This is a genomic window from Bradyrhizobium jicamae, assembly GCF_001440395.1.
Taxonomy (GTDB): domain Bacteria; phylum Pseudomonadota; class Alphaproteobacteria; order Rhizobiales; family Xanthobacteraceae; genus Bradyrhizobium; species Bradyrhizobium jicamae.
This window is the reverse complement of sequence record NZ_LLXZ01000185.1, coordinates 304-50657: the sequence shown is the minus strand read 5'-3', so window position 1 is coordinate 50657 and position 50354 is coordinate 304. Positions and strand designations below refer to the sequence as shown.

At 63.2% G+C, this 50354-nt stretch carries 47 protein-coding genes; 26 read left to right on the top strand and 21 right to left on the bottom strand.

All coding sequences use genetic code 11. From position 1 onward, the window contains the following. Nucleotides 1-132 precede the first annotated feature (132 nt). A complete protein-coding gene (locus tag CQ12_RS31425) occupies nucleotides 133-1323 on the bottom strand; it encodes a GNAT family N-acetyltransferase (protein ID WP_057839156.1) in 1191 nt (396 codons plus the stop codon). 129 nt (nucleotides 1324-1452) lie between these two features. Between CQ12_RS31425 and CQ12_RS31420 the strand changes: the two genes are divergently transcribed. Further along, nucleotides 1453-2505, top strand: coding sequence for a polysaccharide deacetylase family protein (locus CQ12_RS31420; RefSeq protein ID WP_198164298.1), 1053 nt, complete (start codon nucleotides 1453-1455; stop codon nucleotides 2503-2505). A gap of 62 nt (nucleotides 2506-2567) precedes the next feature. On the opposite strand, the gene CQ12_RS31415 is transcribed toward CQ12_RS31420, so the two are convergent. Beyond that, a complete protein-coding gene (locus tag CQ12_RS31415; RefSeq protein WP_057839154.1) occupies nucleotides 2568-2780 on the bottom strand; it encodes a DUF2842 domain-containing protein in 213 nt (70 codons plus the stop codon). 130 nt (nucleotides 2781-2910) lie between these two features. On the opposite strand from CQ12_RS31415, the gene CQ12_RS31410 reads away from it, so the two are divergent. Then, nucleotides 2911-4002, top strand: a complete 1092-nt coding sequence (locus CQ12_RS31410) for a COX15/CtaA family protein (protein ID WP_057839153.1) — start codon at nucleotides 2911-2913, stop codon at nucleotides 4000-4002. A 143-nt stretch (nucleotides 4003-4145) separates the two neighbouring features. Further along, entirely contained in the window at nucleotides 4146-4958 is an 813-nt protein-coding gene (locus CQ12_RS31405) for an FTR1 family iron permease (protein ID WP_057839152.1), read from the top strand. Nucleotides 4959-4969: 11 nt separating this feature from the next. Here the strand turns inward: CQ12_RS31405 and nadC are convergent, their stop codons facing one another. The 8 genes from nadC to CQ12_RS31365 all read right to left on the bottom strand — a co-directional run bounded on the left by nadC (nucleotide 4970) and on the right by CQ12_RS31365 (nucleotide 13168). Beyond that, a complete protein-coding gene (gene nadC / locus CQ12_RS31400) occupies nucleotides 4970-5839 on the bottom strand; it encodes a carboxylating nicotinate-nucleotide diphosphorylase (protein ID WP_057839151.1) in 870 nt (289 codons plus the stop codon). Beyond that, nucleotides 5836-7389 carry an L-aspartate oxidase gene (locus CQ12_RS31395; protein WP_057839150.1) on the bottom strand — a complete coding sequence of 518 codons (1554 nt, stop codon included), beginning with the start codon at nucleotides 7387-7389 and terminating at the stop codon, nucleotides 5836-5838. The genes nadC and CQ12_RS31395 overlap by 4 nt, the downstream gene beginning before the upstream one ends. After that, nucleotides 7386-8372 (bottom strand): quinolinate synthase NadA, encoded by a 987-nt coding sequence (gene nadA, locus CQ12_RS31390; protein ID WP_057839149.1) that lies wholly within the window; start codon nucleotides 8370-8372, stop codon nucleotides 7386-7388. The genes CQ12_RS31395 and nadA overlap by 4 nt, the downstream gene beginning before the upstream one ends. Before the next feature lie 54 nt (nucleotides 8373-8426). Further along, on the bottom strand, nucleotides 8427-9383 hold the full coding sequence (locus CQ12_RS31385) for an NUDIX hydrolase (protein WP_057839148.1): 957 nt from the start codon (nucleotides 9381-9383) through the stop codon (nucleotides 8427-8429). 36 nt (nucleotides 9384-9419) lie between these two features. Then, the gene (locus CQ12_RS31380) at nucleotides 9420-9977 is read right to left on the bottom strand and encodes a hypothetical protein (RefSeq protein WP_057839147.1); all 558 of its coding nucleotides are present in this window, start codon (nucleotides 9975-9977) and stop codon (nucleotides 9420-9422) included. Nucleotides 9978-10199: 222 nt separating this feature from the next. Continuing rightward, a complete protein-coding gene (locus tag CQ12_RS31375) occupies nucleotides 10200-11480 on the bottom strand; it encodes an O-acetylhomoserine aminocarboxypropyltransferase (protein ID WP_057839146.1) in 1281 nt (426 codons plus the stop codon). Nucleotides 11481-11632: 152 nt separating this feature from the next. Beyond that, nucleotides 11633-12217, bottom strand: a complete 585-nt coding sequence (locus tag CQ12_RS31370) for a CoA-binding protein (protein WP_057839145.1) — start codon at nucleotides 12215-12217, stop codon at nucleotides 11633-11635. 126 nt (nucleotides 12218-12343) lie between these two features. Next, nucleotides 12344-13168: an enoyl-CoA hydratase gene (locus CQ12_RS31365; protein WP_057839144.1), complete on the bottom strand. Its 825-nt coding sequence runs from the start codon at nucleotides 13166-13168 to the stop codon at nucleotides 12344-12346. 87 nt (nucleotides 13169-13255) lie between these two features. Between CQ12_RS31365 and CQ12_RS31360 the strand changes: the two genes are divergently transcribed. From CQ12_RS31360 to CQ12_RS31345, 4 genes are all read left to right on the top strand, one after another. Then, complete coding sequence (locus tag CQ12_RS31360) at nucleotides 13256-13684, top strand: PaaI family thioesterase (protein ID WP_057839143.1); 429 nt, start codon at nucleotides 13256-13258, stop codon at nucleotides 13682-13684. Between the two features lie 154 nt (nucleotides 13685-13838). Next, the gene (rplM, locus tag CQ12_RS31355; RefSeq protein ID WP_057839142.1) at nucleotides 13839-14303 is read left to right on the top strand and encodes a 50S ribosomal protein L13; all 465 of its coding nucleotides are present in this window, start codon (nucleotides 13839-13841) and stop codon (nucleotides 14301-14303) included. Nucleotide 14304: 1 nt separating this feature from the next. Beyond that, complete coding sequence (gene rpsI / locus CQ12_RS31350; RefSeq protein ID WP_057839141.1) at nucleotides 14305-14781, top strand: 30S ribosomal protein S9; 477 nt, start codon at nucleotides 14305-14307, stop codon at nucleotides 14779-14781. Between the two features lie 235 nt (nucleotides 14782-15016). Beyond that, nucleotides 15017-16234, top strand: a complete 1218-nt coding sequence (locus CQ12_RS31345; RefSeq protein ID WP_057839140.1) for a GGDEF domain-containing protein — start codon at nucleotides 15017-15019, stop codon at nucleotides 16232-16234. A 24-nt stretch (nucleotides 16235-16258) separates the two neighbouring features. On the opposite strand, the gene CQ12_RS31340 is transcribed toward CQ12_RS31345, so the two are convergent. After that, entirely contained in the window at nucleotides 16259-17080 is an 822-nt protein-coding gene (locus CQ12_RS31340; RefSeq protein ID WP_057839139.1) for an IclR family transcriptional regulator, read from the bottom strand. A gap of 134 nt (nucleotides 17081-17214) precedes the next feature. Between CQ12_RS31340 and CQ12_RS31335 the strand changes: the two genes are divergently transcribed. The 7 genes from CQ12_RS31335 (at nucleotide 17215) to CQ12_RS31305 (ending at nucleotide 24306) form a co-directional block, all read left to right on the top strand. Continuing rightward, the gene (locus tag CQ12_RS31335; RefSeq protein ID WP_057839138.1) at nucleotides 17215-18138 is read left to right on the top strand and encodes a dihydrodipicolinate synthase family protein; all 924 of its coding nucleotides are present in this window, start codon (nucleotides 17215-17217) and stop codon (nucleotides 18136-18138) included. Nucleotides 18139-18164: 26 nt separating this feature from the next. Further along, nucleotides 18165-19613, top strand: coding sequence for an FAD-binding oxidoreductase (locus CQ12_RS31330; RefSeq protein WP_057839137.1), 1449 nt, complete (start codon nucleotides 18165-18167; stop codon nucleotides 19611-19613). Nucleotides 19614-19615: 2 nt separating this feature from the next. After that, the gene (locus tag CQ12_RS31325) at nucleotides 19616-20728 is read left to right on the top strand and encodes a four-carbon acid sugar kinase family protein (RefSeq protein ID WP_057839161.1); all 1113 of its coding nucleotides are present in this window, start codon (nucleotides 19616-19618) and stop codon (nucleotides 20726-20728) included. Continuing rightward, nucleotides 20725-21765 (top strand): 4-hydroxythreonine-4-phosphate dehydrogenase PdxA, encoded by a 1041-nt coding sequence (gene pdxA / locus CQ12_RS31320; RefSeq protein ID WP_057839136.1) that lies wholly within the window; start codon nucleotides 20725-20727, stop codon nucleotides 21763-21765. Before CQ12_RS31325 ends, pdxA begins: the two co-directional genes overlap by 4 nt. A gap of 11 nt (nucleotides 21766-21776) precedes the next feature. Then, nucleotides 21777-22907, top strand: a complete 1131-nt coding sequence (locus tag CQ12_RS31315) for an iron-containing alcohol dehydrogenase (RefSeq protein WP_057839135.1) — start codon at nucleotides 21777-21779, stop codon at nucleotides 22905-22907. Between the two features lie 54 nt (nucleotides 22908-22961). Next, complete coding sequence (locus tag CQ12_RS31310; protein ID WP_057839134.1) at nucleotides 22962-23930, top strand: Bug family tripartite tricarboxylate transporter substrate binding protein; 969 nt, start codon at nucleotides 22962-22964, stop codon at nucleotides 23928-23930. 139 nt (nucleotides 23931-24069) lie between these two features. Then, nucleotides 24070-24306 (top strand): hypothetical protein, encoded by a 237-nt coding sequence (locus tag CQ12_RS31305; protein ID WP_057839133.1) that lies wholly within the window; start codon nucleotides 24070-24072, stop codon nucleotides 24304-24306. Between the two features lie 6 nt (nucleotides 24307-24312). Here the strand turns inward: CQ12_RS31305 and CQ12_RS31300 are convergent, their stop codons facing one another. Continuing rightward, nucleotides 24313-26466, bottom strand: a complete 2154-nt coding sequence (locus CQ12_RS31300; protein WP_063799848.1) for a carboxypeptidase-like regulatory domain-containing protein — start codon at nucleotides 26464-26466, stop codon at nucleotides 24313-24315. Between the two features lie 204 nt (nucleotides 26467-26670). Between CQ12_RS31300 and CQ12_RS31295 the strand changes: the two genes are divergently transcribed. Then, complete coding sequence (locus CQ12_RS31295; RefSeq protein ID WP_057839131.1) at nucleotides 26671-26973, top strand: antibiotic biosynthesis monooxygenase family protein; 303 nt, start codon at nucleotides 26671-26673, stop codon at nucleotides 26971-26973. Between the two features lie 6 nt (nucleotides 26974-26979). On the opposite strand, the gene CQ12_RS31290 is transcribed toward CQ12_RS31295, so the two are convergent. Then, complete coding sequence (locus CQ12_RS31290) at nucleotides 26980-28107, bottom strand: AI-2E family transporter (protein WP_057839160.1); 1128 nt, start codon at nucleotides 28105-28107, stop codon at nucleotides 26980-26982. A 116-nt stretch (nucleotides 28108-28223) separates the two neighbouring features. Between CQ12_RS31290 and CQ12_RS31285 the strand changes: the two genes are divergently transcribed. From CQ12_RS31285 to CQ12_RS31265, 5 genes are all read left to right on the top strand, one after another. After that, the gene (locus tag CQ12_RS31285; protein WP_245310251.1) at nucleotides 28224-28949 is read left to right on the top strand and encodes a hypothetical protein; all 726 of its coding nucleotides are present in this window, start codon (nucleotides 28224-28226) and stop codon (nucleotides 28947-28949) included. A 123-nt stretch (nucleotides 28950-29072) separates the two neighbouring features. Continuing rightward, nucleotides 29073-29843, top strand: a complete 771-nt coding sequence (locus CQ12_RS31280) for a gamma-glutamyl-gamma-aminobutyrate hydrolase family protein (protein ID WP_057839130.1) — start codon at nucleotides 29073-29075, stop codon at nucleotides 29841-29843. A gap of 111 nt (nucleotides 29844-29954) precedes the next feature. Further along, nucleotides 29955-31844, top strand: a complete 1890-nt coding sequence (locus tag CQ12_RS31275) for a hybrid sensor histidine kinase/response regulator (protein WP_057839129.1) — start codon at nucleotides 29955-29957, stop codon at nucleotides 31842-31844. Between the two features lie 1317 nt (nucleotides 31845-33161). Continuing rightward, nucleotides 33162-34091 carry a TAXI family TRAP transporter solute-binding subunit gene (locus tag CQ12_RS31270; RefSeq protein ID WP_057839128.1) on the top strand — a complete coding sequence of 310 codons (930 nt, stop codon included), beginning with the start codon at nucleotides 33162-33164 and terminating at the stop codon, nucleotides 34089-34091. Nucleotides 34092-34780: 689 nt separating this feature from the next. Continuing rightward, a complete protein-coding gene (locus CQ12_RS31265) occupies nucleotides 34781-35176 on the top strand; it encodes a RidA family protein (RefSeq protein ID WP_057839127.1) in 396 nt (131 codons plus the stop codon). A gap of 65 nt (nucleotides 35177-35241) precedes the next feature. Here CQ12_RS31265 and CQ12_RS31260 read toward each other — a convergent pair whose 3' ends face one another. The 4 genes from CQ12_RS31260 to CQ12_RS31245 form a co-directional block, all read right to left on the bottom strand. Then, nucleotides 35242-35514, bottom strand: coding sequence for a hypothetical protein (locus CQ12_RS31260; protein ID WP_057839126.1), 273 nt, complete (start codon nucleotides 35512-35514; stop codon nucleotides 35242-35244). A 147-nt stretch (nucleotides 35515-35661) separates the two neighbouring features. Further along, nucleotides 35662-35904, bottom strand: a complete 243-nt coding sequence (locus tag CQ12_RS31255) for a hypothetical protein (protein ID WP_057839125.1) — start codon at nucleotides 35902-35904, stop codon at nucleotides 35662-35664. A gap of 53 nt (nucleotides 35905-35957) precedes the next feature. Continuing rightward, nucleotides 35958-37274, bottom strand: coding sequence for a hypothetical protein (locus CQ12_RS31250; protein ID WP_057839124.1), 1317 nt, complete (start codon nucleotides 37272-37274; stop codon nucleotides 35958-35960). Between the two features lie 285 nt (nucleotides 37275-37559). Continuing rightward, the gene (locus tag CQ12_RS31245) at nucleotides 37560-38090 is read right to left on the bottom strand and encodes a DUF992 domain-containing protein (RefSeq protein WP_057839123.1); all 531 of its coding nucleotides are present in this window, start codon (nucleotides 38088-38090) and stop codon (nucleotides 37560-37562) included. Nucleotides 38091-38274: 184 nt separating this feature from the next. On the opposite strand from CQ12_RS31245, the gene CQ12_RS31240 reads away from it, so the two are divergent. After that, the gene (locus CQ12_RS31240; protein WP_245310250.1) at nucleotides 38275-39051 is read left to right on the top strand and encodes a C13 family peptidase; all 777 of its coding nucleotides are present in this window, start codon (nucleotides 38275-38277) and stop codon (nucleotides 39049-39051) included. A gap of 156 nt (nucleotides 39052-39207) precedes the next feature. Next, nucleotides 39208-40323 carry a TRAP transporter substrate-binding protein gene (locus tag CQ12_RS31235; RefSeq protein ID WP_083519553.1) on the top strand — a complete coding sequence of 372 codons (1116 nt, stop codon included), beginning with the start codon at nucleotides 39208-39210 and terminating at the stop codon, nucleotides 40321-40323. A 49-nt stretch (nucleotides 40324-40372) separates the two neighbouring features. On the opposite strand, the gene CQ12_RS31230 is transcribed toward CQ12_RS31235, so the two are convergent. Together CQ12_RS31230 and CQ12_RS31225 are read right to left on the bottom strand one after the other, a co-directional pair. After that, nucleotides 40373-41908 (bottom strand): TRAP transporter large permease, encoded by a 1536-nt coding sequence (locus tag CQ12_RS31230; RefSeq protein WP_057839121.1) that lies wholly within the window; start codon nucleotides 41906-41908, stop codon nucleotides 40373-40375. A gap of 2 nt (nucleotides 41909-41910) precedes the next feature. Beyond that, nucleotides 41911-42498 (bottom strand): TRAP transporter small permease subunit, encoded by a 588-nt coding sequence (locus CQ12_RS31225; RefSeq protein WP_198164295.1) that lies wholly within the window; start codon nucleotides 42496-42498, stop codon nucleotides 41911-41913. Between the two features lie 2052 nt (nucleotides 42499-44550). Here CQ12_RS31225 and CQ12_RS31220 point away from each other — a divergent pair. From CQ12_RS31220 to CQ12_RS31210, 3 genes are read left to right on the top strand one after another with little or no spacing between them, the layout of a single operon-like run. After that, nucleotides 44551-45291, top strand: a complete 741-nt coding sequence (locus CQ12_RS31220; RefSeq protein WP_057839119.1) for a response regulator — start codon at nucleotides 44551-44553, stop codon at nucleotides 45289-45291. Then, a complete protein-coding gene (locus CQ12_RS31215) occupies nucleotides 45288-46058 on the top strand; it encodes a histidine kinase dimerization/phospho-acceptor domain-containing protein (RefSeq protein WP_157088606.1) in 771 nt (256 codons plus the stop codon). Before CQ12_RS31220 ends, CQ12_RS31215 begins: the two co-directional genes overlap by 4 nt. Then, a complete protein-coding gene (locus CQ12_RS31210) occupies nucleotides 46055-47383 on the top strand; it encodes a sensor histidine kinase (protein WP_063799847.1) in 1329 nt (442 codons plus the stop codon). Before CQ12_RS31215 ends, CQ12_RS31210 begins: the two co-directional genes overlap by 4 nt. Before the next feature lie 165 nt (nucleotides 47384-47548). On the opposite strand, the gene glnA is transcribed toward CQ12_RS31210, so the two are convergent. Together glnA and CQ12_RS31200 are read right to left on the bottom strand one after the other, a co-directional pair. Next, a complete protein-coding gene (glnA, locus tag CQ12_RS31205) occupies nucleotides 47549-48958 on the bottom strand; it encodes a type I glutamate--ammonia ligase (RefSeq protein WP_057839117.1) in 1410 nt (469 codons plus the stop codon). Between the two features lie 150 nt (nucleotides 48959-49108). Next, nucleotides 49109-49447, bottom strand: a complete 339-nt coding sequence (locus tag CQ12_RS31200; RefSeq protein ID WP_027537227.1) for a P-II family nitrogen regulator — start codon at nucleotides 49445-49447, stop codon at nucleotides 49109-49111. Between the two features lie 367 nt (nucleotides 49448-49814). Here CQ12_RS31200 and CQ12_RS46880 point away from each other — a divergent pair. After that, nucleotides 49815-50354 (top strand): NAD(P)H-hydrate epimerase (locus CQ12_RS46880; RefSeq protein WP_245310249.1); only part of this gene is annotated, 540 nt, incomplete at its 3' end.

Sequence of the window (50354 nt, the reverse complement as noted above, 5' to 3'; positions counted from 1 at the left end):
TTCCTCATGGAACGATGTCAGGATAAACCAGCGCCCTAATACAAGGGTGGGCAAAGGCGCAAGGCGCCGTGCCCACCATCTACACCGTCATCTTGAAATGGTGGGCACGCTTCGCTTTGCCCACCCTACGGATTAGCTGAACGCGTTGCGCAGCTTCTGCGCCATCTCCAGCAGCGCCGGATTGTGCTTCACCAGCCGCTTGGTGCGGTTCACGCCTGACATCACGCCGGCGGCAAGCTTGCCGCGCTGGCTGAGCGGAATGAAGCTGTCGAAGATCGGTTCGTCGCTCTTGCAGAACAGTCGCTTGTAGTCGTCCGATCCGATTCCGAGATCGAGGGCGCGATAACTCTGTCCGGCGTAGTGATCGATGATGTCGCGCATCAGGATCAGGCCGGGGCTGTATTTCGAATTCGCCGACATCGTGTAGGTGTTGAACATCATCGAGAAGCGATGGCCGTCGGCGACGCCGGCGAAGATCGCGATCACTTCCTCGTCGCATTCCAGCGCGTGGATATCGATGGCGTGCCTGCCGCCGGCGATCGGTGCGGTGCAGGCGCTGCGGATGAAATCCTCGATGCCGGGATCGGCAAACACGTTCGGCAACTTCTGTTCGGCCATCCGCTGCGGCTTGACGCGGAAGAACCAGTCGAGCAGCCGGATGATGTCGGCTTCCGACGAAGCAATATGACTGCGATACCCGGGCAGGGACTGCAGCTTGCGTTCCTTGCCCTTGAGACGACGGCGGAACGAGTTGCTGACCAGCGCCGCCGGTGCGGCGCCGGGCTCCATCACCAGCAGCGGGCAATCATTGGCGGACGGCTGATGCGGCAGCAGGGCGAGCGGATTGGGCAGATCGCGCCAGCGAACCGGTTGCTGATGCAGCGCGAGGACGTCGGCTTCGGATCGCTGCGATATCGCCGATATCAGGCCTTCGAGATCGGTCAGCGTTGCGCTTGCGGCGAAATCGCGATCGAACAGCGCCATGTTGAAGGTCGAATGCTTGCCGCCCATGAAACTGGCGCAGCGCGCGCCATAGGCCTGCTTCAGCACGAGCGGCAGCAGCAGCAGCGGACGGCGCTCCGCGTCGTAGCCAATCACAATGAAGGGAAAGAGGTCTTCGCGCGTGCCAACCTGCCGCTGCCAGGAACTGAGGAAGTCGAAGCGCTGATATGGCGTGAACGAGGTTTGCGCAGCTTCCAGGTTGCGCCAGATAGTTTCCGCCGCGGTGAGATCGCGAGCGATGTCGATGCCGGCGATGCGACCCGCCTTCGGCCACGCATCTCGATCCGCCGTGCGGTCTTCAATCGCGGCAGCCATGGTCATCGCAAAGCCCGTGCTATATGAAATTGTTTACAATTTTGGCGTTGGCCGACCTTCGCAGGGAAATGTCAACAAAGGGTAATACAATCGGGGCGCGGCGGGGCAGCGCGACCCGTGAGTGAGGGCGGGACGTTGGCGTCGGATATCGGAATTTTGCGGCGGGCCCGGATGGAGCTCGGCTATTTCAGCGGCTATTTCAGGCTGAAGCAGCGGCAGAGCGGGGGCGCCGGCGTCATTTTGCGGTTCGAGCGGGTCCGTCCGCGCGATTCCCGGCCGTTCCAGCCGAACCGATGGCGTGAAGTCACACCGCAATTTCTCAACCGGACAATCGTCGCGCTGAAGCGCTGGAACTTCGATCTGGTCACGATGGACGAAGTGTGCCGGCGGGCGGTCACGCTGCCGAAAGCCAACCGCTTTGCCTGCCTGACCTTTGACGGCGGCTGCAAGGATGTAATCACGCAGGCCTATCCGGTGCTGGCAAAGCACCGCGTGCCCTTCACCGTCTACCTGCCGACCGCGTTTCCGGACGGGCTCGGCGAAGCCTGGTGGCTCGCGCTGGAAGAGATGATCGCGCGCGAGGAGCGCATCAGCCTGGTGATCGATCGCAAGGAGCGGCGTTTCGCAACCGGCAGCGTGGTGGAGAAGCATGACACTTTCGAATTTCTGGCGAGCTGGCTGCGGACCCTGCCGCCGCCGGATCTTTCGTTCGCGATCCACGATCTCTGCACGCGATACTCCGTCGATCTCGCAGCGCTGTCGCGCGCTCAGTCGATGGATTGGGACGACCTGGCGAAACTCGCCGCCGATCCGCTGGTGACGATCGGCAGCGCGACCGTGAACTATGCCGCGTTGTCGAATCTGAAAGGGACGGACGCGCAGCGCGAGATGACGATGGGCAAGGCGGTCGCCGAGACCGCCTTGCGCCGCCCCGTCAAGCACTTCGCCTATCCCTTCGGCGATCGGCAATCCTGGCGGCGGGAGCACGTGGTCATGGGGCAGGAGGCTGGTTTCGCCAGCGCGGTATCCACTATCCCGGGAATCGTCGAGGCCAGGGGATATACCAATCTGCACGCGCTGCCGCGGATCGCCTGGGACGGACGACAGCAATCCCTGCGCATGATGCGGGTGATGCTGTCGGGGATGATGTTTCCCGCAGTCAGGCCGACCCGGGACAATTGGGTCTAGAGCGTTTTCAAGCGAAGTGGATACCGGTTCGCGTGAAGAAAACGCGTCAAAACAAGAATCTTCTAAGCGGCGCGATCGGGCCGCGACATCCAGCTTACGATCGGCATCGCAGGCAGCACCCATCCAAGCCCGGCCACGACATAGAAGATCGCCTGCAGCAGGCCCGAACGGGCCAGCCACGGCGTCTGGGCGATGGTCATGCCCAACAGCGACCACACCACGACCAGCACCAGCAGGGCGATGGTTCCGAAGAATTTGCGGGTGCGTATCGTCATGGCGGATATGTCAGGCTCGTGGCGGGTTGCGCGCGGGAAGGGGCGGACTATAAGGGGCGCGCCAATTCAATCAAGCGCGCCTTCGGGGCAAGCCAGAACGGCCTCTGAGACGGGCTTCAAGACGGGTTTTATGACCGCTAGTTCCACACCGCAGGCCGCGCATGCCACCGCCGTCAGATGGTGGCTGATCGTGGTCGCCGCGCTGATCGCCGTCATGGTGCTGGTCGGCGGCGCCACGCGGCTGACCGAATCCGGATTGTCGATCGTGGAGTGGAAGCCGGTTACCGGCACGCTGCCGCCGCTCAACGAGGCGCAATGGACGCAAGCGTTCGAGGGCTACAAGGCGATCCCGCAATACCGCGAACTCAATGCCGGCATGAGCCTTGCCGATTTCAAGACCATCTTCTGGTGGGAATGGAGCCACCGCCTGCTCGGGCGCGTGATCGGCGCGGTGTACCTGCTGCCGTTCCTGTACTTCCTGTGGCGGGGCGCGTTCAGCGCCGAATTGAAAAGGCGGCTGTGGCTGATCTTCGGCCTCGGCGCGTTGCAGGGCGCGGTCGGCTGGTGGATGGTGGCGTCGGGCCTCTCGCAACGGACCGAGGTGTCGCAATATCGCCTGGCGACGCATCTGGTGCTGGCGCTGATTATCTTCGCGTCGATCGTCTGGACGCTGAGGCGGATGACCTGGCGTCCCCAAGCTGCTTTTCCGATGCGGCTGAAGGTCTCCGGGATGGCCTTGCTCATCGTGACGTTCGTTCAGCTTTATTTTGGCGCGCTGGTCGCGGGCCTGCGGGCGGGCAGGGTCTATAACACCTGGCCGGAAATCGACGGCGCCTTCATTCCGTCGGCGGCGCGGCTATGGTTCGAGGAGCCGTGGTGGCGCAATCTGTTCGACAACACACTCACCGTGCAGTTCCAACATCGCATGACGGCCTATGCGCTGCTGGCGCTGGCGCTGTGGCATGCGGTCGACGCGGTTCGCTCGCGCGCCGGAGCGGCCATCATCGGCGGCGCCTGGTGGCTGGTCGCGGCGATCATGCTGCAGGCCGTGCTCGGTATCCTCACGCTGCTGCATCAGGTGCCGATCGATCTGGCGCTGGCGCATCAGGCGGTCGCGATCGTGGTGCTGACGCTTGTGGTCCTGCAAACCGAGCGCCTGGTCGCGCGTCGCGCCGAGCCCGACCGGCAGAAGCTGGTTCTGCCGCTCGGGCAACCCGGCTGAAATGGAGCGATTCTAATCTGCTGCGCTTTTCGGAAGTGCCCAAATTTCCGGGCATTCTCGCGCCCTGACGTATTTGTGTGGGAGCGGACCGCTTTACTTGGACGGTCTGGACGATAAAACGAAACAAAAACAGGTCCCGTTTCATGTCGTCAGCATTCGTCCAGGCCGCCGTCATCCTGCTCCGCGAGGGGCTCGAAGCCATGCTCGTGATCGCAGCGCTGGCGGGGTATCTGACCAAGGCCGGCGCGGGTCACCGCATCAAGGCACTGTATGGCGGCGCGCTTGTCGCCGTGGGAGCCAGCTTCATCGCCGCCTGGCTGTTCGCGGTGCTGAATTCGGGCGATCACAGCGACGTCCTGGAAGGCATTATCATTTTACTTGCCGCCGCCCTGATGCTCTACGTCAGCGGTTGGCTGATGGTGAAGCAGGATCCCCGTGGATGGCAGGATTACCTCGCGCACAAGGCTGATCAGGCGCTGTCGCAGGATACGATATGGGCGGTCGGTGCGCTGGCCTTCTTTGCGGTGTTTCGCGAGGGCGCGGAGACCGTTCTGTTCATCAACGCGCTGGCCAAGACCGAAGGCGGCTGGAGTGCGGGCCTGTTCGCCGGCCTTGCCGCGGCGGCGGCAGCTCTCGCCGTGCTGTTCTATTTCATCAACCTGATCGCGCGGAAGCTTCCGCTGCGGCCGCTGTTCATCGTCACCTCGGCATTCCTGTTCGTGATGGCGGTCAAGTTCATCGGCGAGGCGGTGCAGGAGTTCCAGGAGCAGGCGATCATCACGGTCACCGAGGTCAAGGGCTCAGCGTTCCTGACTGCGATCGGCCTGAATCCGACACTTGAAGCGCTGTCGATCCAGCTCTTGGTGATCCTGTTTGCGCTCGCGACCTATTCGGTGGTCCGGCGCAACAACCGCCTGATGCGCGAGGACAAGGCGGCCATGCGGGCGGCCGAGTAGTCCGCCGATAACTAAGCCGCCTGCCGATTAAGTCCGAGATAGTCGAGCCCGATGTCGAGCGCGGCGGAGCTGTGCGTCAGCCAGCCGGCCGAAATCAAGTCGACGCCGGTCGCGGCGATCGCCCTGGTGGTCTCAGCCGTAATGCGGCCGGAAGCTTCCGTGATCGCCCGGTCGCCGGTCATCGCCACCGCCTGCCGCAATTGCTCGACTGTCATGTTGTCGAGCAGCACGGCGTCCACGCCGATTGCAAGCGCCTGTTCGAGCTGGGGCAGCGTATCGACCTCGACCTCGATCTTGACGAGGTGGCCGGCATGCGCCTTGGCGCGCTCGATCGCAGTTCTGACATCACCGGCCAGCGCGATGTGGTTGTCCTTGATCAGGATGGCATCGTCGAGGCCGAAGCGGTGGTTGCTGCCGCCGCCGGCGCGAACGGCGTATTTTTCCAGCGTGCGCAATCCGGGCGTAGTCTTGCGGGTGCAGACGATGCGCGCCTTGGTGCCTTGCGCGGCTGATACCAGCGTGGCCGTCGCCGTGGCGACGCCGCTGAGATGGCAGAGGAAGTTCAGCGCTGTTCGTTCGCCGGTCAACAGCCCGCGTGCCGGGCCCTCGATGGCGGCGATCACATCGCCCGGCGCCACGACGCTGCCGTCAGGCCGCTCGGCGGCGAGTTGGATTGCTGGATTGACGAATTGAAAGGCGCAGCGCGCGATGTCGAGTCCGGCCACGACGCCGGGCTGGCGCGCGCGCAGCACCAGCGAGGCGCGCCGGTCGGCCGGAACGATCGCATCGGCGGTGATGTCGCCGGCGCGCCCGAGATCTTCGAGCAGGGCGGTTCGAACCAGCGGCTCGTACATGAGCGGCAGAAGCGGAGTAAGGGTCACGGCTTGGCACTCCCGACAGACAGGGATCCGGTTTCAACGAGGTCGCGCGCGGCATCGAATGCGTCCGCAAGCGAGATAATCGAAGGCGCGGCTGAAGGCAGGGTGTCGGGGAAGTCGCTGCGAAAGTGTCCGCCGCGGCTTTCCTCGCGCTGCAAGGCTGCGACCGCGATCATCAATCCCACCAGAGCCGGATCGGAAGCTGCACTCCTGCCGTTGGCCAGCGGATAGAGGCCGCGGATGGCGCGTTCGATACCGTGCCGCTCGCGGAGCACGCCGAGGCCTTGCGACAGGATCGGCCTTACGGCCGAAGGATCGGATGCCGGCGGAGACGCGTCGGCGGCGCGTGCCTTCAGCGGGTCGCCGCTTGCAGTCCGTACGCTCTCGGCCACCCATTGCGCGCAGACAATCGCTTCCATCAGCGAATTGCTGGCGAGCCGGTTGGCGCCATGCAGCCCGGTGCGGCTGGCTTCGCCGCAGGCCCAGAGACCGTTCACGGTGCTGCGGCCTTCGATGTCAACGGCAATACCGCCCATGTGGTAGTGCACCGCCGGCCGCACCGGAATCGGATCGGTCGCCGGATCGATCCCTGCCATTTTGCAGAAGGCGGAGATCACGGGATAGCGTTTTGCAAATTCCGCTCCCGGATGTTTGCGTGCGTCGAGGAAGACGCGATGACCCTCGGCGCGGCGACGCCAGACCGCGCGCGCGACGATGTCGCGGGGCGCGAGTTCGGCGCCTGGCTGGTCCGCCATGAACCGTTGTCCGGTGTCGTCGATCAGGATCGCGCCGTCGCCGCGCACGGCTTCGGTCACCAGCGGCATCGGGCGCGACGGGCCGTCGAAGGCGGTCGGGTGAAACTGCACGAACTCGAGATCGGAGAGTTTGGCGCCCGCGCGGGCCGCCAGCGCCAGCCCCTGGCCGAAGCAGCCGGCCGGGTTGGTGCTTTCCAAAAACAGGCCGCCGACACCGCCCGTCGCGATCACGATGCGGCCGGTGACGATCGTGAGCGGACCCTGCGCGTTCACCGCAACGACGCCCTTGATGGCATTGTCCTCGACGATCAGGCTCCGGGCCTCGACTCCGTCAAGAAGAGTAATGGAAGGACAGCGGCGCACGGCTGCGATCAGCGCCCGCATGATTTCGCGCCCGGTGCCGTCGCCGGTGGCGTGCACGATCCGGTTGCGGCTATGCGCGGCTTCGAGGCCAAGCCGCCAGCCGCCATCGGACCGGCGGTCGAAGGCGACGCCAAGCTTTGCGAGATGTTCAACGGCAGCAGGGGCCGCGTGAACGATCCGGCTTGCGACGGCCTCGTCGCAAAGGCCCGCGCCTGCGGCGAGGGTGTCGGCGAGATGCAGGACAGGGGCATCGTCTTCGCCCATTGCGGCGGCCAATCCGCCCTGCGCCCACAGGCTGGAGGCTTCCGCACCCAGCGGTGCCTTTGACAACAGCACCACAGGCTCGGGCGCCATCTGCAGCGCCGTCATCAATCCGGCGGCGCCGCCGCCGATGATGACGGGAAAATTGTTAAGCGCTGAGATATCCGTGCTCATATTGCCAGCATCCTTTCGACAGCGCGCCGGGCGGGTGCGGCGATCGCAGGATCGATCGTCACCTCGTGCTGGCCGGTCTCCAGCGCATCGCGGATGTTCTTCAGCGTGATCCGCTTCATGTGCGGGCAGAGATTGCAGGGCCGGATGAACTCGACATCGGGGTGGAGCACCGCGACGTTGTCGCTCATCGAGCATTCCGTCAGCAGGACGACGCGGGGCGGCCGCTGTTTGCCGACGAAGTCCGACATTGCGGCTGTCGAGCCGGAGAAGTCGGCTTCCGCCACCACTTCGGGCGGGCACTCCGGATGCGCCAGGATGGTTACGTCAGGATGGTTTTCGCGCAGTTGCCGGACGTCGGATGCCGTAAACAGCTCGTGCACCTCGCAATGGCCCTTCCATGCGATGATCTTCACGTTGGTCTGCGCGGCGATGTTCTGCGCCAGATATTCATCCGGCAGCATGATGACGCGTTCGACGCTGAGCGATTCCACGACCTTGAGCGCGTTGCCGGAGGTGCAGCAGATGTCGGATTCCGCCTTCACCGCGGCCGAAGTGTTGACATAGGTGACGACGGGGACGCCGGGATAGCGCTGCCGCATCAGCCGCACATCCTGCGCCGTGATGGATTCGGCGAGGGAGCAGCCCGCCCCGAGGTCGGGGATCAGCACGGTCTTTTCCGGATTCAACAGCTTGGCCGTCTCGGCCATGAAGTGCACGCCGGCCAACACGATGACGTCCGCATCGACCTTGGTGGCTTCGCGCGCCAGCAACAGGCTGTCGCCGACGATGTCGGCGACGCCGTGGAAGATTTCAGGCGTCTGATAATTGTGCGCGAGGATGACCGCATTGCGGCTTCGCTTCAGGTCGAGGATGGCGTCGACATCCTCGGCGAAAACCGCCCATTCAGGCGGCGGAATGACCCGTTTGACGCGGTCGTAAAGCGGGGAGGTGCGAGCGAGCGCGGTGGAACTGATATTGGCCATTTATACTCTCCGTGAGTATATCTTGGCTTATACTTATCCTGAGCATAATCGAAGTCAAGTGCGCGATAGCGGGAGCTTGGTTCCGGCCACAGCCCGTTCCGCCAGCACGCCGTGGCGGAACCTGAACAATTTGGCGGGGCGGCCGACGGTGTCGGCGGCGATTGCGCCAGTTTCCTCAACGAGTTGCTGCTGTTCGATCAGGCGGCGGAAATTTTGCTTGTGCACCAGGCGGCCTGCAAGCGCCTCAACGCTGCGTTGCAGTTGCAACAGGGTGAATTCCGCCGGCATCAATTCGAACACCACGGGCCGGTATTTGATCTTGGCGCGCAGCCGCGCGATCCCGGTGGCGAGAATGCGACGATGATCGCCGGTCATGGGACGGCCGGGAATGACCGCCGAGGTGCTGCGGCGGTCCCGCGCCGCTTCGGGAATGAGGCCGGCTTCGTAAAGCAGCTCATAGCGCTGCAACACCAGTTCCTCGTTCCAGTCGCGCTCGTCGAGCCCGAAGGTGATCGCGGCGCGCTGCCAGCGTTCGCGCTGCAGGCCCGTGGTCTCGGCGGATTTTGCCCACGCTCGCAGCCGCGATGCCAATGTCTTTGCGAGCGAAGTGGGCAGGCCGGCCCGCTGATCCTCCCACGGAAAATATTCGTACCAGCCGGACCAATGCGCCTGAAAACCCTGGCCGACCTTGTCTTCGCGCGTCAGTCCCAGATAGCTGATAGAGATCGAATGCGGCGACTTCGCATCGCCGCCTCGCCCGCGATCGGCGAAGGTGTAGAGCTGCTCGACATAGCCGAGCGGGTGGCCGGTCTGCGCCTCGACCCACGCCCGCAATCCCGTCTGCAGCGAGCGGTGCGCGAATTCGAACGGCCCGCTCGGCAGCGCGCCGTCGTTGGCGATGGTCATGATCTTCGGCTCGCCGTCGGTGACGGCAACGAGGACGGCGACGAGGTCCGCCGTGATCGCATTGGCTGCGCCCGTCTTGCTTGCTTTCCGCGTTGCCCCTGCCACGTCGGTCGTCCGTCTCCGTTATTGGCTGATGCGCGTTTAGCAGTATCCGTACACGCCGCAAGCGTACGGCAGGCGATTCCAATACGGCTCATAGGGGCCGCCATAATAGGGGCCGTCATAACTGTAGGAATGGCTGGTCCCGTAATAGCCGGACAGTGTCGATGATCCCGGCAAGAGCGGCGTGCCGAAGATGCGCGGCGCATAGGCGGCCACCACGTCGATCGGCGCGAACAGCACGGGAGTTTCCTCCTCGACCACCAGGGTGCGGCCGCGTCGCACATAGAGGGGAGCTGCGGCCGGGGCGACGGTGGTCCGGTAATTGTAATGGGTACGGGGCAGGCCGGGCGGCAGATTGCTGGCGGCGCGGACCGCTGCACGCTTGCTGGCGGCAGATTTGTCGGCGCGCTTCACCGGGGCCGGGATCCCGGCAGGCTTGGCAGTTGCCGGGTTGTCCGTTGGCGTGGCGGCGGCAGACGGATCGGCAGGCTTTGCTGCGGCGGGGCTATCGGCGGCCTTCGGAGCTCCGGGCTCTTCGGCCGTAGCGGTTCCGACCGCGAAAATCGCGACCAGGAATGGCGTCATCCAGCGCAGCATCGTCGGCTCCGAATCATCAAGGGCAGTTCAGCGCCACTTTATGCCGGAATGGGCGTTAACGAGAGGCTTGTGATTTCTAAGGCTGATTCTGTCATTCCGGGATGGTGCGAAGCACCAGACCTCAGGGGTGCAATTGCACCCCGGGGAATCTCGAGATTCTCAGGTGCGCAATTGCGCACCATAGTTCGATGCTGCGCATCGTCCCGGAATGACCGCAAGAGACTATACGCTCAGCGCCTGCTCCAGATCCGCGATCAGATCTTCCTTGTCCTCGATGCCGATCGACAAACGCACGACATCGGGCGCCGCGCCAGACCGCACCTTGGCCTCGTCGTCGAGCTGGCTGTGCGTGGTCGACGCCGGGTGAATCACCAGCGAGCGGGTGTCGCCGACATTGGCCAGATGCGAGAACAGTTGCAGGTTCGACACCAGGCTGACGCCGGCGTCGTAGCCACCCCTCAGGCTGAAGGTGAACACCGCACCGGCGCCCTTCGGCGCGTATTTGCGCGCGAGCTTGTTGTACTTGTCGCTGGCGAGGCCCGAATAGTTCACCGACGCCACCGCCGGATGGCCGGCCAGAAATTCCGCGACCGCCTTGGCATTCTCGCAATGCTTCTGCATGCGCAGCGGCAGGGTCTCGATACCGGTCAGGATCATGAAGGCGTTGAACGGCGACAGCGCCGGCCCGAGGTCGCGCAAGCCCAGCACGCGGCAGGCGATCGCGAAGGCGAAATTGCCAAACGTCTCCTGGATCCGGATGCCATGATATTCCGGGCGCGGTTCGTTGAGCATCGGATACTTGTTGTCCTTCGACCAGTCGAAGGTGCCGGCATCGACGATGATGCCACCGAGCGAATTGCCGTGACCGCCCAGGAATTTCGTCAGCGAGTGCACGACGATGTCGGCGCCGTGATCGATCGGGCGGATCAAGTAGGGCGTCGCCAGCGTGTTGTCGACGATCAGCGGCACGCCGGCCTTGCGCGCCACTTCCGCGATCGCCTCGATGTCGGTGATGCTGCCGGCGGGGTTGGCGATCGATTCGATGAAGATTCCCTTGGTGCGTGGGGTCACCGCGCGCTCGAAACTGGCGATGTCATCGGGATCGGCCCACGCCACGTTCCAGCCAAAGCTCTTGAACGCATGGGTGAACTGGTTGATCGAGCCGCCATAAAGTTTTCGCGCGGCGATGAACTCGTCGCCCGGCATCAATAACTGCTGCAGCACGACGACCTGCGCCGCGTGTCCCGACGCAACCGCCAGCGCCGCGGTGCCGCCTTCCAGCGCCGCAATGCGCTCTTCGAGCACGGCGGTGGTTGGGTTGCCGATGCGGGTATAGATGTTGCCAAATGCCTGCAGCCCGAACAGCGAGGCGGCATGGTCGGCATCGTTGAACACGAAGGACGTGGTTTGATAGATCGGCGTCACCCGCGCGCCGGTGGTGGGATCGGGCTGCGCGCCGGCGTGCACGGCAAGGGTAGAAAATCCCGGGAGACGGTCGGTCATTCTGTGCGTCCTGTTCTGTGGCTTGCTCGAAATATGTTGACGATGCTGATCGTGGTCGCGCCCGCCGTCAAGGCGAGGCGTTGATAGGTGGGGAACTGAAAACGGGTCTGCTTAGTTAGATCGTATCGTGGAAATAATCGTCTCGCATTGCTTCACGTCGGCTCGCTTTTGTTCTTCGCAGCACGATCCGATGCGGCCGTCGCGCCGCCGCCGACGCTCATCCGGTTCAACGACAGCCGCATGCCTTGGGTGGGGATCGGTGCGCGTTTCGAGCTCAGCGTGCGCGAATTGACTCCCATCCATGAAATTTCCGACGAGAGCCGCCCGTACTCGATCTTCGGGCAGCGGTTCATCACGACCTTGAGGCCGGCCGCTTCGGCTTTCTCGGCGGCCGCGTCATCACGCGCCCCGAGCTGCATCCAGATCACCTTCGGCGGCGGCGACAATGTCAGGGCCTCGTCGACGACGGGCATGATGTGGCTGGAATTGCGGAAGATGTCGATCATGTCGACGGGACGGCCGATATCCCACAGCGAGGCGACGAAGGGTTTTCCGAGCAGGCTCTTGCCGACATGGCCGGGATTGACCGGAATCATGTCATAGCCGCGCTGCGCCAGGTATTTGAAGGCGAAGTAGCTCGGCCGCACATTGACCGGCGATGCCCCGACCATCGCGATTGATTTCACGCCGTTGAGGATGCTGCGGATGTAGTTGTCGTCGTAATTGTCGTGGTTCATTTTCTATCCGGTTCCGGGGCGATACAAAGTATCGAACTATGGTGCGCAATTGCGCACCTGAGAATCTCGAGATTCCGGGTCTGGTCCTGCGGACCATCCCGGAATGACGACGCAGAAATTACGTCGTCACTTGTCCTGCCATTTCGGCTCGCGCTTCTCGATGAAGGCGCCGATGCCTTCCTCGGCATCACGCGCCATCATGTTCTCGGTCATCACCTCCGCCGCATAGCGATAGGCGTCGGCAAGACTCATTTCAGCCTGGCGATAGAACGCCTCCTTGCCGAGCTTGACGGTATAGGCGGATTTGAGCGCGACCTTTTGCGCCAGCGCGATTGCGGCATCGCGCTCGGTGCCGGCGGCGACGACGCGGTTGACGAGCCCGATATTCTTCGCCGTCGCCGCCGAAATCGGCTCGCCCGTGAGCAGCATCTCCATCGCCTGCTTGCGCGGCACGTTGCGCGACAGCGCCACCATCGGCGTCGAGCAGAACAGGCCGATATCGACGCCGGGGGTGGCAAAGCCCGCGGCTTCGGAAGCAACAGCGAGATCGCAGCTCGCGACGAGCTGGCAACCGGCAGCGGTCGCGATGCCCTGCACGGCAGCGACAACAGGCTTCGGCAGATGTACGACGGCCTGCATCATCGCGCTGCAGGCGTTCATGATCTGCCCGAAATAGGCGCGACCGCGATCGGCATCGCTGCGTCGGGCGGTCAGTTCCTTCATGTCGTGGCCCGCGGAGAAGGCCGGACCGTTGGCTGCGATGACGACGGCGCGGACGCTGTTGTCGTCGTGGATGTCCTTCAACGCGCCGTGCAACTCGGCGATCAGGCCCTCCGACAGGCTGTTGCGGGCGGCCGGCCGGTTCAGGGTGAGCACGCGGATGGTGCCGACATTTTCCTGCAGCAGGATCGGAGGTTGCGGCGTGGGTGCGCGGGCAGTCTGGGCGGGCATTTCCGGGGTTTCCACTCCGACTATTTTCCTTTGGGCTTTGCTGACAACCTAATGTAACAGGCGGTCTTAATCGAGGGCAGGGGTAGCATGGCGGCAGCGAAAATGAGCGTGGCTGAGCTGGAGAAGTTCCTCCGCGAGGAATTTCCGCAAGCCTTCAGCGACGGCGACATCACCATCGAGAGCGCCGATGGCGAGACCTGCCTGCTGCGGCGGCGCTATGACGAGCGCATGCTGCGTCCAGGCGGCACGGTGTCGGGACCGACGCTGATGGCGATGGCCGATTTTGCGATGTATGTGGTGCTGCTCTCGGCGATCGGCCCGGTGGGGCTCGCGGTAACGACCAATCTCAACATCAATTTCCTGCGCAAGGGCCAGCCGGGACAGGACGTGCTGGCTGCGGCGAAGCTGTTGAAGCTCGGCAAGCGGCTGGCGGTCGGCGAGGTCAACCTGTTGTCCGGTTCGTCACCTGACCCGATCGCCCATGTGACGGCAACCTATTCCATTCCAAACATGTAGGGTTTTTCGCGGTAATATTACACCATATTTCTAAGCGGTTGTTTTTGCTGGTATAATTTGCGAACATTGGCGTTGACGGACAGCATCCCGTTCTCTAGAAACCCGCCAGTTCGGCGCATCTGGCGCCGATTTCCATTTTCACGGATTTCCTCACATGAAAACCTATTCGGCAAAGCCCGCCGAGGTGACCAAGAAGTGGGTGCTGATCGACGCCAAAGGTCTGGTGGTCGGTCGTCTCGCCACCCTCGTCGCCATGCGCCTGCGCGGCAAGCATCTGCCCACCTACACCCCGCATGTCGATTGCGGTGACAACGTCATCATCATCAACGCGGCGCATGTGGTGCTGACCGGTCGCAAGCGCGACAACAAGGTCTACTACAAGCACACCGGCTTCATCGGCGGCATCAAGGAACGTACCGCGAAGTCGATCCTCGAGGGCCGTTTCCCCGAGCGCGTGGTCGAGAAGGCCATCGAGCGCATGATTCCGCGTGGTCCGCTCGGCCGCGTGCAGATGGGCAATCTGCGCGTCTACCCCGGCGCCGAACATCCGCATGAAGCCCAGCAGCCCGAGAAGGTTGATATCGCTTCGATGAACCGCAAGAACATGAGGGCCGCATAAGATGTCGGATACCATGCAGTCGCTCGACCAGTTGGCTTCGCTGAAGACGGCGTCTCCGGAGGCGCCGAAGTACGTCAAGAAGGTCGACAAGTACGGCCGCGCCTATGCCACCGGCAAGCGCAAGGACGCGGTCGCCCGTGTCTGGATCAAGCCGGGTGCCGGCAAGATCACGGTCAACACCCGCGAGGTTGAAGTCTATTTCGCCCGCCCGGTTCTGCGCATGCTGATCCAGCAGCCGCTGGTCGCCGCTGCGCGCAACGGCCAGTACGACGTCATCTGCACCGTCGCGGGCGGCGGCCTGTCGGGCCAGGCGGGTGCCGTGCGTCACGGCATCTCGAAGGCTTTGACCAATTTCGAGCCGGATCTGCGCGGTGTGCTCAAGAAGGGCGGCTTCCTGACCCGCGACTCCCGTACCGTTGAACGCAAGAAGTACGGCCGGGCGAAAGCGCGCAAGTCGTTCCAGTTCTCGAAGCGCTAATTGCTTCGCTAAAATTTGCAGCGGATTGCTGCATTCACCAGACGAAAGAGGGCGCCGATCGGCGCCCTTTTTGCTTACTATTTGGTGATGGGTAACCACGGATTTTCGTGAAAACTTGCTTACCCGCACTCACGAAATTGGAACACGGCCCTCCTAGTGTCGACGATGCGATGGCGCTGAAATTGCATTTCAGTGCGCGCCGAACAAGTTGCATCACACGCGCTCGGGTGAGCCCATGTCATTCGATACTTCCACGCTATATCTGTTTGCCACGATGGTTGCCGGCATGCTCGGGGCCATGCTGGTTCTTTTCGGCAAACAGGACAACATCCCGGCCCTGAAGTGGTGGGGATCGGCCTATCTGCTCGGCGCGGCGTCGGTAGCGATCTGGACCATCGGCGGTGCTGCGCTCGGCGAGCCGTTGTTGCTGGCGCTGCATGCCGTCGGCTTTATCGCGTGCGGCATGGTCTGGAACGCCTCGCGCGTATTCCTCGGGCGCAAGCCCAATCTGTTGGGGCTCGTGCTTGGCGCGGTCGCTTGGGTCGGCACGATGCTGGCCCTGCCGTCGCTGAATCCGGCCATGCGGCTGATCGTCGGAGCATCGATCGTTGCGATCTACGCCGCGCTAACGGCATCCGAATTGTGGAACGAGCGGCGGCGGACGATGCAGTCGCGCTGGCCGTCGATTGCCGTGCCGGTGATGCATGGTTGCGTGCTGATGCTGCCGCTCCTGCTCGGCAGCCTGCTGCGCCCGCATGACGAGACCTTTACCAGCAGCATCTGGGTGACGGCGTTCTCGATCGAACTGATCCTGTATGCGATCGGTACGGTCTTCGTCATCTTCATGTTGGTATCCGACCGCGCCGTGACGGTGCACAAGACTGCGGCCTCGGTCGATCCCCTGAGCGGCATGTTGAACCGTCGCGGTTTTACGGAAGCCTGCAACCGCGTGATCGAACGCGAGGCCGCCGCGGGGCGGCCGGTGACGGTGATGATTTTCGACATCGACCATTTCAAGAGCATCAACGACCGCTTCGGCCATCCCGCCGGCGACGAAATCCTCAAACTGTTCTCCACCGTGGTGGTCAGCAGTTTGCGTATCAGCGACCTGTCGGGGCGCATCGGTGGCGAGGAGTTCGCGGCGCTGCTGGCGTGTCCGCTGGAGGAGGGCGTGATCGTGGCCGAGCGCGTGCGCGAAGCGTTCGAGGCGTCCAACATCGTCTGCGAGGAAGGTCCGGTCGTCACCACTGTCAGCATCGGCGTTGCCGGCGGCCCGGCGGGCACGGAACTCGAGGTGCTGCTGGCGGCGGCCGACACCGCGCTCTATCAGGCCAAACGCACCGGCCGTAACCGGGTCGAGGCCGCGGAAGAATTGCCGCTGTCGCTGGAGAAGTGGCGGCGCAAGAGCGCCGGTCGCGCGGCTTCCGCACGGCAGGCGACGGCAACGACCTAGGGCGTTGCGGGCAGCGCCGCGCCGCTAGTTCGACAGGCCGGCCTTGATTGCGAGATCCTGCACGACGGCCGCGACACGCGTCAGTGGGGGCAGGGCCTGGTCGCGGAACGCCGTCATCTCCATGCGCGTCGCATCGACCGTCACGCTCAAGCCGGCCGTCACCGAACCTTGCGCATCGAAGATCGGCGCTGCCAGCGTGCGCAGGCCGTAGGCGTTTTCGCCGTCGGAGATCGCGTGGCCCTGCCGCCTCACCAGATCGAGCCGGTCGAGCAGGGCATCGAGATCCGTTAGCGTCCGCTCCGACAATTTGATGCGCGGTCGCAATTCCAGCCGGCGTATCTGCTCGTCTCGCGGCAGGTGCGCCAGCAGGATATGGCCGAGGGCGGCGCTGTAAGCCGGAATGCGCGCGCCGGGCCGGCGGTCCATCTTGTGCCGGTCGAGGCCGGTGCCGACGCGGGCGAGGTAGATCACGTCGCTTCCGTCGAGCGCGCCGAGCGAGGCTGCGTCGCTCACCGCTGGCACGAGGTCGCGCAGCAACGGCTCGGCCAAAGCGCGCAGCGTTCCGCCTGACAGCACCGTGTAGCCGAGATCGAGGCAGGCGACGCCGAGCCGGAACCGGCGGCTCTGCGGGACGGGTTGCAGATAACCGAGCTCGATCAGCGTCTGGATCAGCCGGAACGCTGTTCCGCGATCAAGCTCGGCGCGCGCGGCAATCTCGCTGAGCGTCAATTCGAAGGCGTCGCTGGAAAAACTCTGCAGCACGGCGAACGCCTTGCCGACGGATGCGACATAGTTCTTCGGATTTTTCGGCGCGGTCGCCGGTGCGCGCTTCGAGGTCTTTGCCATCTCGTCAATGCCCACTTGCAAGAACGCTGGCCGGCGGCCCTTGACGGCAACGCCGGTCCGGCTCTAGGAGAGTGCAGCAAATATAACAAATGTTCGCATTCCGAACAATAGCATTCGGGCGATCGGAGGAACCTTTGTCGACATCATCCCTGCATCCTCATGGCGTGTTCTGCGCCGCGCTGACGCCGCTCGACGCCGAGCTCAGCCCCGACCACGCACGCTTCGTCGCGCATTGCCGCTATCTCCTGAGCGAGGGCTGCGACGGCATCGCGATGCTCGGCACCACCGGCGAGGCCAACTCCTTTTCGGTCAGTGAACGCACGGCGCTGCTCGAGGCCGTCGTACGCGACGGCATCGCGCCGAACCGGCTACTGCCCGGAACAGGCGTCGCGGCGCTCAGCGACACCATTGCGCTGACGCGTCATGCGCTCTCGGTCGGCGTCGATACCGTGGTGATGCTCCCGCCATTCTACTACAAGGGCGTCACCGACGATGGCGTCTACGCCTCCTACAGCGAAGTCGTGCAGCGGCTTGGCGATGCGCGGCTCAAGATCGTGCTCTACCATATTCCGCAGATGTCGATGCAGCCGATCTCGCATGCCTTGATCGAGCGGTTGCGGGCGGCCTATCCGACGACCTTCGTCGGTATCAAGGATTCCTCCGGCGACTTCGCCAACATGACCGCGATGGTCGAGCGCTTCCCGGGCTTCTCGGTGCTGACCGGCGCGGATCCGCTGCTCCTGCCGCTATTGCGCAAGGGCGGAGCGGGTTGCATCACCGCGACCTCCAACCTCGTCGCGCGCGACCTTGCCCATGTCTACCGGCATTTCGGCAAGGGCGACGATGACGCCGACCTCGCCGCGGCACAGGCGCGCATCGTGAAGGCGCGCGAGCTTGTCTCACGATTCTCGCAGATGGCCTCGCTGAAGGCGCTGGTCGCCGAGCGCACCGGCCATCCCGGATGGCAGCGCCTGCGGCCACCGCTCGAGTCGCTGCCGGCTTCCTATCTGAAAGAGCTGCTTGCGAACGCCGGCGCGAATGCCGCGGCGGTCGCCTAGCGCGACGCCGGCGACGAGGCGATCCGATGCCCGAATCCTTCCAGGATGTGCTTGCTGAATTGAAGGCGATCGTCGGCGACAATTACGTCATCGATTCCACCGGTGATCAGGAGGCCTATGTGGTGGACTGGCGCGGACGCTATCGCGGCCATGCTGTTGCGGTCGTCAAGCCCGGCTCGACCGCCGAGGTGGCCGCGGTCGTCCGCTATTGTGTCGACAAGCGGCTCTCTATCGTCCCCCAGGGTGGCAACACCGGCATGTGCGGCGCCGCCACACCTGACGACGGCGCGTTCAATGTCGTAATCCGGCTCGACCGCCTGCGGCGCGTGCGTGATGTCAGCCCGCTCGCCAACACCATTACAGTTGAGGCCGGCTGCATCCTCGCCGAGGTGCAGGCCGCGGCCACGGCGGTGGACCGTTATTTTCCGTTGAGCCTCGGCGCCGAGGGCTCCTGCCAGATCGGCGGCAATATCTCCACCAATGCCGGCGGCACGGCGGTGCTGCGCTACGGACCGATGCGCGATCTGGTGCTCGGGCTGGAAGTGGTGCTGCCGGACGGACGCATCTTCAACGGCCTGCGCGCGCTGCGCAAGGACAACACGGGTTATGCGCTCAAGCAGCTCTTCATCGGTGCGGAGGGGACGCTCGGCATTGTCACGGCCGCGGTGCTGAAACTGTTTGCGCCGCCGCGCAGCTCGGCTCTGGCGCTGCTCAAGCTGCAGAACGTCGAGCAGGCCCTGCAGATCATGCAGCGCCTGCGCGGTGCGGTCGGCGACCGGCTCGGCAGCCTTGAAATCATGTCGCGGAGCCAGATCGAGGCGATCGCCGAGACCGTGCCGCATGTCACCATTCCCTTCGAACTCACCACGCCGTGGTACCTGATCGTCGAACTGACCGACACGCTGGCCGGGATCGACCTCAACGATCCCTTGGCCACCGTGCTGTCGGACGCGATGGATGCGGGCCTTGCCGAAGATGCCGTGCTCGCATCGAGCCTCGCGCAGGCGAAGGCGATCTGGGCGGTGCGGCACAGCGTGTCCGAAGGCAACAAGCGCAGCGGCTATGTAGTGTCGCACGACAGCGTGGTTCCGCTGGAGCGGCAGGCCGCGTTCGTCACCAATGTCGAGGCCAGGATTATGGCGGCCGTCCCGCATGCGCGCGTGGTGATGCACGGCCATATCGGCGACGGCAATATTCACGTGGTCGCCCTGATCGACCGCGATCGGTGCAGCGACCCCGCGACGACGGCTGACCTGGTGGCGGAGATCAACGAGATCGTCGACAACGAGACGGCGGCGCAGGGTGGCGCCATCAGCGCCGAGCACGGCATCGGGATCACCAATCGCGGCCGGCTCGCGCGCGTGGCCGATCCGCTCGATATCGACCTGATGCGCGGCGTCAAGCAACTGCTCGACCCGAACGGCCTGATGAATCCGGACAAGATCTTCGCGAACAAGCGCGCAGGAGCGGCATGACGATGACGAGCGTCCGCCTCCTCGCCGACGACCTCACCGGTGCGCTCGACACCGCGGCCGAGTTCGTCGGGCTGTGCGGACCGTTCGACGTGACCTGGCCGGTGGCGCTCTCGACAGACAAGTCGCGAAGTCTTGCGATCGATAGCGGAACGCGCGAGCTTGCCAAGGCAGAGAGCGTCGAGATCGTCGAACGGCTGGCGCCGCTGCTTGGTGAAGGCACGATTGCCTACAAGAAGGTCGATAGCCTGTTGCGCGGCGCGTGGGCCGCCGAACTCGGCGCCTGCCTGCGCAGCGGTCATTGGGCAGCGTGCGTTGTTGCGCCGGCCTTCGAGTACCAGGGTCGCCGCACCTGCGACGGTCAGCAATTCGCACGCACGCCGGAGGGAGACTGGTATCCGGTCGGCGCCAACCTTCTGGCCCAACTCCACGCGGAACGCATCGACGCCCGGCAAGGCCGACTCGATACGCTGTCACATGGCGGCGTTCAGATTTTCGACGCGGAGAGCGACAGCGACCTCGATCACGTAGTCGAGATGGGACGGCGGCTGGCCGCGCCCGTCCTGTGGTGCGGGAGCGGCGGATTGGCCGGTGCCCTGGCGCGTGGCAGCCGTGCCGAGGTATCTCGACGTTTGAAGAAGCCAGTGCTCGGTTTTTTTGGCTCCGATCAGGTCGTTACCGCATCCCAGCTTGAGGCGTGCGGCGAGGCTTTCGTCGCGCTTGCCGAAGGCGAGGCCGGAGGTGCGGCGCGGGTGCAGCGCAAGCTTGCCGACGACGGCGTGGCGTTGGTCAAGTTTTCGCTTGCCGAAGGCCTGTCGCGCGCCGAGGCCGCCCGGCGGATCGCGCGCGAAATGACCGCGCTGATGGCAGCGCTTGATGCGCCCGGCACGCTGATCGTTGCGGGTGGCGAGACGTTGAAGGCGGTCTGTGTCGCGCTTGGTGCACAGGCGTTGCAGGTCAACGGACGGCTCGTGCCGGGGCTGCCGCGCTCGATTCTGCAGGGCGGCCGCTGGGCCGGCGTTGACGTGATCTCCAAATCCGGAGCGTTTGGTACAAGGGAGCTATGGCGCGATCTGCTCCATGACAATCAATTGCTCAGCACAGGGAAACTGACATGACCTCTCGCCATCTTGCGATCACCATGGGCGACCCGGCCGGGATTGGTCCCGAGATCATCGTCAAGGCCTGCATCGGATTGCAGGAGCGGATCGCAAAGGGCGATCTGCGCCTGCTGATCATCGGCAGCAGCGTCGCTCTGGAGGGCGCCAAGGCTGCGCTCGGCGCCAGCGTTGCGATTCCGCAAGTGAACGCTGACGACCGCGACTGGCCCAACCTCTGCTTTCTGCAAGCCGACGCCGAAGGCACGCCGATCCACCCGGGCGTGCTGAGCGCCGATGGCGGACGCTTCGCGTACAAGGCAGTGGAGCAGGGCGTGCGGCTGACGCAGGCTGGCCGGACCGCAGCGATCGTCACGGCGCCCTTGAACAAGGAAGCGCTCAACAAGGCGGGCTTCCACTATCCGGGACACACCGAGATGCTGGCGCATCTCACCGGCGTGCGCGGCTCGGTGATGCTGCTGGCCCATGGCAACATGCGCGTCAGCCATGTCTCGACCCATGTGGCGCTGGAGGACGTGCCGAAGCGATTGACCCCGGAGCGGCTGCGCCAGGTGATCGACCTCACCAACGACGCATTGTTGCGGCTTGGCATCGCGCGCCCGAAGATCGCCATTGCGGCGCTCAATCCGCATGCCGGCGAAGGCGGATTGTTCGGCCGGCAGGATATCGACGTCTCGGCGCCGACCATCGCCAAGGCGGTTGCCGATGGCCTCGATGTCGTCGGCCCGGTGCCCGGCGATACCATCTTCGTCAAGCTTCGCGCCGGCCAGTTCGACGCCGCGGTCGCGATGTATCACGACCAGGGACACATCCCGGTAAAGCTGCTCGGCTTCCAGGTCGATCCCGCGACCGGCCGCTGGCAGGAGCTTTCCGGCGTCAACATCACGCTGGGCTTGCCGATCATCCGGACCTCCGTCGACCACGGCACCGCCTTCGACATCGCAGGTAAAGGCATCGCCAACGAGCACAGCCTGATCGAGGCCATCGACTACGCCGAGCGCCTGGCCGGCGGCATTTCTCCATCTTCCAAGCAATAGCCGGACGTCCAATGACCAATTCCTTCACGCCGATCGAAATCCTTCGTCCCACCACCGTCGAGTTCGGATGTGGGACCATCGCCGCGGCAGCGCGCTTCGCGGAGCGGATCGGCGCGCGACGGCCATTGGTAATCTCGGATCCCTTCAACGCGCGCCGCGTCGACCAGCTGGCACTGCCGGGTGCCGTCAAGGTGTTCGGCGACGTGAAGCCCGAGCCGGATTTGCCCAACCTCGAAAAGGCGGTGGCGATGGCGCGCGAGGCCGCGCCCGACCTCATCGTCGGTTTCGGCGGCGGCAGCGCGATGGATCTCGCCAAGCTGGTCGCCGTGCTCTGCACGGGTGAAGCGGCCTTTGCCGACATCGTGGGCGCCGAGAAGGTTGGCGGCCGTAGCGTCGCGCTGATGCAGATTCCGACCACCTCGGGGACCGGCAGCGAAGCCGGCACCCGCGCGCTCGTCACCGATCCGGCGAGCCGCAACAAGCTCGCGGTGCAGAGCCGCTTCATGCTGGCCGATATCGCCATCGTCGATCCCGACCTGACGATGACCGTGCCGCGGGATGTCACGGCGGCAACCGGTGTCGACGCGCTGGCACATTGCGTCGAGGCCTACACCAGCCGCAAGGCGCATCCCGCGATCGACCTCTACGCGATCGACGGGGCGCGGCTGGTCGGACGCTACCTGCGGCGCGCCGTTGCCGACGGCAGCGATCGCGAGGCCCGTGCGGGCCTGGCGCTGGCGTCGCTCTATGGCGGCTATTGCCTCGGCCCCGTGAATACGACGGCCGGTCATGCCGTGGCCTATCCGCTCGGCACGCGGCACCATGTGGCGCATGGCCTCGCCTGCGCGGTGATCTTTCCGCATACGCTGGCGTTCAACATGCCGGAGACGTCGGTAAAGACGGTCGCGGTGCTGCATGCGCTCGGCCTGCCGGAACGCAACGTTCCCGCGGCCGCGTTCGACGCCACCTATCAATTCTGTGCCGATCTCGGCATCGAGATGCGCCTGTCCGCGCTCGGCGTGCCCAGGGACGATCTCGGCGCCATGGCTGATGAGGCGCATGCCATTCGCCGCCTGCTCGACAACAATCCGCGCGATCTCTCCCGCGACGAAATTTTGAAGATGTACGAGACGGCATTTTAGCCAACTCGCTACGGGTAGGGCGGCAGTAACCAATAACAAGCAGAGGAAACTTCGATGAGATCAATGTGGCTTATTCTTGCGTCGGCGATGCTGCTGACGGCTCCCGCGAAGGGGGAGGACGCGTATCCCTCCAGGCAGGTGAGCGTGATCGTTCCCTTCGCCGCCGGCGGCACCGCCGATATCTTCGCGCGCATGGTCGCCAATCATCTTCAGGCCAAGCTCGGCAAGCCGTTCGTGGTCGAAAATGTCGGCGGCGCCGGCAGCATCGTCGGTGTCACGCGGCTGGCGCGCTCGGCGCCTGATGGCTTGACCCTGGGCCTCGCCAGCACGTCTGCGCTGGCGATCAACCCGTCGCTGTACGGTCCGAAGCTCAGCTATCAGCCCGACAAGGATCTGCAGCCGATCGTCCAGATCAGCATGGTTCCCAACGTGCTCGTCGTCAATCCCGACAAGATCAAGGCGCGGACGCTGCCGGATCTGATCGCGTACCTGAAGGCCAACCCGGACAAGGTCTCGTTCGGTTCGGCTGGCGTCGGCACCTCGCAGCATCTCGCGGCGGAGTTGTTCCAGCAGATGACCGGTACCAAGATGGTGCATGTGCCCTACAAGGGCTCGAGCACGATGCTGACGGATCTGATCAGCGGCCAGATCGACCTTGCCTTCGACAACGTGCCGCTGCTTCTGCCCCAAGCCAAGGATGGCAAGCTTGCGCTGATCGCGGCTGCGACGCCCAAGCGCGCCTCGTTCGATCCGAACCTTCCCACCGTCGCCGAGCATCTGCCCGGCTTCGAGGCGGTCGCCTGGCACGGCTTCTTCGTTCCCGCCGCCACGCCGAAGCCGATCGTCGAAAAGCTGTCGGCGGAGATCCGGGCGTTCATGCAGCAGCCGGAGACGGTGCAGAAGATGGCCGAACTCGGCGCCGATGCCATGGCGCTCGATTCCCAGGCGTTCGCGGCCTACATCGCGTCCGAGACGGCGCGGTGGAAGAAGGTCATCGAGGCCGCCAACATCAAGCTGGAGTAGGGCGCTATCGGCGCTTTCGCAAACATCGCGTACGAACAAGGCGATACGTCCGGAGACTAATTCAAAACTTTTGAATTGATCTCCGGATGGAGACGGTGTGGTAACCTCCCGTTTACCATTCCGTCCATATCATTTGCTTATGGATTCACACCGCCAACCAAACCCACAGGCTGCCCTGATGTCGCTCGAAGCGGCCGCAGCCTCCGCCCGCGGCGGTTTCGGTTGCATGTTCTCGACCTCGGAAGAATACGAGATGGCGCTCATCACCGAGCGCCGTGCGCAGGGGCGTTATGATCAGCGCAGAATGCGCTGGCCTGCCATTCTGTTCATCGGCTGCGCGCTGATGGTGGCCGGCGCGGCCCTTCTGTTCAGCTAGAATCCTTTACTTTGCCAACGGATCGGGCCGCACCTGAATGTGCACCGCCCGCGGCTTTGAGCCTTTGCCTCCCTCCATCAGCCACGGCGTCCGATCGCCGCTCGAACTCCAGAGACCGCGGCCTTTCCATCCCGCGTTCGGATCGTCGATGCGACCGTCGAGGCCCTTGGCGAAGAAGCCGAGCGGATAGGGGATGCGCAGCATCACCATCTGCCCGTCCTTGAAGGCGACGAAGCCGTCGTTGAGGTTGGCAGTGGAGATTGGGATGTTCTCGCCGAGGCCGACCGTATTGTGGTGATCGACCCAGGTGTAATAGCTCGCCTCGGCGCTGGAGGTTTCAAAGCCTTCGAAGCCGGGTCCCGGATACTTGAAATATGAGAAGCCTTCCGGGCAGTGGTTGCCGGTCGCCTCCGGCCCGTTCAGCGGCGCCTTGCATTTGCTGCGATCGAAGCGGATCAGGCTGCCGTTCGAGCCCGAGCCCCACAGCACGCCGTTCTTGTCGATGTCGCCGCCGCGAACGCCGATGCCTTCCTTCGGGATGGCGTAGAATTCGGACAGCTTGGTCTTCGGATCGAAGCGCATGAAGCCGGGCTGGCCGACGAAGACGTTGACGGTGTACCAGACCGAGCCGTCGGTCGGATGCGGCATCACGGCGTAGGGGCCCGAGCCCGCGACCCGCATGTCCTTGCCGGCCTCCGCCGGCTTGCCTGGTTCGGTGTATTCGTCGACCTTGCCGTTGCCGTTGGTGTCGAGCACGAACGGCGCCCAGCCCTGTGCTTTGACGGCGTCGCCGGTCTCGTCCCATTGCTTGGTGTTGACCCAGCCAGCGACCGGGCCGGTGCCCGAGACCCACAGCGTATCGTCGGCATCGTAACCGAATTGCGGGTGATGGGTGCCGAAGCAGGTATCGACGAAGCTGTACTTCTGGGTCTTGGGATCGAACACCGTCACCTGCCGTCCCGAACGTTCGAGCGGGAAGGCCTTCGCCGACGGGTGGTCGGAGCCCTTCTTGCAGTACGCCGGATTTTCAATGCCGCGCACGGCCGCCGCCAGCCAAACGCGGCCCTTCCTGTCGAACATGCTGTTGTGATTGTTGGTCCGCTGGCTCCAGATCTTTTCGTCACCCCAATAGGCCGAGGGACTGACCGGATTGAGCAGGGCCGTGCCATGGAGCGGCGGGCCGAACGATTCCGGCGCATTGGGATCGGCGACCGGCATTTTTGAGAACGTCACCTTGTGCGTTTTGGGATCGAGGATCGGCATGTCGTCGGACGAATATTCGTTCGCCCCGAACAGCGGGCCGTAAGCGTTGACGGTCGGATAGCGCCGGTCCGAGGAGATCAGGTCGTGGACGAAGTGTTTTTCGGTCGCCCATTCCCAGGACGTGACGACGACGTTGCGCTCGATGCCGGCCGGCCGCGGCGGCTTGGATTTCGGCAACTCTCCCTTCGCGACCCGGTCGGTCCAGTCGCCGAAATATTTGAATGGCACGCCGCCCATTTGCCCGGCGAGCCGGTTCACCATCCATTCACCGGTCTGCCCTGCGGAGACGCGACGCATCCAGGCTTCTTCGCCGGATTTGAATTCACCGAATGCGCCGGGGATCGTGCGCGTGGATTCCTGGCCGAGCTGATGGCAGCCGATGCAGTCGACATTGTTCATGCGCTGGCGCCAGAGGTCCTGTGTGATCTCCTTCGGGATCTCGGTCGTCCCGCCGAAATCCTTCGCCGGCGGGATCTTCATCATCGTGTACCAGTAGATCGCCGAGTAGTAGTGCGCCGCAGCCGCCTCGTTCGGCGCCGGGACGGCCGTGAGATTGACCTGCTGGCCGGGCTTGGCCCGCAGCTTCGGCGAATCCACGAGGCCATAGCCGCGGACCCAGATCGTGTAGTTCACGTTCGGTGGCAGGTCAGGGATCACGTAGCGCCCCTGATCGTCGGTGACGACGATCTTGGCGAACTTCGTCGGCAACTCATTGGTCTCAGCAATGACCCAGACGCCGGCCTCCGGCCCGTTGGGACCGCGCACCACGCCGCCGATATCGTCATTGTCGATCGCGACCGCCACCGGCTGCTGCGCGTGGGATGGTGGCGGCATCAAGCTGAGCGCACCTGCCGATACTGCCAAGGTGAATGCGAATAAGGCCCGATCGAGATTCATCGTTTCTCTCCCCGTGACCGCGAGCTTGCCGCTCGTCATGTGGCGCAAGCGTACATCAAACGAGGGTTGAGGCGGGAGCATGTCACGCGCGCGATTTCCTCATGCTGCGCGGCCGGTGTGCGCCGCAGCAGCGCTTGCGTGTCCGCCTTTTTCTTTTCGGGCAGCTGGGTTAGACACGGCCATTCTCATGAGAAGGCGTAACCGATGATCACTGAAATCGCACAAATCGACGTCAAGCCGGGCACCGAGAAGGATTTTGAAGCGGCCGTCGCCAAGGCGCGCCCGCTGTTCCTGCGCGCCAAGGGCGGCAAGGGGTTCGAGCTGCATAAATCGATCGAGAAGCCGCAGCGCTACCGGCTGGTGGCGAAGTGGGAGACGCTGGAAAACCACACCGTCGACTTCCGCGGCTCGGAGGATTTCACCGCCTGGCGCGCGCTGGTCGGGCCGTATTTTGCTTCGCCCCCCGAGGTCGAGCATACCGAGACGGTGCTGACCACGGCGGACTGAGGCCTTTCAGGCCGCCACCACCTGCGCCGGCGCGGCTTCTGCCTTGAAGTGGTCGATCATCACCTTGGCGATCGCCATCAGCGGCAGTGCGAGCGCCAGCCCCCAGATGCCGAAGACGACGCCGAGCAGGATCTGGAACGCAAACAGCGTGGCGGGTGGAATATCCAGCGCCTGGCGCTGGATGATCGGCGTCAGCACGTAGCTTTCGAGCGCATGCACGCCGAGGAACAGGATGAAGGCGGAGAGGGCGGCGACCCATCCCGACGCAAGACTCGCCAGCACCACGATCAGCCCGCCGAGGATCGCGCCGACCGTCGGGATGAAGGCGAGAAGGCCTGCCTGGATGCCCAGGATGAACGAACTCTGGATGCCGATGACCGATAGCCCGATCCAGGTCACGAGAAACACCGCGACCATGGTGATGATCTGCGCGATCAGCCAGCGCTCCAGCGTCTCGCCGATCCGGTCGACGATTGCCACCGCGCGCGTGCGATGCTTGGCGGGTGCCATGAACAACAGTCCGTCGCGGTAGACGCTCGGCTGGGTCGCGAATGCGATCCCCAGAAACAGCACGATGAAGAAGTTTCCGACGGCGCTGGCCGTGCCCAGAACCAGTTTCAGGCTCTGGCTGAAGATCGCGCCGCCGCTGGCTGCAATCGTGCCGGCGCTCGGAAGCGCGTGCGGCGTCGGCGGTGCGGCGGGGGCCGGCGAGCCGTCGTCCGACGTCGATGACAGCGTGCCGAAATCGAAGAAGCTGGTGTCGATACCGTTCTGGTCGAGAAAGCCCTTGACGCTGACGAGCTGCGATTTGAGCGTCTTGCTCAGCGCCGTCGTCTGCTGGGCGATCGTGGTGCCGCCGAGAAAGAGGATGCCGGACAGCATGCCCGCGACCACCAGGCAGACCGTCGTCAGCCGCAGCGCATGCGGCAGCCGCACCACGCGCCCGAGCAAATTGCTCATGGCATTGAGGGCAACGCCGAGCAGCATGCCGGAAAAGATCAAAAACAGCGTCGCGGCAAAGTGCCAGGTGAACGCAAGCATCGCGGCGAACAGCACCACGCCGATGCCCCCGACCGAGATCGCCCACGCCATGTCGCTGCGGGCCTGAAGGCGATTGTCAGCCGGACCTGTCACGTTGATTCCTTCTCGCGAGACATTGACCGGCCAGTCTTTCGACAAAACGCCGCCGGGATCAAGCGCCAGCGCACGCGCCGGTTTGACGCTGCCGCGTCAGGTATGCCAAGCGGTGCATGAACCGATATGACCCCGGCGAGGACCGCATGAGTTTCAAATGGTTCGGTCCGCTTGCGCTGCTGGCGGCGCTGGTGATCGGCGACCAGATCAGGATCAACCGGCCCGCCCACAAATATCGCCTCACGGTCGAGGTCGAGACCCCGGAGGGGCGCAAATCGGCATCCGGCGTCGTGGCCGTCCATCCCGACCGCAGCTATAGCCGCCGCGGCCAGACCCGCACCCTCGGCGACGCCGTTTTCGTCGATCTCGGGCAGGGCAGGAACCTCGTCGCGCTGCTCGCCCATGTCGACAACAAGCTCGTGCTCGATGACATCAACTATGTGGCCTTGCGTGCCTATGGCGCGGCCGCCGGCAAGCGTGTGCCGTTCAGCGAGATGAGCCGGCAGACCGGAATCGTGCCGGTGAAGGGCGAATTGATTCCCGTGCTCGTCAGCTTTGCCGACCCGGCCACACCCGGCACTGCGCGGACGGTGGCGCCCGACGATGCCGAAGCGGTGCTCGGCAAGGGCTATCGCCTGCAGGGGATATCGACTGAGGTGGTGCCGAACGGGTACTGGCCGCTCGATTTCGGCGGCGCGCTGGGCGAGCCGGTCACGCGCGGAATCCAGGCCAAATTGCCCTGGCTGGGTAATACCGGCAATCCGGCCGCTACGGCGCTCCAGGCGGCCGGTTTGCCCGGGGTCGACGGGATCGACGCCCGGGAGGCCTTCACGCGAAAATAGCAAGCCAGCTCCGCTGCCGCCCTGCGGATATTGATCCGCAGCCGCGCCACAGGCATTATCTTCTCCAATCATGACCCAACCCAGAAGATCCCTGCACAGGACGATGACAGCGGAAAACTTGCGATGAGACGACCCGTCGTCGGTGTGATCGGGAACGCCTATCGCGTCGAAAATCGTTTCCAGACCCAGATGGTCGGAGAACGCAATTTGCGCGCGGTCACCGACGTCGCCGGCGCATTGCCGCTGATGTTTGCGGGCTCGCCGGAGATCACCGACATCGGCGCGCTGCTCGACGTCGTCGACGGGGTGATCCTGACCGGCGCCCGCGCCAATGTTCATCCGACCCGCTTCAAGACCGAGCCGCATGAGAAGCACGAGCCCTACGACATCCATCGCGACGACGTCGCGTTGGCGCTGACAGAGGCCTGCGTCGCCCGGGGTGTGCCGATCTTCGGCATCTGCCGCGGCCTGCAGGAGATGAACGTCGCCTTCGGCGGCTCGCTGCATCCGGAAATCCGCGAGATCCCGGGTCGCATGAACCACCGCATGCCCCGGCTGGAGAACGGCGAGATACATCCCGACCCGACAGTAGTGTTCGCCGACCGTCATGACGTCCACCTCACGCCGGGTGGTACCTTTGCAAGTCTGCTCGGCTGCGAAACCATCCGGGTCAATTCGTTGCATGGCCAGGGCATCCTCGAACCCGGCGAGCGCGTCGTCATCGAGGGCATTGCCGAGGACGGCACCATCGAAGCTATCAGGATCGCGGACGCCGCGAGCTTTGCGCTCGGCGTCCAGTGGCACGCCGAATACGACCCGCAACGCAACCCGATTAACCGCGCCTTGTTTGAAGCATTCGGGACGGCGCTCAAGGCGCATAACCGGGCGAATTGATCGGGGGACGCTGTCGCCGGTCCGATCCGTAATTTTACGGGGCGGAAAAGATGAGATCGGGTCCCGGAAGTCGGTTAAATTTCTCATCATCCCCAGATTGGTAGAGCTGCCATGACGCAACCTGGACGTCTCGCGCTGGCGATGGTTTTGCTGGTCGTCGTGACGTCCTGCGTCGTGAACGCCGTGACCTATTATTTGGCGACACGTGCTCCGCCGGTCGGGGCGCTGGCGACAATCGTCGGCGCCGCGCTGGCGGGCGCTGCGGCCGCCGGTGTGCTTGCGGTTGCGGGCGGATTTGCGGGACTTCGGCTCAAACGGCCCGACGCTGCTGAGATCGCGGATATTCGCAATGGTCCGGAGCAGGAACGTTCGCACCGGACAACGATCGACAGCGAAATGGGGCAAGCCATCATCGAAGGCGCGCTCGATGCCTTTGTCCAGACCGATGAACGCTGCGTCGTCCTCAACTGGTCTCCACACGCCGAGGCCTTGATGGGGTGGACCCGCGCCGAGGCCGTCGGCAGGAGCGTGGAAGAACTTCTGTTTCCGGAACCGCTGCGCGTATTGTACCGGCAATGGCTCGATCGGTTCCTGAGCGAGGCCGAAGGCAGCGGGGTCGGCGGACGATATGAAACGCCGCTGCTGCAAAAGGACGGCCGCGAATTCTTCGCCGAGGTCTCTTTTACCGCGCTGCGCCGCGGCGAGGGCCACATCGTCAACGCCTTCGTCAGGGACATCACCGCCAAGCGCGCCGCGGAGGAGCAACTGTTCCAGGCGCAGAAGATGGAATCGGTCGGGCAAATGACCGGCGGCATCGCCCACGACTTCAACAACATGCTGACCGTGATCACAGGCACGATCGAAATCCTGGCCGATGGCGTCAAGCACGATGCCGCGCTCGCTTCGATCGTTCGGATGATCGATGATGCCGCCGGTCGCGCCTCCCAGCTCACCGCCAACCTGCTCGCCTTTGCCCGCAAACAGCCGCTGCGGCCGCGCGAGACCGACGTCAACGGCCTGATCGAGGAGGTGGTGCAACTGCTGTCTCCAACGCTCGGACGTCAGATCGAGATCGAGACGGCGCTCAGCGATCGGGCCTGGCCGGCGCTGGTCGACCGTGGCCAGCTCTCCTCTGCGCTGGTCAATCTTGCGATCAACGCCCGCGACGCCATGCCCGAGGGCGGCAGGCTTCTGTTCAGGACCGCGAATTTTGCGCGCGAGGATAGTGATGCCGAATTGGCCGGGCTCGGCCCCGGCGATTACGTCACCATCGAGGTCATCGACAGCGGCGCCGGTATTCCGGCCGCGATCCGCGACAAGGTTTTCGAGCCGTTCTTTTCGACCAAGCAGTTCGGCACCGGCACCGGCCTCGGTTTGAGCATGGTGTTTGGGTTCGCAAAACAGTCCGGCGGCGGCGTCGTGGTCGACGGCGAGGAGGGGAAGGGCGCCTGTTTCCGCATCTATCTGCCGAAGGCCAACGCGGAGGCTTTGGAGATGCCGCAAGCCGGTGCCGCGCCGCCGGATGGAGAGCTGCGCGGCGGAACGGAAACCATCCTCTGCGTGGAGGATGACGATGTCGTCCGCGCGCATGTCATCGGCCGGCTCGAAAGCCTCGGCTACAAGGTCATTGCCGCCGCCAACGCGGCGCAGGCGCTCGAACTGATCAACGCCGGCACGCCGTTCGATCTCCTGTTCACCGACATCGTCATGCCTGGTGCCATGAACGGCCGGCAGCTCGCGCAAAAGGTCGCCGAACTGCGCACGCCGCTCCGGGTGCTCTATACCTCCGGCAACACCTTCGGTGCGTTCGACCTGGACAAACGGCCCGGCGAGGGCGTGCTGTTGCTCGCAAAACCCTATCGCAAGGCCGAACTGGCGCGCATGGTCCGCCTCTGCCTCGATCGCGCGATCGACCATCAGGGCGATCCGATCCCGCTGCCATATTCGGTGCAGGAGGACGTAGAGCGGTTCTTGAAGGAGAATCCGCCGAAGCGGGAGTAGATTATTTCGACAGAGGTGCGCCTTGCTGTCATTGCGGTGATGTGCCGAAGCACTACAACGACTGTCATCCGCGCGAAGGCGGGGATCCAGTACGCTGCGGCTTCTCGGTTCAATCACTGACGTCTCTGGAATACTGGGTCGCCCGCTCCCGGCTACGCCAAGGCTTCGCCGAGGCTTTCCCCTCTTGGCCCGCCGTAGCTTTAGCGGAGGCGGCAAGCCGGGCGATGACGACTGAGTGTGCGTTTGCGATCTCGCGACATAGGCTGTCCGAGTTGTGCTCAAGGATCTTCCGCCCTCGCATTCAGAGGGCGCAGGGAAGACCGGGTGCTTGCTGCACCCGAGGTCTCGCGTGCCGTTGCGCATAGCAAAAGGTGCACACGAGCATACAGGTACAGCGGGAGCATCCCGGCCTTCCCTGCGCAATGGCTTTACGGCTTACTTCGTGCTCTTCCCGGAGAACGGCTCTTTTGCCTCCGTCATCGGCGGGACACTTCCCGCCAACTTAACGCCAGCACCGCGGCGCCCGAACCACACGACTTCACCGTACGCTTCCGGCGCGTACGTCCAGCGCGCCATCTGCGTCCATCGCATCTCACCGCACGTTCGTGACGATCGCGAGCCGCCCCTCAATCGGGTGAGACAGGCAGAGTCATGCCGCTGATTTGCCCTGCATGTTAAGCGGAATATTTTTGCTTCCCGGGATTGACGCGACTTCGGAAAATCAGAAGTGATTTGGCGTCGTGTTGATTTGTCGCAGCGTGCGCCGCGAGATTGCGCTTTGAGCGGGAGGCAAATCAGTTCGCAGGCCGTAGGGTAGGCAAAGCGACAGCGTGCCCACCATCGGAATCGCACACGGCGATCGATGGTGGGCACGGCGCTGACGCGCCTTTGCCCGCCCTACGGATGCGCGACGATGCCGAGACTGACGGCAGTGGGACGGAACATTGGACAGCCGGAGGTAGAGACAGCCGGAGGTAGACTTTTCCTGCGGTTGCGCCCTAGACTCGCCGCAATTATCTCACCTGATCCGCCACAACTATCTCTCCTGAAATCGCCGCACTCCCGTCGCGTAGCCGTCAGTTCATAGGTTCCCGTATCCGGCCGACGTCATCCGTCACGTTATGAAACGCGTGATCGAGCTGATGAATGAAGAAAAACGAATAGCAAAGGCGGGAATATCCCCGCGCCGCCTGGGGTTCATCAAGCCAGGCTCGCCGGCCAAGCGAGCAAAGTTCCACATCGGAAACCTGAACGTGCGCGTGACGCGCCACCATAATACGCGATTTGTGACATGGTTATAACGCAAGGTTGTAAGTGATGAAGCTTCCCGTTTTGGCCATTGTGCTTGCTATGTCCCTCTCGTCTGGCACGCAGATGGGAATTGTCACAGGCGGGGCAACCGGCACCTACATCAAGATTGGCGAGGACATCAAGAAGATCGCCGAACCGAGCCGCGTCTCCTTGCAGGTTCTTGAATCGGCCGGCTCCATTCAGAACGTATTCGACGTTCGCAGGAAGCGCGGTGTCCAACTCGGTATCGTGCAGTCGGATGTGCTCGACTATATCCGCGACATTTCTGACGACAATGAACTGAAAGCTATCGCCGCCAAGCTTGCTGCCGTTTATCCGCTTTACAAGGAGGAGGTCCATGTCCTCGGTGATCTCTCCCTGAAAACGCTGAACGACCTGCACGGCAAACGTGTTGCGATAGGTCCGCAACGAAGTGGCACGTACCTGACCGCAAAGACGATTTTCTTCCAGACGGGAGTCACGCCTTCGAAAGAGGTATTTCTCGGAGGCAAGGAAGCGCTGGAGGCGCTGCGCAAGGGCGAAATTGATGCAATGTTCTATGTAGCCGGCGCGCCGGCAACGCTGTTTTCAGAGAACACGACGGTCGACGATAAATTCCAGCTTCTCGCCGTCGACGACAAAGCCCTCGACAGCTATCTGACGACAGTCATCCCGGCGGGTACGTACAAATGGCAGGAATCCGAGGTGAGAACGGTGGCGGTCAAAGCCGTTCTGATCACGTTCAGCTACGCCGGCGAGCAGTGCCAGAACGTGGCCAAAGTGGCCCAGATTATCCGCGAGAACAAGGGTTGGCTGGATGTGAACGGCCATCCGAAATGGCGCGAAGTCAATCTCGATGAGCGGCTACCGAAGTGGCCGCAGTATGAATGTGTAGCGGCAACGCAGGAGCAGTCGCAGCCCAAGCCAAAGGGCCCGAATATCAAGATCGTGCGCTAGTTGGACGGGCCCTCGCGCACATCGTCTGCCTCCTTGGTGATCGGGCATCCCAGCGCCCGAGCCTTAAGACGTGCGTTCGCTTCCTGATCATCTTCTCCTCAATCATTCGCTCATCGTTTGACGCGGCGGTGTGCGGCGCCTCGCATTTGCGATCGCGGCAATAACCAGCACATCGCGGACGCGCCGGCGCGCATTTGTCCGAAGGTAATTTTCCGAGGGTGCGTCATTGCGGCCTACGATGCGAATTGTCGCACGGGTCAATCCTCCCGATGAGTTAAGGTTGGGAGGGTGGCTGACCTGACAGGGATCGGCGCTATGGGACACTTTGAAGCGTTCGCCATCGTCGTTGCTTTCGTTCTGGTGGCATCGCTCGCGGTGGCGTTTGTACAGGCACGGCGACGATAGCACCACTTGCCTCATAATCTCCGGGGCCAGCTGGACGTTTGACCAGATCGAACGTCGGAGCATGGGCGCCGGCCCCCTCACCACATTCGTTTGCATCCATGCCTGGGAACGGCGGACAGATTCCAGACCGTTTTGCTGAACCACCCCATGCCGCTCTCATCATTTTCATTCGGGATGCGGGGTGGTTAGAGCGAAGCCGATCGCGGTATTAGAATTTGAGAGGATGGGTATCGCTTTCGCTCCACCCATCTACAGACTGAAGAAGCCATGAAGGGGTAGGCCAAATGAAATCTCGCGTCGAGACGCTCACGCCGCCGAACACGCCGACACCGATCGGCCCCTACAGCCACATCGCCAAGGTTGGCGAACACATATCGATTGGCGGAACGGCCGGCGTCGACCCGACGACCGGGCAACTGGCGCGGGACGTCGCGGCCCAGACACGGCAGATCCTGAAATCGTTCATCGTGATGCTCGATGCGGCGGGATCCGACCTCAGCCATGTCACGCACATCAACATCTTCCTGCTGCGCATGTCGGATTTCGAGACGATGAACGCGGCCTATGTCGAGATCATGGGCGACCGCCGGCCGGCGCGCACGGTGATTGGAGTCCAGGAGCTTCCCAAGGCCGGTGCGTTGCTGACGATGAATCTCACGGCGGTGACGAGGGAGGGATGATCCGGAAGCAAAACGCGAGATGTGAGATGATGGGTATCGCTTCGCTCCACCCATCCTACGGCAAACTACTTGCGGCGTCGTATCTTCTTTGCCGTGCGGACCTTGCCTAGCCGTTTCGCGTTGGCGGCCACGCGCCTTCGGTACTGAGCGATGATCTCCTCGGCCGAAGCGCCGCCGATCAGGCTCCTGGACGCCTTGAGCGCTGTATCGATCTTTTCATTCACCATCAGTCGGGCTTCGCGCCGCGCCGCGCGTTTTCCGCCGAGCATGAGCTTCATCATCCGCAGAGCAATGACGCTGTTAGCCTCGATCGCCAACCTCGTCAGGGAATTCAACATCTGCGCGCTTCCGAGGTGCCTAATGATCGGGTTCTCGCGGGACAACGGCTTGCCGGCGGACGGGTTCCGGTGAGTGAGCAGCTGTCCCGGATGTTACGCCGCTCATCCGAGCTACTACGCCGCCGCGACGGGGAAGCGCAAGGCCTTTCAGACCTTTCCTTTCCAGATCAGCCATCGGTAGACGCCGAATATGTTGATGAGGGTCACCACCATGTTTTGCACCATCAGCGCATATTCCGCGGTTAGATAGCCGACGACGATCCAGATTGCCGATGCTCCGCTCAGCACGACGAAGGCCCAGCCGGTCGTGCGCGGCTTCGCCCGGGCGGCCAGGACCAGCCCGGCGCCGATCGTGCCGGCAGTCGCCATCCAGCGCAGGATTTCATCCATCAGGCTCGCGCTCCGCAGAAAACCGATATCGAAAACGCCGCTCCGCGATTTGCCTACACGGGCGCATTCAAGGGCAAGCCGGCGGAGCGAAATCGTTCCCCTTCGTGTGCCGGCCACCATTGCACCACGGCTCGCGCGACTTCGTCCCACAGCGGTGTCGGAAGATCGGGCACCGCGATCCTGACCACGTGGCGATTGCGTGCGGTATCGAGGAACCATTCCGCTGCGCCGAAATCGAAGCCGAAGCTCCCTGCGTGGCGTAGCGGCAAGCCGGCCTTTCTCAGATCGCCGCATAAGTCCGCCGCCATCTGTTTCGTCTGCTTGTCGTCGAGCATTCGCTTGGGCGCCAGCGTGATATAGAGCCCGTGGGCGAAATGCAGCTCCGCCAACGAGCCGGCGAGCGCGGACGTGAAATAGCGGGCCGTCCGTCTGCCGTTGCGCAAGATGGCCGCGACGCGCTTGTCAGTCAGCACCCGGTAGGCGTTCGTTCCGACGTAGGGTGGGAAATGTGCGGGCATTGCTGCGCCGCCGAACAGTCGCACGGCATTGCGCATTTCCTTGGCGAGTTCAGCCAGCCGTTGCTGCTTCGCCGCGGCGTTGTGCTTTTCGCAGGCGACGAAAACCGCGGAGCCGAGCCGGCCATACTCCACTCCAAGGGAATCGAGCTTGGTGTGGCTGCGCACGAGCACGACAGGGATTTCCCAACGGCGCGCCCAGCTCAGAACCCGACGGATTCGCCCCGAGCCGGTCGAAAAACAGGTCGTGTCAAAAACCACGAGATCGAGGTGCGGCCTCGCGCAACGGAGAGTCGCTTCGAAGGCGGCGGCGGTCATGCAGGAATCGAACAGCAGAATTCGAGGTCGGCCGGCACGAGAGGTGAGCTCGCCCGGTGTGCCTTCCACCGGGACGATGCGCAATTGCCGGACATGATTTTCGATCAGCTCCAGGGTTTCACCGTAGGAGCCGGGCAAGACCAGGATATCCGCCTCGGACGCCAGGCGGGCGAAGGCCAGCAGCAGTGCGGAAATCGCTGCCATTCCAGAGGACGTGTAGATGGTCTGGTTCGCCGCTGCCGAATTGCCAAATTGGTAAAACGATGGGCCGCGCACTTCGAGGTCGGCGCGCTGATAGTCGTAGCTGAACTCGAACGGCCCGGCGCGCAGCCGGCCCGGATGGGCCCATGCGGTCTCCGTGAGCGCCCAATCGTGCAGCGCATGCTCAGCCTTCAGCGCTGCGGCAATGTGGAATTTTTGCTCAATTACTTCGGTCACCGAGGTTGGATGCCGCAGCGCCAAGGGCGTGCCGAGGAAACCGTTCAGCAACGCCAGTTCCTCGTATTTCCTGCGGAGATATGCCTCGATGGTTTCCATGGCCGGCCTTCGATCGACCTCGCCGCGCGATAACGTATCCGGAGGGGATTGGGTCCTAATCGGTAAATGCCGTTGCCTTGAACTATGGGAGTGCTTCGGTGTTCGGCTGAACTCAGGCGCGCCACCGACTACGGCGACAGCAAGTAGCCCGCGATGATGGGTATCGCTTTGCTCCACCCACCCTACGGCGAAACAAAAAGGCGCCCCGAATGGAGGGCGCCTTTCGCATCTTGCGGCAATGATTCCTTCGGCAGGCGGCCGACTAGTTCTGTTGCGATGATGTCGTCACTGCGCGGTGCGACGGGCGGGCGCAGCGGCCGGCCGCAGCTCCAGTGTGGATACGCCGGCGGCAATATTCACGCCGGTCTGTCCCTGCACGGACGCCGGCTGCATGATGATCCTGCGGTCCGGGCCTCCAACCAGGACGTTGGCACTCGCTCCGGCGCCGACTGTGCCACCGGCGGTCGCACCCGTATGGGTTCCCGCCAATGCCCCCCGGGGCAGCGTGGCCGGTGCGAAAACCGCCCAAGCCATCTGGCCGCCGGTCGTGGCACCGATGTCGAGGCCAAGCGTGCTGACGGCGCCTTGATAGGCTTCGCGCGCCCTGCCTCTCGCGGAGGCATAGATGCAGTTCAGCTGCCGCTGCCCTCCGACAACCATGCCGACACCGGGCGATATGTTGCAGGTGAGCGTGCCGACCCTCATCCGTCCGGAGTCCTGAGCCGTGGCCGGAGCCGTGGCGAGACCGAGCGCCAGGGCGACGCATGTGGTTGCAAGGCTATTCAACGTTGTTCTAGTCAGGGTTGCTTTGTGCATGAGCGTTCCTCCATCGATGCGTTCAGATGGACCCCCTCAACGCGCAGCGAGGTTGCGATGTTCCCGTTCCAGGTCCCGTTCCGGGGCCATAACGGCCTTACAGGCGGTAGATTATGGATGTGCTGGTCGCGACTGGAACGCTCTTGAGAGAGGATGATGGCCGGCCAGGCGCCACTGCTGCGCCTTGGAGCAGGAGGCTGATTGTGGAGGTGAAGCCGTGTACCCACGCTGGATGAACCGGCTCAGCGCGCTGATTGTCGCTTTTGTCGTAACCGTTACGCCGTCGGTTTCGCCGGTGCACGCCGCGGGGCATGTGCGCAGGGTAAGCGTGGTGTCGTTCGGCCTTTTCGGCGATCAGGGTGTGTTTAGACGCGAGGCGACCGGCGCAGCACAGGTCGTAGCGGCCCGCTTTGGAGGCGACCCGATCCGCGTGCAATACAATTCGAAGAAAGGCGGAGGTGCAACGATTGAAGGCCTGGCCGCATCTTTGCAGGCGGCGGCCAATGGGATGGACGCCGAGAATGATATTCTGCTCTTGATCCTGACCTCGCATGGCTCGCAGGCAGGCCTCGCAGTCAAAGCGGGACGGCTTGAGCAAACGCTGACGCCGTCCAATCTCGCGGGCATGCTGGCGCGTACCGGCATGCGATACAAGGTGGTGGTCATCTCGGCCTGCTATTCCGGGGTCTTTGTTCCTCGTCTAGCGAACCCCGATACGCTCGTAATCACGGCGGCCGATGCCGACCATCCGTCATTCGGCTGTGAGGACAAAGCCAAGTGGACCTATTTCGGAGATGCTTTCTTCAATGTCGCACTCCGGCAGGCCAATACCCTGAAGGACGCTTTTGTCGTTGCGCGCGCGCTCGTCAGAAAGCGAGAGCTGCGCGAGCGTTTCGAGCCGTCAAATCCCCTGATGTCAGGCGGCGAAAACGTACAGCGGTTGCTCGTTGCGCGTCCTTGAGCTACCCGGCCGACGAACTGATGGAGGCGCATTTCACTAAGATATGCAGCCAAGCCACCCCATCTGCGATAGGATTGCTCGCCGGCAGAACGCCGATGGGCTCGCCTGCACACTGTTTGAGGGAGGTAGACACTTAACGCTAGAGGGAGGTAGGCAATGAAAATCATTTCGCTTACGGGGATGGCTCTGGTCGCTGCCGTCTCTGCCACATTGGCGCTCGCCGTCACGGCGCGCGCCCAGCAGCCTCGAACACTAAAGGTCCAGTCGGCAGTGCCCCCGTCGTCCACGACGCAGGACGCCTTGAAGTTCCTCGCTGACCGGGTGGACAAGTTGACGGCAGGCCAGCTCAAGATCGAGGCGCTGCCGGGCGGCGCGATCGTCCCGCCGTTCGAGATCCTCGACGCAACGCACAAGAAGGTGATCGACGGCGCCTGGGGCATTTCCTACTGGTGGTTCGGCAAGAACAAGGCTGCGACGCTGTTCGCCAATACGCCTGCCGGCATTGCCGGCATGGATGCTGTCGACTTCATCGGCTGGGTCTACGAGGGCGGCGGCCTCGATCTGTGGAACGAGTTTTACCAGAAGGAACTCAAGCTCAACCTGGTCGCGTTCCCCGGCATACCGCCGAGCCCGCAGGCGCTCGGCTGGTTCAAGCGTCCGATCAAGGACCTCAATGACTTCCGCGGCATGAAGTGCCGGCAGACGGGCATCGTTGCCGAGCTCTATTCCAAGATGGGCATGGCCGTGGTCAACATGCCGGGCGGCGAGATCCTGCCCGCGGCCGAGCGCGGCACCATCGACTGTGCCGAGTGGGTCGGCGGCATCGAGGATCAGCGGCTCGGGCTGCACACCGTGTGGAAGTACCACTACACGCCCGGCATGCACGAGAGCGCGTCGGTGGCCGAGATGGCCTTCAACAAGGATGTGTGGGACAGCCTGCCGGACCAGAACAAGGAGGCCATCAAGTCGGCTCTTTCGGAAACGTTTCTGCGCTGGTGGGCGAGCTATCAGCGGCAGAACGCGGATGCGATTGCCGAATTCGCGGAGAAGCACAATGTGAAGCTGCTGACCACGCCGCCCGAGATAAATCAGGCCTTCCTCAAGACCTGGGATGAGTTCGCGGCCGCCGAGTCGGCCAAGAATCCTTTCTTCAAGAAGGTCTATGACTCTCAGAAGGCCTATGCCGCCAAGGTGGTGCCGGCCAAGCGCTTCATGTTCCCGCCTTACGCGTTTCAGGCGGACTACTACTGGCCGCCGAAGGAGGGTAAATAGCACCCGGCAGTAGCAAATCGAGGGCGGCCGCAAGCGCCGCCCCTTGTTGCTACCTCACCGCATGTGGCAGCCACAGCGCGATTTGCGGCCACAGCAGCAGCAGGCTGAGGACGACGACCTGGATCACCATGTAGTCGGCCATGCCCTTGTAGATCGTGGCAAGACTCCAGTTCGGAACGACGTTGCGCAGATAGTAGGCCGACATGGCGACGGGCGGACTGAGATAAGCCGTCTGCATGTTGACGGCAGTGAGCGTGCCGAACCAGATCAGCAGGTCGAGCTTGCCGAGGCCCAACTGCAGCTTTTCCACCACCGGCAGGGCGATCGGCAGGAATACCAGGATGATCACGGGCCATTCGAACGGCCATCCGAGCACGAAGAAGATCGCCATGATGAGGGCGAGCTTCCACCAGTCGCCCAAGGGAACGGCGAGCAGGTAATTGGTGATCAGATTGGCCGAGCCGAGCTTGGTGAAGACGGCGCCGAACACGGTGGAGGCCACGGCCAGGAACAGCACCATGGCGGAGGTCACCATCGTGCCGATGCCCGCATTGGTGAGCGACTGCACGTTGAGCCGGCCGTAGACGAGCGCCAGGATGGTGGCGCCGAACGCTCCGCAGGAGGCGGCCTCGGTCGGCGTTGCCAGGCCGCCGACGATGGTGCCAAGCGTAAAGCCGATCAGCGCGCTGAGCGGTGCGATGCCCAGCACGACGGCGCGGAAATAGGCGTTGTGGACATAGGCCCACGCCGCCAGCAGCGCCGGCGCCAGCGCCGCAACGGACACACTGATCCCGCCGACCGTCACCGGGAGAGACGGGGCCCCGGTAGCGCCGAGCGCCAGGTAGACGAGCAGATAGACGATCGCCATGAGACAGAGAAGCGCCAGGATCAATACCGGCATTCCCACCTTTTCGGTGGTCATCTCCTTGTAGGCGGTCTCGCGCTCCTCCATCGTCATGGCCGGGCCGAGCTTCGGGTTGAGGAAGCTTCGGGTCAGCGTGTAGGCGATGTAGCAGCCGGCGAGCAGGAAGCCCGGGCCGAACGCCGCCGAGTACAGCAGGTTGACGGGCACGCCCATCACCGGGCCCATCACCACCAGCATGACGCTGGGCGGAATGAGAATTCCGAGCGTGCCGCCGGCAGCGATGGCGCCCGCGGACAGCCGGGCGTCGTAACCGGTCTTGATCATCATCGGCGCGGCCATGATGCCGAGCACCGTGACGGCGGCGCCGACGATGCCTGTTGCCATGGCGAAGATCGTCGCCGTCAGGATCACCGCCAGATAGAGCGAGCCACGTACCGGTGCGAGCAGGCTGCGCATCGCGCCGAACAGGCGCTCCATCAGCCCGGCCTGTTCGGTCATGTAGCCCATGAAGATGAACAGCGGCACGGCCGGAAAGATCTCGTCCTTCATCGTGCCCCAGATCTGCAGGTAGCTCAGATTGAAGGTCTGCTCCCAGCCCAGTCCGAAGCCGCCGAAGATGATGGCGAGAAACAGCAGCGTGAAGGAGATCGGGAATCCGATGAAGATGACGGCGACCATGCAGACCAGCATGATGAGGCCAAGGAGCTCCGAATAGCCCATGTTCAGACCTCGATCTTTTCGTGCCTGGTCAGGAACTCGCCGGTCCGCCATGCCCACAGGCTCTTCATGAGCTCGGAAATGCCCTGCAGGGAAAGCATGAAGGCGGTGAGCGGGATAACCCCGCGTAGCGGCCACAATATCGGCGTCCAGGCCCCGGAGCTCGAGCGCTCGTCGATCGAGATCGAGTAAAGGAAGTCATCGATCGAGATGTAGAACAGCACGGCCATTGTCGGCAGGAAGAACAGGATGAAGGCGAGGCTGTCGATCATGCCTTTGGTGCGGTCCGAGAAGCCGTCCCAGAGCATGTCGGTGCGGACGTGCGCACCCTTCAGCAGCGCCAGCGCCGATCCCAGCATGAAGAGCGCCGCATACGACATGGTCGTTACGTCGAGCGCCCAGACGGTAGGACTCTTCAGGAAGTAGCGGGCGAAAACCTCGTAGACGTTGGCGAGCACCAGGGGAATAATGAAGAGCACGAAGAGATGACCGGTCCACTCCGTGAACCTGTCGATGGTGCGGATAACGGCCAGATAGCCCCGGGGAGGCGTCGGCCTTGGCGAAGAGGAGACGCTGGTCATTGCAGTGGCCATCAGCTGACCCTCAGAGGCAGCGCTGTCGTGGACCCCGTGAAAAACTCGCTGCACCATCCAGTGCGATCGATCAGTCCCCGTCGAGCGGTCCGGATGGAATGTTACTTTAGCGGCGATCTCGGCGCCAGCGGCTGGGCAGCCGTCGCAGCCGCGCGGCCGGGCATGAAGACCTCGGCGCCTGCATCCCTTGGTGGAGGTATTGATGTGGTCTTCCGGAGTGCCAAGCGTCTGGATTAGGCCGTCCCAAGCTCGGGCATGGCGTGTCCGCTCACACGGCGCGTGACAGTTGAATTCTCATCCTGCTGAGGGTTGCGTCATTTCGCTGCTGCGCAGCAACCAGTCTCGCTTTAGGAGTAAAGCGAACATCAAATAGCAGGCAAGGACCAAAGACTCGGTCGAAATGACCCAAAGCGCAGGTCGGCAGCGGGTATGGACTAGCGACGTCCTGATCGCTTGAGTTCGGCGACCTGTTGCTGCTTCTCCCCGGCCAACTTCCCCCCGGCGTGCAGGCTGCTGCAATACCACCAGACTTCATGTTGTCTCCAGGCCAGAAACATTCCGGTCTCCCTGCACTCCTGGTAGGTTTTGTAGTTGCCTACGTTTCTGCAGGTTGTCGATAACGTAAAATCCCCTGATGACCCGGAGCATCCGTTCCACGGTTGATTGCCGTATTTGAAGCTTGTTTGGCAGCCGTCGGTGCAATTGCTGGAAGTCTTCTCAATCGCGGCAATCCTCGCCATCACTGAACCGGGCGCCGGCTTTTGAGCTGATGTCGGTGGCGTTTGAGGAGCTGGCGTTGTCGGGCGAACTGCAACCGTGTTTGCCACCGGCGGCGCCTGCCTCTGTGGCCTTGCCGCCGGCCTTGTCACTCGCTTCGGCGCCTCGACCGTGATGCTGGGAAGCTGGCTGGTGGATGAGCCTGTTGCGGTTTGCGCGGCTGCCGTGCCGCTCAGCAATACGGTTGAGAGGACAGCGACAGCTGAGGGCGCGACAAGGCTCGATGACATTCTCACAACTCGTTCTCCCAAATCCGGAAACAAATGCCGTCCACGTGCGGACACCGTGTCACGTATCGAACCAGCATTTCCGAAGACAAATGACAGACGGCGTTCAGCTGCCCGCTATTGAGCCTCGATACGCATGCGCTACCTGTTTCGATTCTCTGCGGTGACCCGAAATTTCCCTCCAGCCAGCATGCCGTTGCAATACCACCAGGATCGTTGGTGGTTCCAGCCCAGGAACATTTTGGTTTCTACGCATTGCACGTAGTCCCTGTGGGTGAGGGTGTCTTTGCACGTTGCTGAGAAAACTGAGTTCCACCCCGTCGATTCGCTGCATCCAACCCAGGGATCCTTGCCGCGCCTGAAGCTTGTTTCGCAACCATCGTTGCAACTGCTGGCCTCTCTCTCGAGCCGGGCAAGCTTCGCCATGACAGGACCCTGCGCAGTCGACGGCGTCGCTCCCGCTGTTTGAGCCGTCGTCCGGCCGGCCGACCCTCTCCGGTGACCTGCACCAGTGCTTGCCGCTCGCTCCTGCCTCTGGGACGGCGGCCTCGCCCTTTGCTCCGGGGCCGTGACCGTGACGCTGGGAAGAGTGGAGCTTGGCGTGGTTTGCGAAACCGCTGTGCCGCTTAGGCCGCACAACAACGATGTTGACAGGATCGCGACAGCCGAGGGCGCGATGAGGCTTGATGACATTCTCATAACTCGTTCTCCCAAACTCCGAAATGAGCGCCGTCCCGGTGCGGACACCGTTTCATGTATCCAACCAGCCGTTCCGTTCGGTCGGGATCATGCTCCGGCGCAGCCACATGCATCTTCCACGCTCGCGACAATGCGTTCGGTCGACCCGAGTTTTCGCCGCAGCCCTTTGTCCGGGTCCAGCGATCTCGCTTCTCCCAAAGGAAGACAAGCATCACTGGAAGTGTCCGATGTATCTCGCGAATTTCCGCGTGTGCCGGTTTTGAAATTTTCTATGTCGGGCCGGCAGGAAGATACATTACGTTACAAAATGGGATGTCGCTTGCCGCGCGGGTTGGCTACTCTGACGTGCATGGAAACTCCGGACCACATTCTCGTCGTCGACGATGATTTGGGTTTGCGCGAGCTGCTGGACCGATATTTCGTCGGCAACGGCTATCGGGTCACGACGGTCGCCAACGGCCGGCAGATGCGCGAGGTTCTCGCCAACCACCGGATCGATCTGATCGTGCTCGATCTCATGCTGCCGGGCGACGACGGCCTCACGCTCTGCCGCAACCTGCGCGCCAATCAATCCTATGACATTCCGATCCTGATGCTGACGGCGCGCGGTGATGAAGCAGACCGCATCGTCGGCCTTGAGATGGGGGCGGACGACTACCTCACGAAGCCGTTTGCCCCGCGCGAGCTGCTCGCACGAATCCGCTCGGTTTTGCGGAGGACCGAGATGCTGCCCCGCAACCTTGCGGCGTCGGAGAAAGCCCGCCTGTTTCGGTTCGGCGAATGGAAGCTCGACACGGCCGGGCGTTTTCTGGTCGACGCCGACGGGACCGTGGTCTCGTTGAGCGGCGCCGAATATCGATTGCTGCGTGTGTTCCTCGATCGCCCTCAACATGTCCTCAATCGCGATCAACTGCTCGACCTGACGCAAGGCCGTGAGGCCGAAGTCTTCGATCGGTCGATAGACCTTCTTGTCAGCCGCCTTCGTCAGCGATTGCGCGACGACGCCCGGGAGCCGTCCTACATCAAGACGGTGCGCAGCGAAGGCTACGTCTTTGCAGCCGCCGTCGAGGCATTGCCGGAGCCGTCATGAGCGCCCGGTTTCGGCATATGGCGGCGCTTCTTTGGCCGGATTCCCTGTTCGGGCGGTTGGCGATCATCCTGTTTTCCGGCCTTGTGGTTGCACATGTGTTGGCCTTCGTCTGGATTGCCCTCGACCACATGGCGATTGAGGAAGAATTGGGAAACAAATTTGCCGCTGTGGACATCGCTGAAGCGGTCGCGATCCTCGACTATGTCGAGCCCCGGGAAAGACCGGCCTGGCTCGATCGCGTCTCTCGACTCCATTATCGATACTTTCTCAGGGGTGGAGGAGAGCTGGAAACGGATTTGCCCAAGCGACGGCAAGCGAACATCGCCCGTTTGCGGTCGCTGCTGGCGCCCGGCCAAGACGCGAATTTTGTCTACCCCGATCCACCGGCGCGGCGTACCTTACTCATGCACTTGAGCGACGGCAGCCCGGTGACGCTCGAGATCTATTGGCCGGGGGCGAGCATTTCGCCATGGCTGCCGGCGGCGCTCGGCCTTCAACTCTGTATAATCGCATTCTTCGTCTGGCTTGCCGTGAAGCGGATCCAGATTCTGGCGGCGATCTCGCACGATCTCCAGACCCCGATCACGCGCATGCGGCTGCGCGCTGATTTCCTGGGTGACAGCGACGCCAAGGAAAGGCTGCAAGGCGACCTCCGGGAATTGCAGACCCTCGTCAAGCAGGGTCTTGACCTCGCGCGGGAGTACGACGACATCGGCCCACCGACATCAGCCCATGTCGCCGTCGAAGCATCGCCGGAGCGGTCATGAAGGCTCGTTTCCGGCGCATGGCGACGTGGGTTTGGCCGGACACGCTGTTTCGCCGGCTCGCGATCATCCTGTTCGCCGGCCTCCTGGCCGCCCATGTGCTGTCCTATAGCCTGGTTGCCCTGAATGTCTTCGGCCTCAGCAACGAGGCGGGAGATGACTATTTCATGAGGTACATCGCGACCGCGGTCGCTATCCTCGACCGCGTCAAGCCCGAAGAACGGCCGGCCTGGCTCGACCGCCTCGCTCGCCCTACCTATCGATACATTCTCAGAGAGGAGGGAGAGACAGAAGCGGCCCCACCCAAACGACGACAGGACAACCTGGCGCGGTTGAGGGCCATGATAGGGCCCGGCCACGAAGCGAAGTCTGTCTTTTACCTCGATCCACAGGATCGGCGGCGACTGGGCTGGCTCGTTCACCTGAAGGACGGCAGCCCGCTGATGCTCCAATTCGTCGCGCGCAGGACGGTTATTTCGCCCTGGTTGCCGGCCGCGTTCGCCGCCCAACTGTTTGCGCTCGCATTCTTCACCTGGATTGCCGTGAAGCTCGCGACGCAGCCGCTGGTGCGCCTCGAGCGCGCGGCCAACACCCTCGGATCGGATCTGCGGCGTGAGCCGCTCCCGGAGGATGGCCCGAAGGAAGTGGCGCGCGCGGCTGCGGCGTTCAACGCCATGCAGCGACGCATCGCCGAGCAGGCCGTGGAACGTATCCAGATTCTGGCGGGGATCTCGCATCGCCTTCAGACTCCGATCACGCGCATGCGGCTGCGCGCGGATTTCCTCGGTGACGGCGATGCCAGGGAAAAGCTGCAGGGCGACTTGCAGGAGATGCAGACGCTGGTCAAGCAGGGTCTTGCGTTGGCCCGCGGCCACGACGAGATCGGCAATCAGCGGTGCCAGACCGACCTGCATGCCCTTATCGACAGTCTCGTCTGCGACTATTCCGACGCCGGAAAATCGCTGCGCTTTTCCGGAGAACGCGGGGTGACGATTCTCACGCACCCGCAGGCCTCGCGCCGCATCATGATCAACCTGATCGATAACGGGCTGAAATTCGGCGAGGATGTCGAAGTCGCCATCGATGCGCGACAGTCGAACCGCATCACGATCACCGTATCGGACCGGGGCCCCGGTATTCCCGACGAGCATCTGGTGTCGGTATTCCTGCCGTTTTATCGGGTCGAGGCTTCGCGCAATCGCGAAACCGGCGGCACCGGACTTGGCCTCGCCATCGCCCAGCAACTTGCCAGCGCGCTTCGCGCGACGCTCACGCTCGCCAATCGCGACGGCGGCGGATTGGAAGCGCGCCTCGAATTCTTGAGATGACAGTAACTCTGACGCAGATGAATCGAACAGGCGTAGCGATCACGATACGGAAACTTCAGCGGCCGAGGCGCCGGGCTTCTCTTGCAAAAACAAAAAGGCGCTCCCTTCGGAGCGCCTTTTGCATTTCTCGGGCAGCGACACCGGCGGCGCGAACGCCGCCAACCATCACAGCGAATAATACATGTCGAACTCGACCGGGTGCGGGGTCATCTCGAAGCGCTCGACTTCGGTCATCTTGAGTTCGATGAAGCTGTCGATGAAGTCGTCGTCGAACACGCCGCCGTTCTTGAGGAAGGCACGGTTCTTGTCGAGGTGTTCCAGCGCCTCGCGCAAGGAGCCGCACACCGTCGGGATCTGCTTCAGTTCTTCCTTCGGCAGATCGTAGAGGTCCTTGTCCATCGCCGGACCCGGATCGATCTTGTTCTTGATGCCGTCGAGGCCGGCCATCAGCATCGCGGCGAAAGCGAGATACGGATTGGCCATCGGATCGGGGAAGCGGACTTCGACGCGCTTGGCCTTCGGGTTCGCCGTATAGGGGATGCGGCAGGAGGCCGAGCGGTTGCGCGCGGAGTAGGCGAGCAGCACGGGAGCTTCATAGCCCGGGACCAGGCGCTTGTAGGAGTTGGTCGACGGGTTGGTGAAGGCGTTGATCGCTTTCGCGTGCTTGATGATGCCGCCGATGTAGTGGAGGCAAGTCTCCGAGAGGTCGGCATACTTGTTACCGGCGAATACCGGCTTGCCGCCCTTCCAGATCGACTGGTGGCAGTGCATGCCCGAGCCGTTGTCGCCATAGACCGGCTTCGGCATGAAGGTGGCGGTCTTGCCGTAGATGTGGGCGACCTGGTGGATGCAGTATTTGTAGATCTGCATCTGGTCGGCCATCAGCGTCATGGTGTCGAACTTCATGCCGAGCTCGTGCTGGGCGGAAGCCACTTCATGGTGATGCTTCTCGACCTTGACGCCCATCTTGGCCATGGCGCCGAGCATTTCCGAGCGCATGTCCTGCACCGAATCCTGCGGCGGGACCGGGAAATAGCCGCCCTTGGTGCGGATGCGGTGGCCGAGATTGCCGCCCTCATATTCGGTGTCCGAATTGGTCGGCAATTCCGACGAATCCAGCTTGAAGCCGGTGTTGTAGGGGGTGGTCTGGAAGCGCACGTCGTCGAATACGAAGAATTCGGCTTCGGGTCCGAAGAACACGGTGTCGCCGACGCCCATCGACTTCACCATCGCCTCGGCCTTCTTGGCCATGCCGCGCGGATCGCGGTTGTAGGGCTCGCCGGTGGTCGGCTCGAGCACGTCGCAGATGATGACCATGGTGGTCTCGGCGAAGAACGGGTCGATCGTCGCAGTGACGGGGTCGGGCATCAGGCACATGTCGGATTCGTTGATCGCCTTCCAGCCGGCGATCGAGGAGCCGTCGAACATCTGGCCTTCGGCGAAGGTATCCTCTTCGATCATGCTGACGTCGAAGGTGACGTGCTGCCACTTGCCGCGCGGATCGGTGAAGCGCAGGTCGACGTATTTGACGTCGTTGTCCTTGATCGATTTCAGGACGTCTTTGGCGGTCTTCATGAATACCCCTTTTGGCTGCGGGACGGTTTCCAGGAATTTGAGCGACACGAGACTTCGCAGGCGATCGGTGGAGCTATCGCAAACGAAATCAGGCCGCCGGAGCAGCCCTTTTCTTGGTTTTTAGTCGCAAAATTCGGGATAGCACCCGGCTCAGATAGCGTCCAGCCCGGATTCTCCGGTTCTGATCCGGATCGCTTCCTCGATGTTCGAGACGAAGATTTTGCCGTCGCCGATGCGGCCCGTTTGGGCAGCACGGCGGATCGCGTCGATCGCCTTCTCGACCAGTTCGTCCGAAATCACGATCTCGATTTTCACCTTGGGCAGGAAGTCGACGATGTATTCCGCACCGCGATAGAGTTCGGCATGACCCTTCTGCCGGCCGAAACCCTTGGCCTCGGTGACGGTGATACCCTGCAGTCCGACTTCCTGAAGCGCCTCTTTCACCTCGTCGAGCTTGAACGGCTTGATGATGGCTTCAATCTTCTTCACAGAGCGCCTCCCGGCATTTCCAAATGGCAGATAGTTTCGATGTCGCGCGAGGCGGCCCGTCTGGTTTGAACCTTGCACCCGGCAACGCCGGAGTGCCCATGATTTGTCGCCGACTGCGACGATCCTGAGCTTGCTATCCTAACCGGCTTCCTCAAAAGCAGGGTCTATGCCAAGTTGTTAATGCGGCTGATTTCGGAATGTTATCAGACTATTAACAGGCAATTGGAAGAGGGTGGGCCGGAAGCGCTATGATAGCGGAGCTTACAAAATAGGCAAACCGATCAATTCGTATGCAAATGGGGCGAAATAGGCCGCGGGGCGTTGCGGGATATGCCTCCGGAAAGGGCTGACGGATCGAGGATTCGGCATGGAAGTCTTGACCACCACGGAAATGGAGCGTGCCGACCGGCTGACGATTGCCGCCGGCACGCCCGGCTTCGCGCTGATGATGAGCGCGGGCCAGGCCGTGGCCGAAGCCGCCATGGATCTGGTCGAGGAGGGGCCGATCGTGGTGGTCGCCGGCCGCGGCAACAATGGCGGCGACGGTTTTGTCGCGGCGGCCGAACTCGCCGCACGCGGCCGTGACGTCTCCGTCATCCTCTTGTGCGAGCGCGACAGCCTGCAGGGCGATGCCGCGCTCGCTGCACGCGGCTGGAAGTATCCGGTGCTGCCGTTCAACCCGCAGGCGATCGGCAAGCCGGCGCTGATCATCGACGCGCTGTTCGGCGCCGGCCTCAACCGTCCCGTCAAGGGTGAACCGCTTGATGTGATCGAGGCGATCAACGCCAACGGCGCGCCGGTGCTCGCCGTCGACTTGCCGAGCGGCATCAACGGCACGAACGGTGCGGTGATGGGCGCTGCGATCAACGCGGTTGAGACCGTGACGTTCTTCCGCCGCAAGCCGGCG

What these genes read in the sequence shown, in the direction of transcription:
- CQ12_RS31425 (WP_057839156.1), bottom strand. Translation starts at nt 1,323, where the DNA reads ATGACCATGGCTGCCGCGATTGAAGACCGCACGGCGGATCGAGATGCG.
- CQ12_RS31415 (WP_057839154.1), bottom strand. Translation starts at nt 2,780, where the DNA reads ATGACGATACGCACCCGCAAATTCTTCGGAACCATCGCCCTGCTGGTG.
- CQ12_RS31410 (WP_057839153.1), top strand. Translation starts at nt 2,911, where the DNA reads ATGACCGCTAGTTCCACACCGCAGGCCGCGCATGCCACCGCCGTCAGA.
- CQ12_RS31405 (WP_057839152.1), top strand. Translation starts at nt 4,146, where the DNA reads ATGTCGTCAGCATTCGTCCAGGCCGCCGTCATCCTGCTCCGCGAGGGG.
- CQ12_RS31395 (WP_057839150.1), bottom strand. Translation starts at nt 7,389, where the DNA reads ATGAGCACGGATATCTCAGCGCTTAACAATTTTCCCGTCATCATCGGC.
- nadA (WP_057839149.1), bottom strand. Translation starts at nt 8,372, where the DNA reads ATGGCCAATATCAGTTCCACCGCGCTCGCTCGCACCTCCCCGCTTTAC.
- CQ12_RS31380 (WP_057839147.1), bottom strand. Translation starts at nt 9,977, where the DNA reads ATGCTGCGCTGGATGACGCCATTCCTGGTCGCGATTTTCGCGGTCGGA.
- CQ12_RS31375 (WP_057839146.1), bottom strand. Translation starts at nt 11,480, where the DNA reads ATGACCGACCGTCTCCCGGGATTTTCTACCCTTGCCGTGCACGCCGGC.
- CQ12_RS31370 (WP_057839145.1), bottom strand. Translation starts at nt 12,217, where the DNA reads ATGAACCACGACAATTACGACGACAACTACATCCGCAGCATCCTCAAC.
- CQ12_RS31365 (WP_057839144.1), bottom strand. Translation starts at nt 13,168, where the DNA reads ATGCCCGCCCAGACTGCCCGCGCACCCACGCCGCAACCTCCGATCCTG.
- CQ12_RS31360 (WP_057839143.1), top strand. Translation starts at nt 13,256, where the DNA reads ATGGCGGCAGCGAAAATGAGCGTGGCTGAGCTGGAGAAGTTCCTCCGC.
- rplM (WP_057839142.1), top strand. Translation starts at nt 13,839, where the DNA reads ATGAAAACCTATTCGGCAAAGCCCGCCGAGGTGACCAAGAAGTGGGTG.
- rpsI (WP_057839141.1), top strand. Translation starts at nt 14,305, where the DNA reads ATGTCGGATACCATGCAGTCGCTCGACCAGTTGGCTTCGCTGAAGACG.
- CQ12_RS31345 (WP_057839140.1), top strand. Translation starts at nt 15,017, where the DNA reads ATGTCATTCGATACTTCCACGCTATATCTGTTTGCCACGATGGTTGCC.
- CQ12_RS31340 (WP_057839139.1), bottom strand. Translation starts at nt 17,080, where the DNA reads ATGGCAAAGACCTCGAAGCGCGCACCGGCGACCGCGCCGAAAAATCCG.
- CQ12_RS31330 (WP_057839137.1), top strand. Translation starts at nt 18,165, where the DNA reads ATGCCCGAATCCTTCCAGGATGTGCTTGCTGAATTGAAGGCGATCGTC.
- CQ12_RS31325 (WP_057839161.1), top strand. Translation starts at nt 19,616, where the DNA reads ATGACGAGCGTCCGCCTCCTCGCCGACGACCTCACCGGTGCGCTCGAC.
- pdxA (WP_057839136.1), top strand. Translation starts at nt 20,725, where the DNA reads ATGACCTCTCGCCATCTTGCGATCACCATGGGCGACCCGGCCGGGATT.
- CQ12_RS31315 (WP_057839135.1), top strand. Translation starts at nt 21,777, where the DNA reads ATGACCAATTCCTTCACGCCGATCGAAATCCTTCGTCCCACCACCGTC.
- CQ12_RS31310 (WP_057839134.1), top strand. Translation starts at nt 22,962, where the DNA reads ATGAGATCAATGTGGCTTATTCTTGCGTCGGCGATGCTGCTGACGGCT.
- CQ12_RS31305 (WP_057839133.1), top strand. Translation starts at nt 24,070, where the DNA reads ATGGATTCACACCGCCAACCAAACCCACAGGCTGCCCTGATGTCGCTC.
- CQ12_RS31300 (WP_063799848.1), bottom strand. Translation starts at nt 26,466, where the DNA reads ATGAATCTCGATCGGGCCTTATTCGCATTCACCTTGGCAGTATCGGCA.
- CQ12_RS31295 (WP_057839131.1), top strand. Translation starts at nt 26,671, where the DNA reads ATGATCACTGAAATCGCACAAATCGACGTCAAGCCGGGCACCGAGAAG.
- CQ12_RS31285 (WP_245310251.1), top strand. Translation starts at nt 28,224, where the DNA reads ATGAACCGATATGACCCCGGCGAGGACCGCATGAGTTTCAAATGGTTC.
- CQ12_RS31280 (WP_057839130.1), top strand. Translation starts at nt 29,073, where the DNA reads ATGAGACGACCCGTCGTCGGTGTGATCGGGAACGCCTATCGCGTCGAA.
- CQ12_RS31275 (WP_057839129.1), top strand. Translation starts at nt 29,955, where the DNA reads ATGACGCAACCTGGACGTCTCGCGCTGGCGATGGTTTTGCTGGTCGTC.
- CQ12_RS31270 (WP_057839128.1), top strand. Translation starts at nt 33,162, where the DNA reads ATGAAGCTTCCCGTTTTGGCCATTGTGCTTGCTATGTCCCTCTCGTCT.
- CQ12_RS31265 (WP_057839127.1), top strand. Translation starts at nt 34,781, where the DNA reads ATGAAATCTCGCGTCGAGACGCTCACGCCGCCGAACACGCCGACACCG.
- CQ12_RS31260 (WP_057839126.1), bottom strand. Translation starts at nt 35,514, where the DNA reads ATGTTGAATTCCCTGACGAGGTTGGCGATCGAGGCTAACAGCGTCATT.
- CQ12_RS31255 (WP_057839125.1), bottom strand. Translation starts at nt 35,904, where the DNA reads ATGGATGAAATCCTGCGCTGGATGGCGACTGCCGGCACGATCGGCGCC.
- CQ12_RS31250 (WP_057839124.1), bottom strand. Translation starts at nt 37,274, where the DNA reads ATGGAAACCATCGAGGCATATCTCCGCAGGAAATACGAGGAACTGGCG.
- CQ12_RS31245 (WP_057839123.1), bottom strand. Translation starts at nt 38,090, where the DNA reads ATGCACAAAGCAACCCTGACTAGAACAACGTTGAATAGCCTTGCAACC.
- CQ12_RS31235 (WP_083519553.1), top strand. Translation starts at nt 39,208, where the DNA reads ATGAAAATCATTTCGCTTACGGGGATGGCTCTGGTCGCTGCCGTCTCT.
- CQ12_RS31230 (WP_057839121.1), bottom strand. Translation starts at nt 41,908, where the DNA reads ATGGGCTATTCGGAGCTCCTTGGCCTCATCATGCTGGTCTGCATGGTC.
- CQ12_RS31225 (WP_198164295.1), bottom strand. Translation starts at nt 42,498, where the DNA reads ATGGCCACTGCAATGACCAGCGTCTCCTCTTCGCCAAGGCCGACGCCT.
- CQ12_RS31220 (WP_057839119.1), top strand. Translation starts at nt 44,551, where the DNA reads ATGGAAACTCCGGACCACATTCTCGTCGTCGACGATGATTTGGGTTTG.
- CQ12_RS31215 (WP_157088606.1), top strand. Translation starts at nt 45,288, where the DNA reads ATGAGCGCCCGGTTTCGGCATATGGCGGCGCTTCTTTGGCCGGATTCC.
- CQ12_RS31210 (WP_063799847.1), top strand. Translation starts at nt 46,055, where the DNA reads ATGAAGGCTCGTTTCCGGCGCATGGCGACGTGGGTTTGGCCGGACACG.
- glnA (WP_057839117.1), bottom strand. Translation starts at nt 48,958, where the DNA reads ATGAAGACCGCCAAAGACGTCCTGAAATCGATCAAGGACAACGACGTC.